General features: G+C 33.3%; 52 protein-coding genes (2 of these 52 running past the window's edge). 39 read left to right on the top strand and 13 right to left on the bottom strand.

Going from position 1 to position 57,671, the window contains the following annotated elements; genetic code table 11:
• The 7 genes from menA to HB672_RS09845 all read left to right on the top strand — a co-directional run.
• Nucleotides 1-392: the end of a 1,4-dihydroxy-2-naphthoate octaprenyltransferase gene (menA, locus tag HB672_RS09815; RefSeq protein ID WP_167611691.1), read on the top strand. It extends 520 nt beyond the left edge of the window; 392 of the gene's 912 nt are visible here — the last part of the coding sequence; its start codon lies beyond the left edge, outside the window; the stop codon is at nt 390-392.
• Between the two features lie 48 nt (nt 393-440).
• Nucleotides 441-1,118: a metal-dependent hydrolase gene (locus HB672_RS09820; protein ID WP_167611694.1), complete on the top strand. Its 678-nt coding sequence runs from the start codon at nt 441-443 to the stop codon at nt 1,116-1,118.
• A complete protein-coding gene (locus tag HB672_RS09825) occupies nt 1,119-2,153 on the top strand; it encodes an o-succinylbenzoate synthase (RefSeq protein ID WP_167611697.1) in 1,035 nt (344 codons plus the stop codon).
• Between the two features lie 3 nt (nt 2,154-2,156).
• On the top strand, nt 2,157-3,125 hold the full coding sequence (locus tag HB672_RS09830) for a CPBP family intramembrane glutamic endopeptidase (RefSeq protein WP_167611700.1): 969 nt from the start codon (nt 2,157-2,159) through the stop codon (nt 3,123-3,125).
• A gap of 63 nt (nt 3,126-3,188) precedes the next feature.
• Nucleotides 3,189-4,289: an AMP-binding protein gene (locus tag HB672_RS09835; RefSeq protein WP_167611703.1), complete on the top strand. Its 1,101-nt coding sequence runs from the start codon at nt 3,189-3,191 to the stop codon at nt 4,287-4,289.
• Nucleotides 4,290-4,384: 95 nt separating this feature from the next.
• Nucleotides 4,385-6,451, top strand: coding sequence for a VWA domain-containing protein (locus HB672_RS09840; protein ID WP_167611705.1), 2,067 nt, complete (start codon nt 4,385-4,387; stop codon nt 6,449-6,451).
• Between the two features lie 123 nt (nt 6,452-6,574).
• Nucleotides 6,575-7,912, top strand: coding sequence for a M24 family metallopeptidase (locus tag HB672_RS09845; RefSeq protein WP_167611708.1), 1,338 nt, complete (start codon nt 6,575-6,577; stop codon nt 7,910-7,912).
• On the opposite strand, the gene HB672_RS09850 is transcribed toward HB672_RS09845, so the two are convergent.
• On the bottom strand, nt 7,909-9,537 hold the full coding sequence (locus tag HB672_RS09850; protein WP_167611711.1) for a carboxyl transferase domain-containing protein: 1,629 nt from the start codon (nt 9,535-9,537) through the stop codon (nt 7,909-7,911). The genes HB672_RS09845 and HB672_RS09850 overlap by 4 nt on opposite strands.
• Nucleotides 9,538-9,680: 143 nt before the next feature.
• On the opposite strand from HB672_RS09850, the gene HB672_RS09855 reads away from it, so the two are divergent.
• The 7 genes from HB672_RS09855 to ettA all read left to right on the top strand — a co-directional run bounded on the left by HB672_RS09855 (nt 9,681) and on the right by ettA (nt 14,327).
• On the top strand, nt 9,681-10,037 hold the full coding sequence (locus tag HB672_RS09855) for a DoxX family protein (RefSeq protein WP_167611714.1): 357 nt from the start codon (nt 9,681-9,683) through the stop codon (nt 10,035-10,037).
• 1 nt (nt 10,038) lies between these two features.
• Nucleotides 10,039-10,569: an NAD(P)H-dependent oxidoreductase gene (locus HB672_RS09860; protein WP_167611719.1), complete on the top strand. Its 531-nt coding sequence runs from the start codon at nt 10,039-10,041 to the stop codon at nt 10,567-10,569.
• A 12-nt stretch (nt 10,570-10,581) separates the two neighbouring features.
• The gene (locus tag HB672_RS09865) at nt 10,582-11,010 is read left to right on the top strand and encodes a (4Fe-4S)-binding protein (protein WP_167611723.1); all 429 of its coding nucleotides are present in this window, start codon (nt 10,582-10,584) and stop codon (nt 11,008-11,010) included.
• Between the two features lies 1 nt (nt 11,011).
• The gene (locus HB672_RS09870) at nt 11,012-11,449 is read left to right on the top strand and encodes a MarR family transcriptional regulator (RefSeq protein WP_167769582.1); all 438 of its coding nucleotides are present in this window, start codon (nt 11,012-11,014) and stop codon (nt 11,447-11,449) included.
• 48 nt (nt 11,450-11,497) lie between these two features.
• Complete coding sequence (locus HB672_RS09875; RefSeq protein WP_167611728.1) at nt 11,498-12,364, top strand: pirin family protein; 867 nt, start codon at nt 11,498-11,500, stop codon at nt 12,362-12,364.
• Nucleotides 12,365-12,453: 89 nt separating this feature from the next.
• Nucleotides 12,454-12,636 (top strand): CAL67264 family membrane protein, encoded by a 183-nt coding sequence (locus HB672_RS09880; RefSeq protein ID WP_167611731.1) that lies wholly within the window; start codon nt 12,454-12,456, stop codon nt 12,634-12,636.
• Entirely contained in the window at nt 12,636-14,327 is a 1,692-nt protein-coding gene (gene ettA / locus HB672_RS09885; RefSeq protein ID WP_167611736.1) for an energy-dependent translational throttle protein EttA, read from the top strand. The genes HB672_RS09880 and ettA overlap by 1 nt, the downstream gene beginning before the upstream one ends.
• Before the next feature lie 232 nt (nt 14,328-14,559).
• On the opposite strand, the gene HB672_RS09890 is transcribed toward ettA, so the two are convergent.
• Complete coding sequence (locus HB672_RS09890) at nt 14,560-14,799, bottom strand: hypothetical protein (protein WP_167611739.1); 240 nt, start codon at nt 14,797-14,799, stop codon at nt 14,560-14,562.
• Nucleotides 14,800-15,109: 310 nt separating this feature from the next.
• On the opposite strand from HB672_RS09890, the gene HB672_RS09895 reads away from it, so the two are divergent.
• The 9 genes from HB672_RS09895 to HB672_RS09935 all read left to right on the top strand — a co-directional run bounded on the left by HB672_RS09895 (nt 15,110) and on the right by HB672_RS09935 (nt 26,048).
• Nucleotides 15,110-16,456 carry an outer membrane protein transport protein gene (locus HB672_RS09895; protein ID WP_167611742.1) on the top strand — a complete coding sequence of 449 codons (1,347 nt, stop codon included), beginning with the start codon at nt 15,110-15,112 and terminating at the stop codon, nt 16,454-16,456.
• Between the two features lie 190 nt (nt 16,457-16,646).
• The gene (locus HB672_RS09900) at nt 16,647-17,987 is read left to right on the top strand and encodes a microtubule-binding protein (protein WP_167611745.1); all 1,341 of its coding nucleotides are present in this window, start codon (nt 16,647-16,649) and stop codon (nt 17,985-17,987) included.
• Between the two features lie 68 nt (nt 17,988-18,055).
• Nucleotides 18,056-19,111 (top strand): hypothetical protein, encoded by a 1,056-nt coding sequence (locus HB672_RS09905; RefSeq protein ID WP_167611748.1) that lies wholly within the window; start codon nt 18,056-18,058, stop codon nt 19,109-19,111.
• Nucleotides 19,112-19,184: 73 nt separating this feature from the next.
• Nucleotides 19,185-21,149 carry an AAA family ATPase gene (locus HB672_RS09910; RefSeq protein WP_167611750.1) on the top strand — a complete coding sequence of 655 codons (1,965 nt, stop codon included), beginning with the start codon at nt 19,185-19,187 and terminating at the stop codon, nt 21,147-21,149.
• 9 nt (nt 21,150-21,158) lie between these two features.
• Nucleotides 21,159-21,794, top strand: coding sequence for a hypothetical protein (locus HB672_RS09915; RefSeq protein ID WP_167611752.1), 636 nt, complete (start codon nt 21,159-21,161; stop codon nt 21,792-21,794).
• The gene (locus HB672_RS09920) at nt 21,794-23,029 is read left to right on the top strand and encodes a DUF6638 family protein (RefSeq protein ID WP_167611754.1); all 1,236 of its coding nucleotides are present in this window, start codon (nt 21,794-21,796) and stop codon (nt 23,027-23,029) included. Before HB672_RS09915 ends, HB672_RS09920 begins: the two co-directional genes overlap by 1 nt.
• A gap of 46 nt (nt 23,030-23,075) precedes the next feature.
• Nucleotides 23,076-23,615, top strand: a complete 540-nt coding sequence (locus HB672_RS09925; protein ID WP_167611757.1) for a hypothetical protein — start codon at nt 23,076-23,078, stop codon at nt 23,613-23,615.
• 200 nt (nt 23,616-23,815) lie between these two features.
• Nucleotides 23,816-25,510 (top strand): hypothetical protein, encoded by a 1,695-nt coding sequence (locus tag HB672_RS09930; RefSeq protein ID WP_167611759.1) that lies wholly within the window; start codon nt 23,816-23,818, stop codon nt 25,508-25,510.
• Nucleotides 25,511-25,562: 52 nt separating this feature from the next.
• Nucleotides 25,563-26,048: a hypothetical protein gene (locus HB672_RS09935; protein WP_167611761.1), complete on the top strand. Its 486-nt coding sequence runs from the start codon at nt 25,563-25,565 to the stop codon at nt 26,046-26,048.
• 7 nt (nt 26,049-26,055) lie between these two features.
• Here HB672_RS09935 and HB672_RS09940 read toward each other — a convergent pair whose 3' ends face one another.
• Nucleotides 26,056-26,616: a VTT domain-containing protein gene (locus HB672_RS09940; protein WP_167611764.1), complete on the bottom strand. Its 561-nt coding sequence runs from the start codon at nt 26,614-26,616 to the stop codon at nt 26,056-26,058.
• A 322-nt stretch (nt 26,617-26,938) separates the two neighbouring features.
• Between HB672_RS09940 and HB672_RS09945 the strand changes: the two genes are divergently transcribed.
• On the top strand, nt 26,939-27,829 hold the full coding sequence (locus tag HB672_RS09945) for a chromosome partitioning protein ParA (RefSeq protein ID WP_167611767.1): 891 nt from the start codon (nt 26,939-26,941) through the stop codon (nt 27,827-27,829).
• A gap of 55 nt (nt 27,830-27,884) precedes the next feature.
• On the opposite strand, the gene hutI is transcribed toward HB672_RS09945, so the two are convergent.
• On the bottom strand, nt 27,885-29,123 hold the full coding sequence (gene hutI, locus HB672_RS09950; RefSeq protein WP_167611771.1) for an imidazolonepropionase: 1,239 nt from the start codon (nt 29,121-29,123) through the stop codon (nt 27,885-27,887).
• Between the two features lie 117 nt (nt 29,124-29,240).
• Here hutI and HB672_RS09955 point away from each other — a divergent pair, with 117 nt between their 5' ends.
• Nucleotides 29,241-29,930: an aspartate/glutamate racemase family protein gene (locus tag HB672_RS09955; protein WP_167611774.1), complete on the top strand. Its 690-nt coding sequence runs from the start codon at nt 29,241-29,243 to the stop codon at nt 29,928-29,930.
• Between the two features lie 8 nt (nt 29,931-29,938).
• Nucleotides 29,939-30,535, top strand: coding sequence for a Crp/Fnr family transcriptional regulator (locus HB672_RS09960; RefSeq protein WP_167611779.1), 597 nt, complete (start codon nt 29,939-29,941; stop codon nt 30,533-30,535).
• A gap of 134 nt (nt 30,536-30,669) precedes the next feature.
• Here HB672_RS09960 and HB672_RS09965 read toward each other — a convergent pair whose 3' ends face one another.
• Nucleotides 30,670-32,064, bottom strand: coding sequence for a T9SS type A sorting domain-containing protein (locus HB672_RS09965; protein ID WP_167611782.1), 1,395 nt, complete (start codon nt 32,062-32,064; stop codon nt 30,670-30,672).
• Nucleotides 32,065-32,113: 49 nt separating this feature from the next.
• The gene (gene fumC, locus HB672_RS09970) at nt 32,114-33,511 is read right to left on the bottom strand and encodes a class II fumarate hydratase (protein ID WP_167611787.1); all 1,398 of its coding nucleotides are present in this window, start codon (nt 33,509-33,511) and stop codon (nt 32,114-32,116) included.
• Between the two features lie 183 nt (nt 33,512-33,694).
• On the opposite strand from fumC, the gene HB672_RS09975 reads away from it, so the two are divergent.
• A complete protein-coding gene (locus tag HB672_RS09975; protein ID WP_167611791.1) occupies nt 33,695-35,230 on the top strand; it encodes a M28 family peptidase in 1,536 nt (511 codons plus the stop codon).
• A 242-nt stretch (nt 35,231-35,472) separates the two neighbouring features.
• Nucleotides 35,473-35,655, top strand: coding sequence for a hypothetical protein (locus HB672_RS09980; protein WP_167611794.1), 183 nt, complete (start codon nt 35,473-35,475; stop codon nt 35,653-35,655).
• Nucleotides 35,656-35,727: 72 nt separating this feature from the next.
• Here HB672_RS09980 and HB672_RS09985 read toward each other — a convergent pair whose 3' ends face one another.
• The 3 genes from HB672_RS09985 to prfB form a co-directional block, all read right to left on the bottom strand.
• Complete coding sequence (locus HB672_RS09985) at nt 35,728-38,163, bottom strand: TonB-dependent receptor (RefSeq protein WP_167611797.1); 2,436 nt, start codon at nt 38,161-38,163, stop codon at nt 35,728-35,730.
• 127 nt (nt 38,164-38,290) lie between these two features.
• Nucleotides 38,291-38,632, bottom strand: a complete 342-nt coding sequence (gene arsC / locus HB672_RS09990) for an arsenate reductase (glutaredoxin) (protein ID WP_167611803.1) — start codon at nt 38,630-38,632, stop codon at nt 38,291-38,293.
• A 1-nt stretch (nt 38,633) separates the two neighbouring features.
• Nucleotides 38,634-39,741, bottom strand: a protein-coding gene (gene prfB, locus HB672_RS09995; protein ID WP_167611806.1) for a peptide chain release factor 2 whose coding sequence is annotated in 2 segments (ribosomal slippage) — nt 38,634-39,677 and nt 39,679-39,741 — 1,107 coding nt in all. Because the reading frame shifts where the segments join, the coding sequence is not laid out codon by codon here.
• A 175-nt stretch (nt 39,742-39,916) separates the two neighbouring features.
• Between prfB and HB672_RS10000 the strand changes: the two genes are divergently transcribed.
• The 4 genes from HB672_RS10000 to HB672_RS10015 all read left to right on the top strand — a co-directional run bounded on the left by HB672_RS10000 (nt 39,917) and on the right by HB672_RS10015 (nt 44,184).
• Nucleotides 39,917-42,322 carry a zinc-dependent metalloprotease gene (locus HB672_RS10000; protein WP_167611809.1) on the top strand — a complete coding sequence of 802 codons (2,406 nt, stop codon included), beginning with the start codon at nt 39,917-39,919 and terminating at the stop codon, nt 42,320-42,322.
• Between the two features lie 84 nt (nt 42,323-42,406).
• A complete protein-coding gene (locus tag HB672_RS10005) occupies nt 42,407-43,426 on the top strand; it encodes a GntG family PLP-dependent aldolase (RefSeq protein WP_167769583.1) in 1,020 nt (339 codons plus the stop codon).
• 13 nt (nt 43,427-43,439) lie between these two features.
• A complete protein-coding gene (locus HB672_RS10010) occupies nt 43,440-43,721 on the top strand; it encodes a hypothetical protein (RefSeq protein ID WP_167611812.1) in 282 nt (93 codons plus the stop codon).
• 55 nt (nt 43,722-43,776) lie between these two features.
• Complete coding sequence (locus HB672_RS10015) at nt 43,777-44,184, top strand: 3D domain-containing protein (protein ID WP_208864204.1); 408 nt, start codon at nt 43,777-43,779, stop codon at nt 44,182-44,184.
• On the opposite strand, the gene HB672_RS10020 is transcribed toward HB672_RS10015, so the two are convergent.
• Nucleotides 44,177-44,503 carry a YbaB/EbfC family nucleoid-associated protein gene (locus tag HB672_RS10020; RefSeq protein ID WP_167611815.1) on the bottom strand — a complete coding sequence of 109 codons (327 nt, stop codon included), beginning with the start codon at nt 44,501-44,503 and terminating at the stop codon, nt 44,177-44,179. The genes HB672_RS10015 and HB672_RS10020 overlap by 8 nt on opposite strands.
• Nucleotides 44,504-44,579: 76 nt before the next feature.
• Between HB672_RS10020 and HB672_RS10025 the strand changes: the two genes are divergently transcribed.
• From HB672_RS10025 to HB672_RS10035, 3 genes are all read left to right on the top strand, one after another.
• Nucleotides 44,580-46,646 carry a S9 family peptidase gene (locus HB672_RS10025; RefSeq protein WP_348272556.1) on the top strand — a complete coding sequence of 689 codons (2,067 nt, stop codon included), beginning with the start codon at nt 44,580-44,582 and terminating at the stop codon, nt 46,644-46,646.
• Between the two features lie 62 nt (nt 46,647-46,708).
• Nucleotides 46,709-47,749 carry a pyridoxal-phosphate dependent enzyme gene (locus HB672_RS10030; RefSeq protein ID WP_167611818.1) on the top strand — a complete coding sequence of 347 codons (1,041 nt, stop codon included), beginning with the start codon at nt 46,709-46,711 and terminating at the stop codon, nt 47,747-47,749.
• Nucleotides 47,750-47,906: 157 nt separating this feature from the next.
• On the top strand, nt 47,907-49,166 hold the full coding sequence (locus tag HB672_RS10035; protein WP_167611821.1) for an aminotransferase class I/II-fold pyridoxal phosphate-dependent enzyme: 1,260 nt from the start codon (nt 47,907-47,909) through the stop codon (nt 49,164-49,166).
• Nucleotides 49,167-49,214: 48 nt separating this feature from the next.
• On the opposite strand, the gene HB672_RS10040 is transcribed toward HB672_RS10035, so the two are convergent.
• Complete coding sequence (locus tag HB672_RS10040) at nt 49,215-50,336, bottom strand: GTP cyclohydrolase (protein ID WP_167611824.1); 1,122 nt, start codon at nt 50,334-50,336, stop codon at nt 49,215-49,217.
• Between the two features lie 10 nt (nt 50,337-50,346).
• Entirely contained in the window at nt 50,347-51,231 is an 885-nt protein-coding gene (locus tag HB672_RS10045; RefSeq protein ID WP_167611827.1) for a transporter, read from the bottom strand.
• A gap of 103 nt (nt 51,232-51,334) precedes the next feature.
• On the opposite strand from HB672_RS10045, the gene HB672_RS10050 reads away from it, so the two are divergent.
• Genes HB672_RS10050 through HB672_RS10065 form a run of 4 tightly spaced genes read left to right on the top strand, consistent with a single transcriptional unit; the run spans nt 51,335 to nt 56,845 of the window.
• The gene (locus tag HB672_RS10050; protein ID WP_167611830.1) at nt 51,335-51,616 is read left to right on the top strand and encodes a DUF4834 family protein; all 282 of its coding nucleotides are present in this window, start codon (nt 51,335-51,337) and stop codon (nt 51,614-51,616) included.
• A 31-nt stretch (nt 51,617-51,647) separates the two neighbouring features.
• Nucleotides 51,648-54,107 (top strand): YfhO family protein, encoded by a 2,460-nt coding sequence (locus HB672_RS10055; RefSeq protein ID WP_167611833.1) that lies wholly within the window; start codon nt 51,648-51,650, stop codon nt 54,105-54,107.
• On the top strand, nt 54,100-55,380 hold the full coding sequence (locus tag HB672_RS10060) for a glycosyltransferase family 4 protein (RefSeq protein WP_167611836.1): 1,281 nt from the start codon (nt 54,100-54,102) through the stop codon (nt 55,378-55,380). Before HB672_RS10055 ends, HB672_RS10060 begins: the two co-directional genes overlap by 8 nt.
• 10 nt (nt 55,381-55,390) lie before the next feature.
• A complete protein-coding gene (locus HB672_RS10065; RefSeq protein ID WP_167611839.1) occupies nt 55,391-56,845 on the top strand; it encodes a polysaccharide biosynthesis C-terminal domain-containing protein in 1,455 nt (484 codons plus the stop codon).
• A gap of 84 nt (nt 56,846-56,929) precedes the next feature.
• Here HB672_RS10065 and HB672_RS10070 read toward each other — a convergent pair whose 3' ends face one another.
• Nucleotides 56,930-57,671, bottom strand: partial view of a hypothetical protein gene (locus HB672_RS10070; protein ID WP_167611842.1) — the 3' portion only. It continues 527 nt past the right edge of the window; only the last 742 of its 1,269 coding nucleotides appear in the window; its start codon lies off the right edge, out of view — the gene reads right to left on this strand; its stop codon occupies nt 56,930-56,932.

The following is a 57,671-nucleotide window of genomic DNA, read 5'->3' on the forward strand; positions in this document are numbered from 1 at the left end:
AATTAGATCATGTACTATTTCTGCCTGCTTGTGCCATTGGCTTGTTAAGTACAGGTGTTTTAAACCTAAATAATATGCGTGATATTGAGTCTGATACATCTGCAAATAAAATTACCGTGGCCGTTAAATTGGGGCTTAAAAAAGCAAAGACATATCATGCAATTCTAGTTGTTGGAGCTATTGTTTTAAGTTTGCTATTTGGTGTTTTGTATTATAGGTCTGTTGTTAATTTTATTTTTGTAATTGCATTTATTCCATTAATAATACACCTTAAAGCAGTATTAAAAGTTAAGAATCCTAAAGATTTAGACCCACAGTTAAAAGTATTGGTATTGTCTGCATTTTTGTTAGCAATCTTGTTAGGAATTGGTCAAATAATTAATATTCTTTAAGTAGATTTTTTGTATTTTCATTTTTAGTATAATAGAAAAAAATCCTTTATGAAAATCACATTTCTAGGTCACGCAAGTCTTCAAATTAGTATTGGAGATATCACCATTTTAGTAGATCCATTTATTTCTGGAAACCCTAAAGCGTCACATATTAATGTAGATACTTTAGAAGCCGATTATATTTTGCTAACTCATGCACATCAAGATCATATTCTAGATGTTGAGGCTATTGCAAAGCGTACTGAAGCGGTTATTGTTTCTAACTACGAAATAGTAACACATTATCAAAATAAAGGGTTGGAAGGTCACCCAATGAATCATGGTGGTAATTGGGATTTTGAATTCGGTAAACTTAAATACGTAAATGCTATTCACACATCATCGTTTCCAGATGGCAGTTATGGAGGACAACCAGGAGGCTTTGTTATTGAAGGCGAGCACAAAAACATATACATTGCTGGCGATACAGCCTTGACTTACGATATGAAGCTAATTCCACTGCAAACAAAATTAGACCTTGCTATTTTGCCTATAGGAGATAATTTTACCATGGGAATAGATGATGCGCTTATGGCTGCAGATTTTGTAGAATGTGATAAAATTTTAGGTTATCATTTTGATACGTTTGGGTATATAGAAATTGACCATGAAAACGCTAAGCGTAAATTTTTTGAAAATGACAAGGACTTAATGCTTCTTGAAATAGGTGAGTCTTTAGAGCTATAAATGAAAGCATCCTACAAAAAGTATATATTAGATTTCAAACGACCTAGTGGTACCTCTCGCGGTGTATTAACTCAAAAAGAAACTTGGTTTATTATTTTAGAAAATGATGGTAAAACTGGAATAGGCGAATGTGGTATTTTAAGAGGCTTGAGTGTTGACGATACTCCTAATTATGAAGAGATACTAAAATGGACCTGTCTAAACATTCATCTAGGATTAAATGTTTTATTGAATGAACTAGTCGAATTCCCTTCCATTCAATTTGGATTGGAAGTAGCTTTTCGTTCCTTAGAAAAGGATGATAAATTCACCTTATTTCCATCAGCTTTTACTAGAGGAGAAGATGCTATACCTATTAATGGTTTAGTTTGGATGGGAGACAAGGCTTTTATGAGTCAACAAATTAAAGACAAGATTCAACAAGGCTTTAAATGCATCAAGTTAAAAATTGGAGCTATAGATTTTAAAACAGAACTTGAATTATTAAAATCTATTAGAAAAGAATTTAGCGTTAACGATATTGAACTTCGTGTTGATGCTAATGGTGCTTTTTTACCAGAAACAGCTTTAGACAAGCTAAAACAATTATCAGAATTGGAATTACACTCCATCGAACAGCCAATTAAACAAGGGCAATTTGAAGAAATGGCTAGACTCTGTGAAAGTACACCTTTGCCAATAGCTTTAGACGAAGAATTAATTGGTGTGCTTTCTTTAACAAAGAAGCAGAAATTATTGCAAACTATAAATCCGCAATGCATTATTTTAAAACCAAGTTTAGTTGGAGGTTATAAAGGCAGTGAAGAATGGATAACACTTGCAAAAGAGCAACATATTGATTGGTGGATTACAAGCGCTTTAGAAAGCAATATTGGCTTAAACGCCATTGCGCAATGGACTTATAGTTTAAACACTAAGATGTACCAAGGCTTAGGTACAGGAGGTTTGTTTACTAATAATTTTGATTCGCCATTAATAGTAAAAAATGGTACATTGCAACACGAACAAAATAGACATTGGAACGTAAACCTATAGAGTATGTATATATCACAAGTTTTTAAAGTTGAACACGATTGGTGGCGTTATATTATTGGTGTAATGGGAGCTATTGTTGGTGTTGGTGTTTTTTCGATGCCACATTTAATAGCGTTAATGATGAAGGTTTTTGATGGTACCGCTGATCAAGCAAAGTTTGAAGATATGAATTATCTTTTAAGTTTGTTTGAGCCTAATCTAAACTTGGTATTTATATTATTACCTTTTGTTGGCGGACTTATTTGTTTGCTATTAGTTGTTAAATTTTTGCATAAGCAGTCTTTTAAAATGCTTACCACATCTAGAGAAAAAATAGATTGGAAACGTTTTTGGTTTGCTTTTTTGTTTTGGGGAATTATATCTTCAGGAATGATACTTATGGATTATTTTGTAAGTCCAGAAGGCTACGAACTTAACTTTAATCTAGGCAAATTTTTAGTGTTGTGCATCATTGCTATTTTATTGGTGCCTTTACAAACAAGCTTTGAAGAATATCTGTTTAGAGGTTATTTGATGCAAGGTATTGGTGCTTTAGTAAAAAATAAATGGGTTCCATTGTTATTTACTTCTGTGGTATTTGGTTTACTTCATATTGCTAACCCAGAAATTGAAAAACTGGGATATATCTTGTTAGTATATTACATAGGTACAGGTCTGTTTTTAGGGATTATGACACTTATGGATGATGGACTAGAGTTAGCTCTTGGTTTTCATGCAGCCAATAATTTATTTACGGCTTTATTGGTCACGGCAGACTGGACAGCGTTTCAAACAAACTCTGTTTTTAAGGATATCTCCGACCCAACTGAAGCTGGGTTTATTGATGTATTTGCGCCTGTATTTATTTTGTTTCCAATACTGCTTTTAATTTTTGCAAGGGTGTATAAGTGGAACAATTGGAAAGAAAAATTATTTGGACCAGTAGTTGAACCTCCAGAAGAGGATTATAAGGTTTTAGGGGAAGATATTTAAAAATTAGTAACTTATTTTAATAGAGAGGGTGATATAATTTTTCTGATTGAAATTGCTTTTAGAATGATTCCAAGTTTCGATAAAATCCATAACAAATTCAAATTAAATGGTGAGCATTACTACCAAAGCACCTTAAAGGAAGTTGCTTGTGACTTTATTAAAGAAGGTCTGCCATATCAAAAAGTGATTGGCGATTTTTTATTGGATTGGTTAAATGATAAGGATGCCATCTCTGTAACAACTTCTGGCTCTACTGGAAGCCCTAAATTATTGGCTTTAAAAAAACAGTCTATGGTGCATTCGGCTCTAGCGACTGGCGATTATTTTGGTCTAGCACCAGGAAATACAGCATTACATTGTTTGCCTACAGGATTTATTGCAGGAAAAATGATGTTGGTAAGAGCTTTAATTTTAGGGTTAGAACTGGACATTGTAGAGCCAAATTCACAACCACTTTTATTTGTTGATATGCCTTATGATTTCTGTGCAATGGTGCCTTTGCAATTACAGAATTCGATTAATCAATTACGTGATATAAAAACCCTTATTGTTGGAGGCGTAGCTGTATCAAACAAGCTCCAAAATAAAATTCAAGAAACCAACTGCAATATATATGCAACTTACGGTATGACCGAAACCATTACGCATATTGCTGTTAAGAAATTAAACAATTTTTCGTCATTGCGAGGAAGCAAAGCAAAACAACCTGATGATGAAACGTTTGAGATACTCCCAAATATTAGCATATCAAAAGATGATAGGGAATGTCTTGTAATAAATGCACCTCAATTAACAGATGTTCCAGTAGTGACTAACGATATTATTGAACTGTGTTCTAAGAACAGTTTTAAACTGCTTGGTCGTATTGATAACGTCATTAATTCTGGTGGTATAAAATTATTTCCTGAACAAATAGAAGAGAAATTAGCTCAAGTTATTGAAGCGTCCTTTTTTATTGCCTCTAAAAAAGATGATTCACTAGGTGAGTGTTTAATTTTAGTTGTTGAAGGCTCTTGTTATGTTGAACACATTGCCGAAATCATAAAAAAACTCCCAAATCTTGATGTCTACGAAATTCCAAAACAGATATTTTGCATCCCTCAATTTGCTAGGACAAATTCAGGAAAACTACAACGTAAGCAAACGCTAGAATTATTACAATAAGGAGTTCACTCACTCAAAGTACCACTTCACTCATTCTTGGTTTTAAATATTACTAATTGACTATAGTTTTATATAAACTTTAAAACCGAGACAAGATGAAAACACTTACTACATTAATACTAACGGCATTTATAACAATGTCTAGTATTGCGCAACAAAGAATGATTAAAGGAAATGTATCTGACCAATCTGGAATACCACTTCCAGGAGTTAATATTATGATTAAAGGAGCAACTACAGGAACACAATCTGACTTTGATGGTAACTATGAAATACTAACTAATGTTGGAGATGTTTTGGTGTTTACTTATGTAGGCTTAAAAACCTCAGAACAAACGGTAGGGACTTCAAATACTATTAATGTAACTATGGAAGAAGATGCTGCTCTTTTAGAAGAAGTTGTTGTTATGGGTTATGGATATTCAAGAGTTAGTTATAAACCAACCAAAGCACAGCTTAAACGTCAAAAACAAAAAGCATATCATAATAGTATAACTCAGGCGCTTCAAGGGAAAGTAGCTGGTGTACAAATAAGGGGGACAGTAGCAAATACTTCAAAAGATCAACCATTATATATTGTTGATGGTGTGCCAATTCAAGCACATTATAATTCAATTATCAAGAATATTGACTCTCAAGACATAGACCACATAAATGTTTATAAAGACGCTAAGGCAAAGGCAGTTTTTGGACAGTCTGCAAAAAATGGGTGTATTGTTATTACAACCAAACAGGGTAATTATAGAATTGAAAACCAAGAGACGTATGCTCAAATTGACGAAAACAGTTTTAAAAGAACCACTTTAACGCCATTGTCAACCTTTTCGATAGATGTGGATAAAGCATCTTATAGCAATATTAGAAGGATGATTAATAATGGTCAAAGAATACCTTTCGACGCTGTAAAGATTGAAGAAATGGTTAATTATTTCGATTATAATTATCCACAACCTACAGGTAATCATCCATTTTCAATTAACACTGAAGCAGCAGTTACACCATGGAATAGCAATACTAAAATCGTAAAAATTGGTTTACAAGGAAAAACTTATTTGAATGAAGAATTACCACCGTCTAATCTTACATTTTTAATAGATGTTTCTGGTTCAATGAGTTCAGATAACAAGTTGCCATTACTAAAATCGGCATTTAAACTATTGGTGAACCAATTGAGAGAGCAGGACAGAGTATCTATTGTGGTGTATGCTGGAGCAGCAGGAGTAGTTTTAAAACCAACCTCTGGAGCGCATAAAGAAAAAATATTAAGTGCACTAGAACATTTAGAAGCTGGAGGCTCTACCGCTGGTGGTGCAGGAATTGAATTAGCTTATAAATTAGCTCAGCAAAATTATAAGCGAAAGGGAAATAATAGAGTGATATTAGCTACAGATGGCGATTTTAATGTTGGAAAATCAAGCAACAAAGCTATGGAGAAGCTTATAGAAGAAAAAAGAAAATCTGGAGTATACCTGTCAGTTTTAGGATTTGGTTATGGTAATTACAAAGACTCAAAATTAGAAACATTAGCAGATAAAGGCAACGGAAACCATGCTTTTATTGATACTATGCAAGAAGCTCAAAAAGTATTTGGTAAAGAATTTGGAGGCACTTTATATACCATTGCTAAGGATGTGAAAATTCAAGTAGAATTTAATCCTACTAAAGTAAAAGCATACAGATTAATTGGTTATGAAAACCGCCTTTTAAATGACGAAGATTTTATTGATGACACTAAAGATGCTGGTGAATTAGGTAGTGGACACACTGTAACTGCACTTTATGAAATAATTCCAGTTGGTGTTGAAAGTGAGTATCTAAAAGATGTAGATGATTTAAAATACACAAAATCAGTTAATACCAATAGTTTTTCGGATGAGTTTTTAACTGTAAAATTCAGATATAAAAAGCCTAGTGAAGATAAGAGTATAGAAATGATTCACACATTAAAAGATGAGGTTACTGAATCTTCTGAAGATTTAAAATTTGCATCTTCAGTGGCTTTGTTTGGTATGCATTTAAGAAAATCTCAATACTTAAATGATTCTAGTATTGATGACGTACTTACTCTTGCTAAAAAATCTAAAGGAGATGATAAAGATGGCTATAGAGCTGAGTTTGTAAGACTCGTTAAGACTATGAATTACAAAACATCAAGTCAATGATTGGTTGGTTCATAAGTAGTTTAGTTTGGACTTGATAATTGAGGAGCATTTAAAAGGTGCTCCTCTTTTTTGATGTCAATTAATTTCTATATTTTTATATCCTAACCAACCAAGATTACCAATATGAGAAAAGTATGCTTCATTGTTTTTTTAATTACTCTTCAAATTAATGCACAACGTATTCTGCCAGAACGTGAAAGAGCTAGGGTAGTCGATGAAATATTAGCTGATAGATTCAATAATCTGTTGCCTCAATTAATGGATAGAACAGGAATAGATATGTGGATTCTAATATCAAGAGAATATAATGAAGATCCTGTGTTGAGAACGATGCTTCCTGCTACTTGGTTAAATGCACGCAGACGAACAATTATTCTATTTTATAGAGATAAAGCAAGAAATACCATTGAAAAACTCGCAGTTGCTAGATATAATTTTGGCGAAAATATCATTTCGGCATGGAATAAAGAAAAAGAACCAAACCAATGGAAACGTCTCATGCAGCTCATTGAAGAACGTAATCCTAATAAAATAGGACTCAACTATTCTAAGCATTTTAATATAGCTGATGGTTTAGATAAAACTGATTATGATGAGTTCATGTCCTACTTACCAAAAAAGTTTGAAAAAAGAGTGACTTCGGCACAACCATTAGCCACAGGTTGGATAGAAACCAGAACAGAACGTGAAATGGTTATTTTTAATCAGTTGGTAGATATTACACATGATATTATTGCAGAAGCATTTTCGGAAAAAGTGATTACTCCAGGGATTACAACCACGACAGACGTAGAGTGGTGGATGCGTGACAAAGTAACGCAATTAGGTCTAGAAACATGGTTTCACCCAAGTGTTGATGTGCAACGAACCAGTGAGGAATTAGAAGGCCATTTATATTCCTTTTCCGATAGACCAGGAAAAATGGTGATTTTACCAGGAGATTTATTGCATTGTGATTTCGGAATCACTTATCTGCGTTTAAATACTGACTGTCAAGAATTGGCGTATGTATTAAAACCAGAAGAAAAAGCACCACCAAAGTTTTTATCGGATGCTTTTGCTGAAGGGAATAGAGTTCAAGATATATTCACAAATAATTTTGTAGAAGGTGCTACAGGAAATCAAATTCTGTTAAAGTCACTTGAAGAGGCTAAAGCAGAAGGGTTGCGACCATCTATTTATACACACCCATTAGGAAGTTATGGGCACTCATCTGGAACCACATTAGGTATGTGGGATGCTCAAGGAGGGGTTCCTGTAAATGGTGATTATCCTTTGCATATAAATACCGTTTACGCTATTGAACTAAACACCACAGTGAATATTCCAGAATGGAAACGTGATATTCGTATCATGTTCGAGGAAGCTGGTTTTTTTGGTAAAGATGGTTTTAGGTACGTAAACGGACGACAAACTAAGTTATTGACTATTCCGAGAGTTAAAGATCATCAAGGGAATTAAACTTGTATAACTCCCAAATTAAACTTTTTCTCAATAGGAGCGTGGTTCGCAGCCTCAATTCCCATACTAATCCAAGTTCTAGTATCTAATGGGTTAATTACTGCGTCTGTCCAAAGTCGTGCAGCTGCATAATAAGGTGATACTTGGTTGTCGTATCTATCTTTTATTTTATTAAAGAGTTCTTCTTCTTTTTCTGGGGTGATTTTTTCTCCCTTTTTCTTTAATGAAGCAGTTTCAATTTGCAACAGTACTTTAGCTGCTGAGTTTCCACTCATTACAGCTAATTCGGCACTTGGCCAAGCAATAATCAATCTTGGGTCGTAGGCCTTTCCACACATGGCATAATTTCCAGCACCATAACTGTTTCCAATAATAATTGTGAATTTTGGAACGACACTATTACTTACCGCATTTACCATTTTAGCACCATCTTTTATAATACCTCCATGTTCACTTTTACTACCAACCATAAAACCTGTAACATCTTGTAAAAACACCAACGGAATTTTCTTCTGATTGCAATTGGCAATAAAGCGCGTTGCCTTATCGGCACTATCATTATAAATTACGCCACCAAATTGCATTTCACCTTGTTTGGTTTTTACTAATTTTCGTTGATTAGCAACAATACCAACTGCCCAACCATCAATTCTTGCATAAGCTGTGATAATGGTTTTTCCATAGCCAGCTTTATATTCATCGTATTCTGAATTATCAACCAAACGCTTTATGATGTCGTACATGTCATATTGGTCTGCACGACTTTTAGGCAGTAAACCATAGATGTCTTCTTGTGTTTCTTTTGGTAACTCAGCTTTAGTTCTATTAAACCCAGCTTTATCGTAATCACCAATTTTGTCAATAATGTTCTTAATGGTATCTAAAGCATCTTTATCATCTTTAGCTTTATAATCGGTTACACCACTAATCTCACAGTGTGTCGTAGCACCACCAAGTGTTTCGTTATCGATGGTTTCACCTATGGCTGCTTTTACTAAATAACTTCCAGCCAAGAAAATACTACCAGTTTTATCAACTATCAAAGCTTCATCACTCATAATAGGCAAGTAAGCGCCTCCAGCAACACAATTTCCCATAACTGCAGCGATTTGGGTTATTCCCATACTGCTCATCACAGCATTATTCCTGAAAATGCGTCCAAAATGTTCTTTATCAGGAAAAATCTCGTCTTGCATTGGTAAATACACACCAGCCGAATCAACTAAATAAATAATTGGCAATTTGTTTTCTATAGCAATTTCCTGAGCACGTAAGTTCTTTTTTCCAGTAATTGGAAACCAAGCACCAGCTTTAACTGTTGCATCGTTGGCTACTACAATACATTGTTTGCCTTTTACATAACCAATTTTAATTACAACACCTCCAGAAGGACAGCCACCATGTTCTTCATACATATTATCCCCTGCAAATGCTCCAATCTCAATACTTTTTGATTTAGTATCTAAAAGGTAATCAATACGTTCGCGTGCTGTCATTTTACCTTTAGCATGATGTTTTTCTATACGATTTTTACCACCTCCAAGCTTCACTTGAGCAAATCGCTTCGTTAAATCTGATACTAAAAGTTTATTATGATCTTCATTTTTATTGAAGTTGATGTCCATTAATTCTTTTGTTTGATGCTAAAGTACAAAAGAACGAGTTGCTATAAAAGATTGAATTTGTATTTATATATTACATGGAAATATATTCCATGGTATATATTTAAATATTTTTTGTATATTTGCTTAAAATTAAAAACAATATTATGAAAAGAGATAAGATTATTTATTACATAGCAACAGGATTATTGACACTTTTAATGCTATTTTCAGTTGGCATGTACTTTTTTAACCATGATGAAGTAGCAACTATGTTTAATGATTTTGGATATCCAACGTATATTATTTATCCATATGCTGTTGCAAAGCTATTAGGACTGTTTGTGCTTTGGAATCCAAACTACAACACACTTAAAGAATGGGCATACGCTGGTTTCTTTTTTGCATTTATTTTGGCATTTTTTGCTCATTTTATGATTGGAGATGGTGAACAAGGAGGAGCTTTAGTAGCTTTAATTTTACTTATAGTGTCCTATATTTTTAATAAAAGAATCAAACAATAATATGAAAAAAATTATAGCCTTTGCAGGTAGTAATAGTAAAGAATCTATAAATAAACAATTGGCAGCATATGCTGCTAGTCAAATAAGCGATGTTGAAGTTGAAGTATTAGATTTAAACGAATTTGAGCTGCCACTTTATGGCATAGATTTAGAAAATGAACACGGAATACCTGATAATGCTCATGCATTTTTGGATAAAATCAAATCATCAGATGGTCTTGTATTATCCTTAGCTGAGCATAATGGAGCGTATTCAACAGCATTTAAAAACATTTTTGATTGGATGTCTAGAATCGATGGTAAACTTTGGAGCGATAAGCCAATGCTATTAATGGCGACTTCACCAGGTGGAAGAGGAGGAGCAACTGTTTTGGAGATTGCTAAAGGTCGTTTTCCATATATGGGAGGAAATATTGTTGCAGATTTTTCATTACCTTCATTTGGTCAGAATTTTTCCGAACAAGGAATAACAGATTCTGAATTGGCAGAGCAACTTGAAAAGGCTTTAAATACATTTGAAGCATCAATATAAATATTATTCATTATGGGTACAGATAAAGAAATTATTAAGGAATATACCAGAGGAGATTTAACAGTAGTTTGGAAGCCTAAAAAGTGCATACATGCTGCTGAATGTGTAAAACGATTGCCAGAAGTTTATAATCCAAAAGACAAGCCTTGGATAAAAGCTGAAAATGCTACCATTGAAGAATTAATGAATCAGATAGATGCATGTCCTTCCGGAGCATTAACGTATAACATTCAAGGACAAGATGAGAAAATCGTACAGAATGAAACGGAAATTAAAGTTATGAAAAATGGACCATTATTGGTTTCAGGTAGCTTGAATGTAAAGAATGCTGATGGTAGTATAGAGGTTAAGGGTGAATCAACTGCCTTTTGCAGATGTGGTGCATCAAGTAATAAACCTTATTGTGATGGAGCGCATAGAAAAATCAATTTTGTGGGTTAATATGGGAGATATATCAAAGGATATTAATTCAAGTTTTCCTAATAACAAGGTAAAGGCATTACTAAATATTATTTACACGAGTAATTGGATTAATAGTCACCAGAATACATTTTTTAAGCCATTTGGTATCTCACCACAGCAATTCAATATTCTTAGAATTTTAAGAGGTGCTGTAGAACCATTAAAAGTACAAACCATTAAAGAACGCATGATAGAACGAGCTCCAAATGCCACTCGATTAATGGATAAACTATGTGCCAAAAGGCTAATAGAACGCATACCATGTCCTGAGGATAGAAGAGTTGTGCATATAGCTATTACTAATGAAGGTTTAAAATTACTGGAAGATATTTCAAAAAAAATGAATTTTGATTTATTAAAAAATCTAAATGAAAAAGAAGCAGGGCAATTAAGCGACTTGCTAGATAAAATTCGCTAAAAAAAATTTAATTAAATAGTTTCCATGGAAACTAAAAAATAGAGAATTATGAAACTAAACACAATAAAGAGAGTAGGACGAAGTGATTTTGTAAATATGGGACCAATTGAGTTAAGACAACCCATTCCGACTCAGGACATAGAAATGGTGGATCCATTTATATTATTGCACCATTATGGACCGTATCAAATAGATGAAGATAATAATCCGTTTGATTTAGGGCCACATCCTCATCGAGGATTTGAGCCAATAACATTTCTCATTCAAGGAGAGCAATTACATCGGGATTCATTAGGTAATGAAAGTGTTGTTAAAACTGGAGATGTACAATGGACAACTGCTGGAAGAGGTATTATTCATGCTGAAGGACCAACAAAGGACTTTGTTCAAAAAGGAGGCACATTAGAAGGAATTCAATTATGGCTTAATTTGCCAGCTGATAAAAAAATGATTCAACCGAATTATCAACATGTAAAAAATGAAGACTTTAATGTAATTGTTTCTAAAGACAAAAAAGTAAGTATTCAAGTAATTGCTGGTAGCTTGGAAGGAAAATCCGGAAAGATAGCAACACAAACTTCAGTTAATGCTTATATGATTGATGTGGAAGAAGGAGGTGAGCATCAAATTAATCTTCAGAATAACCATCAATCTTTGATTTATTTGTTAAATGGATATGTAACTATAAATGATGAAATCTTGAAAAAAGATGAAAATCAATTAATTGAATTTAATCAAGATGGAGACGGATTTAGCGTTAAAGGAAAAACAAAAAGTAAATTACTCTTTTTATCGGGTATGCCTTTTAATGAGAAAGTTGCAAGTTGGGGACCATATGTAATGAATAATCAAACTGAAATTATGGAAGCCCTTCGTGATTACCAAATGGGAAAAATGGGATTTCTTCCTAGATAAATTAAAGCATCCAGAAAAGGATGCTTTTTTTATATAAAAATGCGATATTTGTGTTTCGACTAACTATCAAAACAAACTAAGAATAGATTATGGCAATGAATAAGAATACAGTATTAGCATGGGCAACTGTGCTAATGGTAATTATGGGAATAGTTTTAATATTAATGGGAGCTTATAGGTATGATGATGTTGCAGGCTGGGGATTTGCAACTGTAGGTATAGGTTTTTTTGCAATAGCTTGGGTGTTTAACGCTTTAAAAGGTAGAGTATAATGAGTGATGATAAAAAGATAATTTTCTCAATGTCTGGTGTAACAAAGACATATCAAAGTGCGAATACACCAGTTTTAAAAAATATTTACTTAAGCTTCTTCTATGGAGCTAAAATAGGAATCTTAGGACTTAATGGTTCAGGTAAGTCTACACTTCTTAAAATTATAGCAGGAGTTGATAAAAACTATCAAGGAGATGTGGTGTTTTCACAAGATTACTCTGTTGGGTATTTGGAGCAAGAACCTCAATTAGATGATAATAAAACGGTTATGGAGGTTGTTAGAGAAGGAGCTGCTGAAACTGTTGCTATACTTGATGAGTACAATAAAATAAATGATCAATTTGGTTTAGAAGAAGTTTATAGCGACCCAGATAAAATGGAAAAGCTCATGAACCGTCAAGCTGAATTACAAGATCAAATAGACGCAGCCAATGCTTGGGAATTAGATACCAAATTAGAAATTGCCATGGATGCACTTAGGACTCCAGAAGGTGACAAGAAAATAGGTGTATTGTCAGGTGGAGAAAGACGCCGCGTGGCTTTATGTCGTTTATTATTGCAGGAACCAGATGTATTATTATTAGATGAGCCAACAAACCATTTGGATGCTGAATCTGTACATTGGTTAGAACATCACTTAGCACAATACAAAGGAACAGTAATTGCTGTAACTCACGATAGATATTTTTTAGATAATGTAGCTGGCTGGATTTTAGAACTTGATAGAGGTGAAGGAATCCCATGGAAAGGGAATTACTCATCATGGTTAGATCAAAAATCTAAGCGTATGGCTCAAGAAAGTAAAACAGCCTCAAAACGTCAAAAAACGTTAGAGCGTGAGCTTGAATGGGTTCGACAAGGAGCTAAAGGTCGTCAAACAAAACAAAAAGCACGTTTGAAAAACTATGACAAGTTAATGAGTCAAGACCAAAAACAGTTAGATGAAAAACTTGAAATCTATATTCCAAATGGGCCTCGTTTAGGTACAAATGTTATCGAAGCAGTAGGAGTGAGTAAAGGTTATGACGATAAACTTTTATATGAAGATTTAAATTTCAAACTACCTCAAGCAGGAATCGTTGGTGTTATTGGTCCTAATGGAGCTGGTAAAACAACTATTTTCAGAATGATAATGGGAGAAGAAACTCCAGATAAAGGAGAATTTATAGTAGGGAAAACAGCTAAAATTGCTTATGTAGACCAAAAACATTCAAATATAGATCCAAATAAAACAATTTGGCAGAATTTCAGTGACGAGCAAGAGCTAGTTATGATGGGAGGAAAGCAAGTCAATTCTAGAGCTTATTTAAGTCGATTTAATTTTTCTGGAAGTGAGCAAAACAAAAAAGTAAATCTGCTTTCTGGTGGTGAACGTAACCGTTTGCATTTAGCAATGACATTGAAAGAGGAAGGTAATGTGTTGCTTTTAGATGAGCCCACTAATGATCTTGATGTCAATACATTAAGAGCGTTAGAAGAAGGTTTAGAAAATTTTGCTGGTTGTGCAGTGGTTATTTCCCATGATAGATGGTTTTTAGATAGAATTTGCACACATATTTTGGCTTTTGAAGGAGATAGCCAAGTCTATTTCTTCGAAGGAAGTTTCAGTGATTATGAAGAGAATAAGAAAAAACGTTTAGGAGGCGATTTAATGCCAAAACGAATAAAATATAAAAAACTAGTGAGATAGTTTATACATAAATAAAAAGCCAGCAAATTGCTGGCTTTTTTTATAATTTCTTTTGAGATTTCAAGCGTGAAATTTCTTTTTCTAGTTTATGAGTTTTAAATAAACTCAAGCAGAGTAGTCCAAAAATTGTAATTAAACCAATTGATAAAACAGAAATGAGTTGGCTTAAGTCCTCAGTATTGCCTTGTATAAGACTAATAAAGTTTAGCATAATTTAATTTTTAAAATAATATTAGTCATACAAATGGCCCTCAGTAAAATCTTTATAAGTTTCATTATCTTTAGTTGAAGATGAATTAGACTTTCTACTTAACTTTTCGTTTTCAGCTTTTAGCTTGTATGACTTTCTCACACCCAATATCAAAAGGATTAAGAAGAATACTACAGTAATTATTAATACAGTGACAATGCTAGATTGCTCTATTAATAAAATTGAATTAAAATGGGTTATTAGTAGGTTGATTAGTAGCATTTTATAAAGCGATTTGGGTTAATCATTTTCAAATATAGCACAAAATTTTTACTAATTTACTTGAAATGAATATTTTATCGATAAAATACCTAATCAAAGTTTACTAAATAATCTTACTACAAAAACTTAAATAACCTGACTCAGGTTTAAAAATATTCTCACAAAATGTGATGCTATATGTAACTTAAGTTACATAAGAAGGTTTAGTGATTTTTGTCATGATTTAGATAGATGTTTAGTATTAATTTCACCAAAGTAATTTGTTAGTACAGGTTACTATTAAATGATATTAACTAAAAACACTCATATTATGAAATCCAATTTATTAAAACTATTTGCATTATTGTTTTCAACATTATTATATGCTCAATCTGGGCATATTATGCAAGGCGTGGGATCCGTTAATATGTCAATGGGTGGGGCTTCAACCGCTCAACCACTAGATATTTCGGGTGCTATGCAATGGAACCCTGCAGCCATTAGCACTTTTGATTCAAAAATTTTAAAATTTGATTTAGGTTTGTTTTTCTCATCACCAGAGCTGCGTTCAAGTTTGCCACCAGACATGTTAGGACCTGGAGCACCTGGAGTAAGTGGTGTTACAAAAGATGATAGAGGTGTATCACCAATGCCAGCTTTAGCAATGCTTTGGGGAAAGCCTGAGAGCAAACACACTTTTGGTGTTTCTGCTTTTGGTATTAGTGGCTTTGGAGTTACTTTTCCAGAGGAAGCAAATAACCCTTTGAGCCCTGATTTTAATCCAATGAATGACTCAAATCCAATTAATTACCCTCAACAAGCGATGGGGTTTGGACATATTGAATCAGATTATATGTTATTACAAGTAGGCTTTTCTTATGCTTATGAATTGTCTGATAAGTTCTCAATTGGTGTACAACCAAATATTGATTATGCAGCTTTAGAGCTTATGCCTAATCCAACAGCTAATCCAACTGGAGCAGGTTATCCTTCAACGGATAAGGCTACTGCCATAGGTTTTGGTGCTCAATTTGGTGTGTTCTTTGATTCAGGTTCAGGGTTTAAGCTAGGTGCTTCTTATAAAACAACACAAAGTTTTAACGACTTTGAGTTTGAAAACACTTATTTAGATAATAGTACTTCAACTAGTAAGTTTAATATGGATTATCCTTCAATATTATCATTTGGTTTAGGGTATTCAACTGGAGATATTGATTTTGCATTGGATTATAGAAGTGTTAACTATGAGAATACCGATGGTTTTTCAAAAACTGGTTGGACATCAACAGCATCAGTAGCTGGATTTGGTTGGGATAATATCTCAATAATTTCTGCGGGTCTTCAGTATAAAGGCATTGATAAAATACCATTAAGATTTGGTTATACGTATAGTTCTAATCCAATTAGCAAAAAAGTAGCCTTTTTTAATGTTCCAGCAACGGCGATTATTAAAAATGCATTTCAATTTGGTTTAAGCTATCAGGTAAATGACAATTTAAACTTTGATGGAGTGTATCATTACGGAACTAGTGGAGGCTCCACTAAAGGGCAAATGTTATCTCCAATGATGGTTGGACCTGGCAATCCTTATGGAGCAATACCAGGTTCTTCAGTATCATACGATATGACAACTTCCATGATTATGGTAGGTTTTAGTTATAACTTTAGTAATAACTAATACTTGCATATTATTAGAATGAGCGGTTTCCATGAATATTGGGAACCGCTTTTTTTATTAAATGCTAAGCGTTGTAACATTTTTTAAAAAAAATATACTAATATTTTAAGCGGTTTATATTTTTAAAATCCTAATTTTTACCGAAATTGCTTATCTAAAAAAATGTTCAACCTTAACTACACGAAACAATATGTCTGATGATTTTGATTTATTAGAAACCAATTCTAACGAGAAACAAGAAAAAGTAGATGTAAATTGGGGAAAAGCTATCGATACAATGAAATCGAAATTAGCTCAGGAAGACGACCCTGAAATGCGTCAAAAAATATTAAATGCTACATTGGATGATGTTGTTCATATGGCTGAAAAAGACCGTACGTCTTTATTAGATGCTATTAAGGATCTTACAGATTACCAAGATGAAGTTGGAATTATTTTTGAAAACTTTTCCTCGTTAAATGGCGATGAACAGAAAATTATTGATAGTGCTATTAAGCGTTTAGAGCGTGCCAGAGTAGAACTTGAAGATGCTGAAAATAAACCAGATACTTGGTGGAATAACCTTTGGGGAAGAAAAAGCAAGATTAAAAAAGCACAAGACGAACTAAAAGCAGCTCAAAAATCTCGTGATGAAGCAGATAATAAAGCAAAAGCTTTATTTCAGCAGCGTATAGAAAATGCTGATGTACAAACATTATTAAACGAATTATCTTTTAAAAGTCAAGCAGCTGTTAAACGTTTAAAAGATCGTGAAGTAGAGATCAAAGAGGTTGAAGATAAACTTCAAGATGCCATTGTCGAAGCAACAAAAAACCATACTAAAGCTCTAGAGAAGAAGAAAGAAGTAGAAGGACTTTTAGAAGAAAAATATGCGCTTTTAAAACAAGCACGTCAAGAACTGGAAGAAATTGTAGATAAACAATCTGCAGATTATGCTCAAGCCATAGGAAAAGTGACGCAGTTAGAACAAAAAGTAGAAGAACTTGAAGGTTTGAAAAATGCATATACCACTTTAGCTGCCTCTAAAGACAGTTTTGTGCACAAGCACAACTTAACTATAAAAGTATTAACGTCATTAAGAAGCAATTTACAAACACATAGAGCCAAATTAAAATCTGACACCGAAGAGCGTTTAAAATATTACGATGGTTACGTGGTTGCATTAAAAGCACGTACAGATCAAGAGTTTGCTGCCATTTTAGAACATTTAGGTGTTAAAACAGATGAGCATATTGGTGAAACTTTAGCAGCAATGCATTCGGCTTCTGCTAAGGCTAGACAAGAAATGATGGATAATATTCCAGTGCATGAAAAAGTAATGCAAGGTGTATATGGTAGTTATGCTGAGGCGTTACAAGAAATTCGTGTGAAGGATGCAGAAATTCAGAAGAACTTTGCTGACCGTTATGGCATCGATATGAAAGAGATTTTCGAAGAGTATTATAAAGCAGAAAACAATCCTCCTGCTGGAGATGATGGAGGTGAAGGAGCAAGCCCTAAGCCAGAAGGAGACGACGATTTATTATCATAATAATTTGTGCTTCTTTCGAGAGGCACAATTTTTCTTATTCAATTTTTTAACCATTTTCTTAATAAGTAATGTCTATTAACCACATTGTAACACCATTAGATTCTGCAGAACTCGATTCTAAAGAGCAATATGTGTTTTACCATAAAATGGTAGATTTTACTTTAAAAGAACTCATAGTTAATGTTCAGCGTCAGCAAATATGTAATGAGAAAGAACTAATCTTTTTTAAACAATACTCTGATTTGTTGCTGTATTCTATTGAAGCCATGCGAATTAAGTATATGTATGATGAAGAGGATAACATGAAAATTGATTTAACCGATTCTGGTTTTCCAAATTACTTAGAGTTTCGCTATTTGTTCAATGATTTATCATTAAGAGCTGAGTATTTGAATAAGCTAATTCCAGAAGAAGTATTAAAAAAAGAGTTTTTAGATACCTTAATGCGTAAAAAAGTACCAGTTAAGAAAAGCAAACTCTTTCAGGCTGCATCAATAGTGTATTATAAATCTGTTCAGCAGAAATTTATTTTTAATCGATTTGTCCAAGGCAAAATTATTTCGGCACCAAAGCATAGTCAAGGAGAGTTATTAACTAGCTGGAGTTTCTACGATGTATCACTTAACAGACCATTTATCTGCTTTATGTATTTCGATTATGATGGTCAAAAATTTCTTGATTATAAAGATAAAGTATATGAGGTTTTAAAAAACGTAGCAGATAGAAATATGTCTTTGGACACGATGGCGTATGCGATAGATAGAAAGCTGCCAAATATTTTTCCAAAACATATCAAACGAATAGACTTAGGGCCTTTGCACAATGTATTTGCAAAGGATGAAAATGAGATTACACACGCAATTCTTGATAGCATTGGTAAAAAAGAAATCCCTTTAGAATCGTATGCTATATCCTTAAAAATTGACGAAGTCTTTTCTGGCAGTGAATTTAAGGAAGGCAGTTTTTTTAATAAACAAACCCTACAAAACTGGAGTGATGTTGTAAAGCAAGAATATGTATTTGCACCACATCGCATTATACAAATGCTCTATAATAAAACACCAGATATTATGAATATGTTGGCAAAACCACCAATTCAAATGGCTGATTTAAAAACAATATAAAAGTAGTTCTCAGTCTCTCCAGTCCAACGTATTTAGAACTGTTGACTGCGACTGTAGCTGAACACTAAAACATATGGAACACAACTCAACATTCCCAATAAAACAAAATGAGCTCGATGCACTTCGTGACGAAGCGACGTCGTATATAAAAAGTGTACAATGGGAACAAGGTCAACGTGCAAAAAACAAAGAAAATAATGGTAAGGATGAATCCATTTTATTGTATTTATCAAGAGCTCAAGGAGGTAATGGAGGTGTTGAAGTCACCTCTGTATCTAAAACTATATTAGCATTAAAAAAGCGCTTGTTACCAGATTCTGTAGCAATTCCCATTCATTTAAATGAAACTTTATTTGCTGTTCAAGAGGGATTAACATTAGGAATTTGGATAAAAGACAGCTATTACGATGCTTCTGGATTGTCTAGTTTGAGTGAACGTAAATCTGTTCTAGATAATGCTGGGAAGCGTGAGTACGAAAGTAAAATGCATACAGCAACTGCTTTTATGTTATTTGCAACAGCATATAATATCCTTCATAATTTGCAACCACATGCTTCAGATGATTTAAGTGTGATGAAAAACAAGTTTGCGGGCATTCCCGAAGTGTCTTTTATGTCACCTCTTAAAGGAACTGCTTGTGCTTTATATTATTACGATAAATATTTAAGCCATCCAGATATTGTAAAAACGGATAAAGATGTAATCGATTTTACAGTAGTATATTTTGAAGCACTAATTGATGAAATTCAATTACGCAAGAGTTCTTTGGAATACACTGAAACCATTCTCGACAGAACATATAAACTTGAAAATTCAGATTTTGCCGTATCTGGTTGGGAGAATGTATTTGCAGGAGCAGCTAAAAGTGTAGAGTTTAATAAAATACAATTTGAACAAATAGTTGGTAACAGAGATGCCAAACATTTTGCTCGTCGTTTAACCGAACGCATGTTGAGCTACGATTTTGCAGCTCAAAAAAATCCATTTCAAGAATTAGGAGGTTTTATGCCTGTGTTTATGGGGTACGGAATCCCAGGAACTGGGAAGAGTATGTTGATTGCCGCTATTGCTACACGACTAAAAGAACATTGTGATAATCTAGATATTCCATTTTTATTTCATCCAATGCCTGATACGTTAATTAGTACATTCCAAGGTGGTTCTGCTGAGAAAATGGTCGAGTGGATGAAACCCTTACAAGACCCAACACGTTTAATATTTGCTCCAATTGATGATGCCGAAAACAACTTGCAAGAGCGTACTGCTCAAGGGGTTTCTGCGGGTGTCAAGGAAGTAATAGGAGTGTTTTTAAGATATACCGAAGGTGCTTATGCTGTAAACTATGGAAATAGCTCTATTGGGTTGTTTACTAACCTTCCTGAAATGCTAGATAAAGCAGTGATTTCTCGTGTTCAAGGACGATTTTTAATTGATGGAGCACGAACGGAACATGACTTTTTAGACCAAGATCATTTATGGTGGCGAAAATTGGATGATACCATGCCAGACTTTGTAAATATGCAAGGTCCTGAAAATTATAGTTATTTGCAAGACCAAGGGTTGGCTAAAAATATGGGAGAAATCTTAAATGTTACAGATAAACCAACTGAAGAGCGAGTTTTTGAAGCCTATGATAAGGTAGAGAAGAACTTTAAAACAAATCAACATTTGTTTTATGCGAATTTATATAAGGAGATTCAAAAGATATTCCCGTTTTTCTCATCGCGTGATGTGAGAAATATTCAAAGTGCTGTATCACTGCGTTTAACTGATTTTGACTTGGAAGAAGATTGGTTTGAAAATCCAGAAATCTATTTCAAAAAGGATTACGATACCAAGTTTAATATGCTACAAGAATTGATGAGAGCGAATATGAAAGGCTTGGATTTCTCTGAAATTAGACGACAAGAAGTGGTGCGTTACTTAGACAATGTGGCAACCATTGCTGATACCGATTTTAAGCGTAAAGTAGATGCTAGAGTGAATCAATTAAATATTGATTTAGAAGCGAGAAGGAAGTTTGATAACTCTAAATAATAGCTAGTTATGGAAGAAGAAGTAATTAACCCAATCGAAAAAAAAGAATCACAATTAGGTATACAAGATTATTTATCTATTGGCTATGTTTTTCTATTGATTTTAGGTGTATTGCATCAAACCATTTATTATAATTTTCTAGGGGTTAATATTTTTGAGTATTCTTCGATTTTAGATGTTTTAATAAGCCCAGTTTCTGTAATTGCTGGGGATTTAAAGTTATTAATTGGTATAATTATATGTGTTGTGTTGGCTATTGGTTATGCTAAAGTATTACCTAAATACTATACTTGGTTAAGTAAGAAAAAGAAATACCAATCTGGAAAGAAAAAGGCTAGGTTAGATAAAGCATTGAATACATTTAAAACAGGCTCTAAACAGTTGGTATTTGTAATGATATCATTATACATTATTGGTGCGTTTATTGGGTTTGGTGTTGGTCGAGGTGGAAAAATAAAACAGAAAATAGAAAACGGTGATATTAAAATAACCCATCAAATAACTTTTAGCGATGGAGAAAGTCAAAAAATTACAATGTTAGGAAAAAACAGTTTAAATGTTATTTACGTAAAAGAAGGACAAAAAGAAGTACTTGTTTCTCCAATTGAAGGAAATATTAAAACAATAAAAAAGATTGCTGATTAATGCAAAAACTAAAAACAGCAAATTTATATAGAAGCGAGCTCATTCCTGTAAGCGGGAAATTGGTTGAGAGTTATAATCTGTGTTTAGAAAAATTGGGCTTTAAAGCGACCAAGCTCAAAACCTTTTCTATTGATGGTTTGGGTTGGAGCCCAGAAATAGCCGAAGAGAAGAAAGACTTACAGTATCTTAATCATGGTGAGGCTAACCCTCATGGTATCATTATATCGCCTTTGCAAAAAGGAAAACCTGTATATGTGCCAACTCATACGTTTGATAGGGACATGATGCAATTTATCTTTAAGGAGCATGGAGATGCTATTAACGATATTACCAGAGATTGTGCTATTTGTATAGATTTCGACCAACACATAGATACGTTTTTTGGGCCATTAGATGTATTGAAATATGATACTGTTTCTATTAATTTTCATTTAATAAATAACTTATTTCATATTCAAGAGGAGCAATTAGAACTAGTCGAAAAGTTTAATCAAGGCAATAATTTTGTTAATGAAACAATTCACCAAGAATTGCTTGATTCGGCAAAAAAACATGGCGATTTACGTCATCGAAAATTATACTTAAAGCCTATTGAATTTAAGACTAATTCTTTTTTTACCAAGGCTTTTGGCGGTATTTATGTGTTGCGTGATTTTATTTCGCCAATTGTAGTCTTTCAAGATGAAGAAGCACATAAAGAAGCTATTAAAGATACAGTTCACGATGTGTTAATTTACCATATTTCACAACCAGAATTGATAGATAAATTAAGAGACCACCTAATTATTGAATGTAACTTAGATGAGGTTGTAAAAGACAAGCGTTACGACCGTATTAAAAAAGTGATGCTGTTTAATGAACTGAAGAAAACTGAGCATTCGTATAAAGATATTTTAAATGATAAAGTATTATTCCGTAGGTATTTAAACACCATAGATGCAAACGCTTTAAAGCGTGTTACAGGAGTAGAAATATACTTAGAACGGTTAGAGCGAAGCAATGCTTTTAAAATTGCCGATTTAGTTGACCAGGGCTTTTATTTTGCTTTGCATCAACCTCATTCATCGTTAGATGTAAAACAATACGATTTAATTTGGAGGCTTTTAGTAAATGTATCTCCAAAAGATGTGTTATTTCTGTATTGGTACGATAAAGAACAGTTTTATAAGAGTTACGAAGCTTGGAATGAGTCCTTCCAAGATTGGGTAATTGAGACCATTAGTAACAATATTTAAAAATTATAGACTAATTTTATAAAGAGTATTCACTAAAACATAAATTATGACCATAGAACTCATAGTATTTATCTCAGCCATTTTATTTGGAGTATTACTTTATTGGAGAGAATCTAATGGTAATGGATTATATCGCTTCGTAAATAAGATTGTAAATTCTAAAGAATTGCAAATGAAAAAGGGTGACAGAACTGGATTTGTCTTTCAGCAAAAATTCTTGTTACGCTTGGTATATGTTGCGTTCCTATTTTTAATTGTGTCCTTAGTGCTACAATTTTTTACGCCGTTTAAGCCGTTTGGAAGCTACAATGGCGTTTCTACCTTTGCTTCTAGTGTTGTTGGAACTGTTATAGGTACTTATTTAGCCAATTTTGTACTAAAATCTGGAAAAATTGTGGATGAAAAGAGCAATACTTTAACTGATATGGTTAGTGAAACTATTGAAAAAAGTAAAGAATTTCTAGATGATATCACTACTAAAGATGAGATAGATGATGCTATTGAAGAAACACCTAAAGTAGAGGATACACCAAAAGAAGAAAAGAAAAGTGCTAGAGAACGCTTAAAAGATAAAGGGCTGATGTAGTATGAAAGGATTTACTAAGTTTATGTTACTAGTAGTGATAATGTGTATATACTTGCTTATCATCAGAATTGTAGATACTAATTATGGAGATTTTTGGAATTTGGAGAGTATTTTAAGGTTAGCAATGCCACTATTAATAATACTCCTTTTTGGTTTCTCCATTAAATTTGATTTAAGAAAACTTAAGGAAGATAAAAGCAATGATTAAAAAATACTGGAATAAAGGAAAGAAGCAAAAAGTAATTACCATAATTGGTAGTATTGTGCTGCTATTACTATTATTCATTCTTCGTGATGAATACCAACCGTTTTTATTATTTATTAGAAAATTCACTTTTGTCATCTTATTAAGCGGAATAATTCTGTTCTTTTTATTAAAAAAATTCAGACGAACACCCAGTTCTGGTAAACGCCTTGGTATTTTAGGTTTGTTAGTGGTAATCTTCGGAATAATTTACGTCGTTGGTTGGCATTATAAAATGTACGACTACATGAAAACCTATAATGTGTTTAATGATTTAAATAAAGTTGAAATTCATGAGTTACCACTTACTCAAAACGAACGCATACAACCATTGCGCAATATTTTTTCCATGGCAAACGAATCTGTTGGTGAAACTAAAGATGTATCGTTGCCACATTTAGTAAGAGTCGATGGAGAAAACCAATGGACCATGGCTATTCAACCAACAGTAAAATATATTTGGCAACGAATAAGCGATAATACCGAAGAAGTGTTTTCGGTGTCCAGTACAACCCCATTTCCGAGGTTTTCTAGTGAAAACAGAATACCTGTAACATTCTCCATTGGTGAATCATTAAAATTTAGCAGAAACACCTATAATGCCGTGGTACAACGCTTCGGAATTGCTAAGCTGTTCTCAACAGAGCCTGGAGATGTGTTTTATATGAAAAATGATGAAGGTGAATGGGTTCAAGTCGTGAGCTTAATTAATTGGAAAGGTTTTTTCTTTCCATACCCAACGTTTGGTGGCGTGGTAATTATTGAAAATGGCGCACATGATTTTGGCGATTACGTAGAGCGTGTATTAATTGGTAAAGGAACTTTTGTTAGTCCAGAGGATATGAAAAATTATCCGTTTTTAACCAAACAAAATACCTTATCTGAAAAGGTATCACGCTTGCAAGCAGAATCTTTAAAATTTTTGGGAGGTTTTAGTGATCCGTTGCCTTGGAATATGGAAACTGCAGTTAAAATTCCAGATTTACCAGACGATCAAAATCAACAACCATTTGTTACCGATTTTAATTTTGAAGGTTCACCAACTGATGCTTATAGTGGTTTATACCATTGGTTTGGCTTAGAACCAGTAGGAGTAGAGCGCACAAGTTTAACTTTTAGTGTCTTTATTCCTGCAGATGGAACTGACAAATTGTATTATTTTGACCATGCAGCCAAAAAACAAGGATATGCAGGTGTGTCTGCAATGCCTTTAAAGATAATTGAATCCCGAAAAGAATTTGATTGGTCTGTAAATAAGCCTGTAGAGTTTAGACCATATATTAAAGATATCGCTGGTAGAAAACGAATGTTTTTCTTAGGGACAGTGTCTGCAGTAAAAGAAGATTCTGGAAATTTTGATGGATCTGCAACACCTGATTTAGCATTGGTTGATAGTGAATATCGTGATGTGGTTTGGATAGATGTAAAACGTCCAAGCACTTGGGATAAGACTGTGTATGATCAATTATCAGAGGCGTGGCGATCTAGTGAAGGTATTGGGTATTATTATGAAGAGAAACCAACCGTAGATATTGACTTAATTAGAGCAGTAACCGATACTATTAAAAACATTCCAAATACTAGCAAAAACCAAGAACAAATAGACGCTTTGCAGCGCAAGATAGATTCTTTAAAAAACAGTAGTAACTAACTTAGAACTGTAACAAAAGCCCTCTAATTCAGACTTATAAGTAAAGTTCATTATGGGTTATATGGGATTTGGTATGCAGAAATGGATTTACTCAAGAAATCCTAGAAAACCTTTTGCTAAAGGTAGAATACCTTCGTTTACCTCTATAAATACTTATGAAAGAACATTTAAGGCTCAACCCTCTAAATCATTGGGTAAGTTCTATATATACATTAGCATTCTCCTTTTGGGTTTATTTTTTAGTATAATTTATTTGAAGAAAGATGAGTTTTTGATTCACTCAGCAAAAATTAATAATCAAATAAATGAGCAAGCTATTCAAATTGATAAAGACGCTTTTAGATTTTTAATGAGTTCTGGAATGCATCGTCTAGAATCTAGTAATATAAAAGGGGCGTATTCTGAATTTAAACTAGCATACAACATATATCCAACAAACATTGAGCTTCAGGAAATTATGTTTCATACCTTAAGTATTTTATGCTATAATGATGTAAAGTTTTGTCAAGAGCTAGATGATTTTACTCAAAAAGAATGAAAATTGTTTAACTCATAAAATAGGACGCCCCAAAAATGTAAATAGAGCACAATACCAACTCTCCCAACAATAAAGCGCTAACAAACACAGGTAGTTTTATACGTAATGCTCCTGAAACATAGCAAATAATATCAGTAGGCACTATTGGAAAAAACGACCAAAACAGGATATAATAAAAGCCATATTTACTAGCAAGTTTCTCTTTAATTAGCTTTATGTTTTTGCTTTCACTTTCAAAAAAACTTGAAAACCCAAGCTTATCTGAAAAGTAATAGATTAACACCGAAGAGCCTAAAATTCCAATTAGGGATACTATTAACACCCAAATTAATTGATTAGGAAACAAAATAACGCCTGCAAAAATTAAAGGAGTACTAGGTAATAATACAAAACCTCTTAGTAGATGTATTAATAAATAAGCAGCCCAGGCATAACCACTAAACTTGAGTATAAAAGCAGCAATAGTTTCATTAGCAAAAACAGAAGGGTCAGCAATATATACAACCACACAAATAGTTATAATGCTAATCCACAGCCATTTCAATACATTTTGAGTTTTCTTGGTCATTGTTTAGTTTCAAATACGACGAAGATATTTGAAAAAAGTTACACGAAATCATGTTTAGTTTAAAATTTTAACAAAACTTTTACTACAAACTAAAAATGGTACTATCGCTTTATTTATCGGTGTTTTGTAATGTCTATGTTCGTTTGTAAAAGATATTTAATAGCGTTCGACATCTAAATTTTTTAGTTTGTCGTATATAATGCTGAATGAGGTTTTAATTAGTAATTGTTAATTACATGGTTATAATTATTTGCTCATTACAAAAACAAACATTAAAGTTTTAATTAGATTTATAAAACAATTAACAAAACAATTATCAATTATGGAAAACAAAGCTGCAGACAACAATAGAAGCTTAAAAGTAATTTTAAGCATCGCAGTATTATTACTAGTAGGTACAGCATTTTATTCGTACTCATTATACAACGATAGTGTAGATACAAAAAAGCAATTAACAGAAGAAAAAGAATTAGTATTAAAAGACCTTAACAATATGGCTGCTCAATTTGATGTAGCAATTGGCGAAAACGAGGTAGCAAACCAAAAATTAGTAGAAGCTAGAGAGCGTATTAAAGGATTAATGGATTCGCTTAAAGTTTCTGAGAACTCTGTAAGAAGTTTATGGAGATACAAAAAGAAATTCTTAGACCTTCAATCTGAAATGGATGTGATTCTAGCTGAAAATGATTCTTTAAAAATAGAGAACGTATTATTGGCATCATCTTTAGATAGCACAAAAATTGAATTAGAATCTACAACGATGTTCAATGATTCTTTATTGGTTCAAAACTCTGAATTAGCTGATATCGTTGAAAACGCAGCAGTATTAACTGCAGCTAAACTGGAAGGTTATGGTGTATTAGTACGTACATCAGGTAAATTAGTTCCAATGGAAAGAGCTAGAAGAGTAGACAAAATTAGAGTGTGCTACACTGTTGCCAAAAACAACTTAGTTGAAAAGGGTGATAAAGAGTTCTTTGTACAGGTATTGGATCCACAAAGCAATGTTTTGGGATTAAATGAGCAAATTAAATTTGAAGAGACAACATTAAACTACAGCTTAATAAGCAAGTTTAATTATGAATCAAGAAATTTAGATGTATGCGAGTTTGTTGATGCAAGAGGAGCAGATAAGTTTAGTGCAGGGCGTTATGTTGTTAACGTATTTGACCAAAAGAATTTAGTGTCTTCTACAGAATTTATACTAAAGTAATCCTTTAATTAGGTTTAGATAGAAAATAAGCCTTGGCATTATTGCTAAGGCTTTTTTATGTTAATACTTTTCCAGAAAGAATAATAGAATCAATATGGTTGTTTCCAAAGGCATAAGGCAAAAAACCATAACTTGTAATCTCTTTCGTGATTATAAGGTTTGCTTTTTTACCTTTAGTAATACTACCACATTCGTTAGATAATCCCATAGCATAAGCACCATTTATGGTTGCAGCATTAATGGCTTCTTCAGGAGTCATTTTCATTTTTATACAAGCTGTACTCACTACAAAATTCATGTTGCCGCTTGGTGTAGAACCTGGATTATAATCGGTTGCTAAAGCCAATGGCAAACCTGCATCAATAAGTTGTCTTGCTGGTGTATATGGAATACTCAAAAAATAGGAGCAAGAAGGTAAAGCCACAGGAATGGTATTGCTGTCTTGTAAGGCTGTAATGTCTTCTTGATTCAATTCCTCCAAATGGTCTACAGATAGAGCTTTATGTTTTACACCAAGTGCAACGCCTCCAAATGCATTGAATTGGTTTACATGAATTTTAGGAATTAGATTATATGTTTTTCCAGCTTTTAAAATATGTTCGGTATCTTCAAGCGAGAAATAGCCCTTTTCACAAAAAACATCAATGTAGTCTGCCAATTGTTCTTGGGCAACTTTTGGTAACATATCGTTAATCACCAAATCCAGATAGTCATCTTTTCTATTTTTATAGGCTAAAGGAAGTGCGTGAGCGCCTAAAAAAGTGGTTTTAACTAATATAGGAAACTCCTTTTCAATTCTTTTGGCAACACGCAACATTTTAAGTTCAGCTTCGGTTGTTAAGCCATAACCAGATTTGATTTCAATTGCGCCTGTACCAAGTTTCATAACCTCTTTAACACGAGGGATAGATTGGTTATATAAATCGTTTTCAGAGGTTTCTTGAAGTGTTTTTGCAGAATTTAAGATGCCTCCACCACGATTAGCGATTTCTTCGTAACTCAAACCATTAATTCTATCAACAAACTCTTGCTCTCTATTTCCAGCATAGACAATGTGTGTGTGCGAATCGCACCAACTTGGTAATACCATTTTACCTGTAGCATCAATTTGCTTATCTGTTTGTGTTTTTGGCAAATCTTGCATTTCTCCAAAATCTATAATAACATCATCTTCAATTAAAACAAATGCATTTTTAATGGTTGGTAAAAGCTTCATATCATTTCCAGAAACTTTATCGATACTTATATCACGTATTTGAAGTAATTCTTTAATATTAATTATGAGTGTGGTCATTTAAATTTTGAATAATTCTGTTTCGAGCTATAAATTTAGAATAAATATGATGCTTAATAAATAATAGCTTAAATTAATTTTGTTATTTGCAATGATTCTACTAACAAATATGATTTTATGAAAACTATTGGACTTATTGGAGGCATTACACCACAATCTACCATTTTGTATTATCAAATCTTAAACGACTTAGCCAATAAGGAGTTTGGAGGAAATCATTCTTGTAAAACAATAATTCATAGTTTAGATTTTGGAGAAATTTCTAGTCTTCAATCACAAGATGATTGGGATGCATTGGATGAAATAATGAAGGGCGCTGGAAAAAGTCTGGAAAAAGCAGGAGCTGACCTTATCATTATTTGTGCAAACACTATGCATTTGTCCATTGATGCTGTAAGGGGAGTGGTTTCAATACCAATAATACATATAGCTGAAGCAACAGCATATAAAATAAAAGAACAGCAAATTAATGAAGTAGCTCTATTAGGGACAAAGTATACTATGGAGAAGGATTTTTTTAAAGATATTTTACTTTCTAATGGGATTAAAGTGATTATTCCAGATTTTAAACAGAGAGAAAAAATACATGATGTTATTTACTCAGAATTATCAAAAGGCATCATGAATAGTGCATCTAAACAAATTTATTCGCAAATAATAGATAAATTAATTGGCAATGGCGCAAAAGGTGTAATTTTAGGTTGTACTGAAATTCCTTTGCTAATTCAACAAGGAGATGTTTCTGTTCCTGTGTTTGATACTACAACAATTCATGCAAATGCAGCATTTAATAGCACTTTAAAATAAGTAATACTATGAATGCTAATTTTGTTTTTTTAAATTCTTTTACTCAAATAGATGAAGCGGCTTTTAAAAGGCTTCAAGAAATTACTTCATATAGAATTCTCAGGAAAAACGAAATAGTAGCTAGAGAAGGTGAAATTCCCTCACTAAGTGTCTATATGCTTATTTCTGGTGTTATGAGAGCCTATATAAGTACAGAATCTGGTAAGCAGTATAACAAAAAGTTGTTTGTTCCAAAATCTTTTGTAGGACCACTAACGGCTATTATTACCAAAAGGCCATCAAAATTAACTTATGAAACGCTTACCGAGTGTAAAGTAATTGAAACTAATTTTGAAACTTTTTTGGGTATGTGTAAAACAGATATCCAACTTTCTAACCTATATAATAAAGTGCTAGAAAATATATTTATGGAGTATGAACGCAGGAGTCTAGAACTAATGTCTCTAAATGCAACAGAGCGATATCTTAATTTGAGAAAACGTATTCCAAATATAGATGAACTTATTCCACAATTTCAAATAGCTTCTTTTTTAAACATCACTCCTGTGCAATTGAGTAGAGTTAGAAAAAAACTAAACTATAAACATATGTTAATGAAGAATTAGTTTAAGAATGATATTTTTATCACTTCATATTACATAATTATCCTAGGAAAAGATTAATAGCTAACTAACCAATTGAAAAAAGCAGGAAACTTAATGTTTACCTGCTTTTTGCATTATTAATTATGTGTTTTTTTCTATTGTTTTATAAACTTATATGCTTTACTAAAATCGTCAAGTTTTAATATATAGATTCCAGATTCTAAAGTAGAAACATCTAAAGGTGAATTAACATTTTTAGTGGCTCCCAAGACTTTTTTGCCTAACAAATCATAAACGGAGATATTAAAATCCTCAGAATTAGTACTCCTAAAATTCAATCTATCTAATGTAGGATTTGGGTAAATCCCAAACGAATCTTTGTCGTTATCATCCAATCCTAAAATGTAATATTGATTTTCAAACCAATTGAGATGGTCATCATTATAAGCAGAACTTGCAATATCGGGATAGGTATCATTATCAAAATCTGCTAATTCAAACACATATGCTTGATTTTGTGTATTGTCTATTACCTGTTCAGGTCCAAAACTTCCAGAACCATTATTTTTTAACCAAATTAGATCATTAACATCAGCTAAAGCACCACTGCTTACTATAAGGTCATTCATACCATCATTGTCTAAATCTTTCATTCGAGCCATAGAGGGATTACCAAAACTTGTAGTGATAGTAGTAGATGAAAATCCTGCGCCTGTATCTTCATACCAAATAAGAGAGCCAGCTCCAGCTGTTTCACCAAGTTCAGTTACTAAAATATCTAAATTTGCATCGCCATCATAATCAACCGAAATAGCTTCAGAAAGATAATTTAATCCACTACCAACAGATGATGCATCTTTAGTAAAAGCTCCTGCGCCATTATTTCTAAAGATTTCGACAACATTAGTAGACGAACTTTGACTTGTCACTACTATGGCGTCCAAATCTGTGTCTCCATCTAAATCTTCTAAAGTAATTGTGTCTGGACTTGTAAGGGTATTGTCTAGAGTGGTTGGTCCTGTAAACGATCCTGAGCCATTATTACTAAACCAAACAATGGTGTTATCATCAATTGCAGAAACAGCAATATCCACAGAAGTTCCAGCATCAATAGTTCCAACTGCTAAGCCAGAGGCTCCATTAACTGAGCTTGATATTGTTTGTTCTGTTCCATAATTTCCACCACCTCCACCGTCGTTGGCAAACCAGACAACTTTATCATTACTGTATGAACAAGCAACAATGTCTTCAAAAGTATCACCATTAAGATCAACAAATTTTATTCCTGTAATTCCATCTAATGTGTTTATTAATGACGAGTGCAATGAAAAAGAGCCAGTACCGTCATTACTATATAACTCAATGGTGTTATCTCCAAAAGTTGCAACAATTAAATCTATATTACCGTCATTATTAAAGTCTCCAGAAACCATCCTATACGGTTGATCTCCAGTAAGAGCAATAATATTCTTAGTACTAAAAGTTGTTTGTGCATTTACAACAATTGATATACAGAAAAGAATAATAAACCAATGTAATTTGTTTTTCATAGTGATGCTATTAAGGTTAATATTTTTTATTTCAATTAAATAATAGATGTTATTTTAAATTTCCAACCATATCTTCAGGTTTTACCCATTCGTCATAATCATCTGCTGATACATAGCCTAAATTTATAGCTTCTTCTTTTAAAGTTGTTCCATTTTTATGAGCGGTGTTTGCTATTTCGGCTGCTTTATAATACCCTATTTTTGTATTTAAAGCTGTTACCAACATTAACGAATTGTTTAACAACTCCTTAATTACAGCATGATTAGGCTCTATACCTATTGCACAGTTCACATCAAAACTTACACAAGCATCACCTAATAATTGAGCTGATTGTAATAAGTTTGCTGCCATCATTGGCTTAAAGACATTCAATTCGTAATGCCCTTGAGTGCCTCCAACAGTTATAGCTACGTCGTTCCCCATAACTTGAGCACACACCATTGTTAAAGCTTCACATTGAGTAGGATTTACTTTTCCAGGCATAATAGAACTTCCTGGTTCGTTGGCTGGAATAATAATTTCTCCAATCCCTGAGCGTGGCCCAGAAGCCATCATACGAATGTCGTTGGCTATTTTATTAAGTGATACAGCTAGTTGTTTTAAAGCACCATGCGACTCTACAATGGCATCATGAGCTGCCAAGGCTTCAAATTTATTTTTGGCAGTTATAAAAGGTAATCCAGTGAATTCAGTAATATATTTGGCGACTAAGACATCATAGCCTTTTGGCGTATTTAAACCAGTTCCAACGGCTGTTCCACCTAAAGCTAATTCAGCTAAATGTGGTAAGGTGTTTTCAAGTGCTTTTAAGCCGTGATCTAATTGAGACACATAACCAGAAAATTCTTGACCAAGTGTTAAAGGTGTCGCATCCATTAAATGGGTTCTACCAATTTTAACAACGTCCTTAAAATCATTAGCTTTTTTATGGAGTGTGTCTCGTAATTGCTTTACTCCAGGAATAGTGTTTTCTACAATCTTTTTATAAGTTGCAATATGCATTCCTGTAGGGAAGGTATCGTTTGACGATTGCGATTTATTGACATCATCATTAGGTTGAATGGTTTTATCACCCTCTCCAATTACTTTTCCAGCAATTTGATGTGCTCTATTAGCAACAACCTCATTCACATTCATATTACTTTGTGTTCCTGAGCCTGTTTGCCAAATTACTAATGGAAATTGTTCATCATGCTTTCCGCTTAATATTTCATCACAAACTTGAGCAATTAAATCACGTTTTTCATTAGGTAATACACCAAGTTCACAGTTTGCATAAGCTGCTGCTTTTTTTAAATATGCAAACCCATAAACTATTTCTAAAGGCATTGATGCTGGCGCTCCAATTTTAAAGTTGTTTCTAGAGCGTTCAGTTTGCGCTCCCCAAAGTTTATCAGATGGGACTTTTACGTCTCCCATAGTATCTTTTTCTATTCGGTAACTCATTGTTTTTAATGATTTTATTTACGTAACAAATTTACGTCATTTCACTTACTTTTTTTATCTCTAAGTTCAATGATTTATATACAAAATGGTAAAGTTTTAAACACTTTAGTTATAAAACTAAATTATAGATTAAATAAATGTTATATTCGATTTCAAAATTTAAAATTGATAACCAGATTCATTATGAAATTTAAAAACATTTTCTTCATTCTAGCATTTATTTTAATAATGCCAAATAGCTTTTCGCAAATCAGTAAAGATCAAAAGGTTTTAGCTCAAATAAGAACAGAAGGTTTTTTAAACACGCAAGCCATGTCTATGTTAGAAGAACTTACTGAAGTTTATGGTCACCGCCTAACAGGTTCTAGAGAATATTTAGCAGCTGCAAATTTTATTTCTAATAAAATGAAAAGTTTGGGTTTGGATAATGTACATTTTGAGAATTACTGCGATAATTGTCGCGGATGGAGTATGAAAAGTTTTAATGTAGAAATGACATCGCCAAATTTTATGCATATTAATGCTTATCCACTAGCAATGGCCAAAAGCAGTAATGGCATAGTTGAAGGAGAAGTAGTTCATATTGAGAGTTTTAGAAGTATGGACGCCATAAGGAAGCAATATGCAGGGAAGTTAAAAGGTAAAGTTGTGTTGTTAGGTACAGAACCTAGACAAATGCCTCTTAATGAAAAAGTGTCTAAGCGCTATAGTGAAGATGAGCTAGACAAAATGGAAGATAAATTGGTACCAAAAACAAAGCAAACACCCTTGCCAGATTTGTTTAAAGGTTGGGAAACAAGTGATGTATATGATAAAGAGTTTTTAGAATTTATAGAAGCCGAAGGTGCTTTAGCTGTCTTAAAATCGCGTTCTATTTTGTTAGGAATATTGCATCCAGATGGCACGTATTATTATCAAACAGGAGCTTTAAAACCATTACCATATTTTACCATAATGCCTGAGCATTTTGGACGATTAGCTAGAATGATAAAGCTAGGAGCGACTCCAAAAATACGATTGAATCTTGAAACTGAATTTTATAACGAACCAGGTAATAATGTCAATATTATTGGTGAAATAACTGGTGCTGATCCAAAATTAAAATCTGAAACGATATTAATTGGTGCACATTTCGATTCATGGCATTCTGGAACAGGAGCTACAGACAATGGCGCAAACAGTGTTGTACTAGTTGAAGCTTTACGTATTTTAAAAGCCATTGGTTACAAACCAAAACGTACCCTTAGAATGGGACTTTGGGGAGGCGAGGAGCAAGCCTTTTTGGGTTCTGCGGCTTATGCAAGACAACATTTTGGAGGCTTGCTAGAAAAACCTAATAATGCGTCAAAGAAAATCTCAGCGTATTTGAATTTAGACAATGGTGCAGGAGCTATTAGAGGTTTATACTTGCAAAAAAATGAAATGGCTCGTCCTGTGTTTGAAGACGTGTTTGCACCAATAGATAATTTAAGTGAAGGTGCTTTAACAATTGAGAACACCTTGTCCACAGACCATGAAACGTTTGACCATTACAATATTCCAGCGTTTCAATTTATACAAGATGAACTAGCTTATGGTAATGTGACACATCATACACAATTAGATGTGTTGGAGTATGTACCAGAAGAAGATATTATGAAAAATGCAGTTATTTTAGCTTGGACTATTTATAAGTTATCTGAAAATGAAGCCATGGTGCCTAGGAAGGTGAGGGATTAAGTTATATATGTTAATAAAATAATTAAGTACAAACATATAAGGTATTGACTTTATATAATTAAAAATATAACTTCGTTTAACGTAGTGTATAAGTTATTAAAACGAACTCATACACATTAATAGTTAAACGAAACTCCAAAATCCAACCGTTCATATCCTGTTAATAAATTTGAAATTTCCTATTGTATAACAATATTTCTTAACTTATCTTTGTACACAGTTTAAAACAATAGACCACAATTATGTTTGAATTTGACCAATATTTAGGATTTTTAGCTTTTTTAACCATTTTAACCATAGGTTTCTGGTTAATGATTTTTTTAATAACCTTTGTAGTGCCTTACTGGATTGGAGGTTCGTTAATAGAGCGACTTAGAGAAATTAAAGCTGAAAAGAAAGCAAAACGCGACGCATTAACACAATAAATTTGTGTTTTATCATATAAAAAAAGGAAGCCAATTGGCTTCCTTTTTTAGTTTATATATTATTCTATCATATTAGAACATCATTTCCTCGTCACCACCCATATCTTCTCGACTTTGTCGTTGACGCTGCTTTTTCTGGTTGAATCTATAAGTGAATGATAGGTTAAAACTACGTTGTCTCCATCTAAATTCTCCATAGCTCTCATAAGTATCAGTAAACGTTTCTGATTGACGCATACTTGTGTTAAACAAATCACTTACTCTTGCAGAAATAGACCCATTACCTTTAAATACATCTTTGCTAAAGGCCATATTGGTTGAAATGACTCCTTTGCTTTTAGACTGTGCTCCTTCACTTGGGCCTCTATACGATACTGTAGTTTGCCAATCAATCTTGGCTGGTAATGTATATTTATTACTTAAACGTGCTCTATAACTAACGTTTTCATTATCAAAGTTTATCCCATTAAATTCACCTCTGTCAATAGATTTAAAGAAGTTAAAATCACCATTAATACGCCATGCTCTACTTGGACTATAGGTTAAGTTAAATTCATAACCATAACGATCATTAGTCGACAAGTTTATAGGTGATCGTTGTATTACTGGAACTTCTTGTCCATTTACTGTGGCAGTTTCTCCACTATCAAAGCTAATAAAGTTCCAAGAATTTGTTGAATGCGTATGATAAATAGATGTACTTAACACAAATTTGCCAAAGCGGTTTAAATATCCTAAGTCATAAGTTCCAGAGTAAGTTGGGTCTAAATCTGGGTTACCAGAAAAAATACTTGTAACACTAGATCTAGAAGGGAAAGGGTTAATCATTCGTGAGCGTGGACGACGTAAACGTCTGCTATATCCTAGAGTGATATTTTCGGTTTCGCTTATTTCATAATTTAAATTAACTGTAGGAAATAAACCTGTATAATTCTTCTTAATATAATCACCACTTGTTGGTTGATCTATGGTAATTCTTGTGTTTTCCATACGCAAACCTAATAAGAAAGAGAACTTATTAAATTTTGTACCATACTGAGTATAAAGTGCATTAATATCTTCTTTAAAATTTAAAACATTTGAAAGGTTTGTGTCGATTTCAAAATTGTTGGTCATGTCATTTAATATCTCAACGGTGTAGTCTGTAATATTGTCTTTAAAACTACCACGATATCCTAACTCAAATTGTGTGTTTTCTCCAATAGGAAGCACATAGTCAGATTGTAATAGTATGCGTTCTTCTTCTTGAAGTGTAGTTACAATTTCAGAGTTAAGGTTATCTACAATAACATTTGATTCTTGGTCTTCATTGGTGTCTTCAAATTGAAATTCTAAAGTGAATTTAGCATCATTTTCAAAGTCTTTAGTGAAGTTTGAGCTAAATTGAACAGTTTTGTTATCCTGAAACTGTGGATCTAGACGTGAACTTTCACCAGTTAAATTGCGATTACTGTCGTATTGAAAAATCTCATTAAGTGTTGTACTCTCATTATTACTATCTCTATATACAATTGAATTAGTTAATGAAGCTGAGTCATTTATATACCATTCTACTCCAAAATTAGTATTAATACCTTTTCTAATACGCTCAGTGTCTCTAAACTCATCTACAAAGCTATTTGTACTATAATATTCCGTTAAAGACAAAGAGTTTCCAGGAGAATTACTATATCTATATCCAGACGTATTAAAAATATTAATATTTCCAGTTCGGTAATTTATATTTCCGTTGATTCCATAAGAATCAGGATGGCCACCATTTAGTGTTATTGCTCCATTTAATCCTTGTAATTTACTACGACGTAAGATGATATTTAGAATCCCTGCAGTTCCTTCAGATTCGTATCGAGCAGAAGGTGATGTAATAACCTCCACTTTTTCAATAGATTCAGCTGGCAATTGACGTAAAGCATCAGTTGAGTTTAATCCTACAAGACCTGATGGTTTTCCGTTGATTAAAATTTGAACATTATCGTTACCTCTTAGAGCCACATTTCCTTCAACATCTACCGAAACCGATGGAACGTTATCTAATACATCACTAACAGTTCCTCCGCTTACTGTGAGGTCTTTACCAACATTGTAGATTTTTTTATCTAATCTAATTTCTACGGTTGTTTTTTCGGCAATAACTTCTACTTCGCCTAGTGACTGTGCATCGATTTCCATTTCGAAAGTCCCTAGATTAGTATCATCTAATAAACGACGATCGCCTAAGGTTATCTTTTTAAATGAAATGTATTCTATAGATACATCATATATTCCGGCTGGGACAGGAATATTAAAGTTTCCTTTAACATCTGTAATGCCGCCTGTAACAATTTTATTTTGTTGCTTGCTAAAAAATGCAACTGTGGCATATTCCAAAGGCTCTTTTGTTTCTTTGTCGATAATTTTACCAGTTATTTTTACATCTTTTAACACATTTGAAGGACTTGGTCCTTGCTGTGCAACTAAATTATTTACGAATAGTCCTATAAAAAGGATGGTTAGGGTTAGTTTGTTCATGTTGTTCTTGTGTGATTTTTGCAATTTAGACCGCAAAAATAGAAGAGGGTTTAACCTAGTTTGGTTAAACTTATGTTAAAAGAAATCAACACTTTGTTAATTAATCACAAACAAAAATTAAACAAAATTAAAGAATATCTAGAATACTTTCTGGAGGACGACCAATAACGGCCTTGTTGCCATTAATAACAATAGGCCTTTCAATGAGTTTTGGGTTACTAGCCATTGCATCAATAATTTCATTATCAGTTAGGTTTTTACCTTTGTAGTGTTTTTTCCAAATGGCTTCGTTTTTTCTAACCAAATCTATTGGCGAAATGCCTAAAAGCTTGATAATGCTTTTTAATTCTTCGCTTGTTGGGATGTCTTCCAAGTATTTAACCACTTGAAATTCTTTCCCTGAATCTTCTAAAATTTGTAGTCCGCAACGAGATTTACTGCATCTGTTGTTATGGTATATTTGTATCATATTATAGGTTTTTGTCTTCGGTTTTTTGCCCCATCATCATTAAATACGATTCTAAGAACGGTTCAATGTCTCCATCCATTACAGCATCTACGTTTCCAGTTTCATGATTAGAACGTACGTCTTTTACCAATTTATAAGGATGCATCACATAATTGCGTATTTGGCTTCCCCATTCAATTTTCATTTTTCCAGCCTCTATGTCGTCACGTTGAGCCATTTGCTTTTGTAGTTCAATTTCATACAATTGTGACTTTAGCATTTGAAGGGCTCTTGCACGATTATCATGCTGTGATCTTGTTTCGGAACATTGTATTTGTATTCCTGAAGGCTTGTGCAGTAGTTGAACTTTAGTTTCAACTTTATTAACGTTTTGTCCTCCAGCACCACTAGAACGAGCAGTAGTAATCTCTATATCTGCTGGATTGATATCAATTTCTATGGTATCATCTACTAAAGGATATACATACACCGAAGCAAAACTGGTATGGCGTTTTGCGTTGCTATCAAACGGAGAAATTCGTACCAGTCGATGGACGCCATTTTCGCCTTTTAGCCAACCAAAAGCATAATCGCCTTCAATTTCTAGAGTGACTGTTTTTATTCCAGCAACATCACCTTCTTGAAAGTTTAGTTCTTTAACTTTAAAACCGCTCTTTTCAGCATACATCAAATACATACGCATAAGCATACTCGCCCAATCACAAGATTCAGTACCACCAGCACCAGCGGTTATTTGTAAAACAGCACTAAGTGAGTCGCCTGGTTCTGACAGCATGTTTTTAAACTCTAATTTTTCAATAAGGTTTAGTGCTTTGTCATATCTGTTTTGGACATCTTCAGCTGAAGCTTCCTCTTCTTTAAAAAATTCGTAAATCACTTCGAGGTCTTCAATTAATGTCTTAGAAGTTTTATAATCTTCAACCCAACTTTTTTTCTCACGAATCGATTTCATAACGATTTCGGCATGCTTTGAGTCGTTCCAGAAATTAGGATCAAACGTTTGTTCTTCTTCGTTTTGAATTTCTATAAGTTTGGCATCAATGTCAAAGATAGTGCCTTAGTTTGTCAAGGCGTGTATTAAGATTTTTTATTTGATCGGATGTAATCATGATTCAATTTTCAACAAAAATAGGATTATTAAATCGTGTTAAAAATTAATATTGAAAAATTTATTTGCAGCATAGAAATTCATTTTTTGATGCTTTTTTCTCATAATTAATTTATGTAGATTTATAATCTATTTTTTAAAACATACTTTTTTACGCAACCAACAACTTCAAAATAATGAAAAAACTCATTTTATTCACAGTAATTGCCTTAACTACGACATTTACTTATGCTCAAGAAAAATCCGATAAAGCATTAAAAAATTATAAAGGATATTTTAATTTCTCTTATGACGAATCTCAAGACAAAATTTTATTGGACGTTAAAGATTTAGATAAAGAGTTTTTGTATGTAAGTTCGTTATCTAGTGGTATTGGATCTAACGATATAGGTTTAGATAGAGGTCAATTAGGAGGTGAGCGTGTTGTGAAATTTATTAAAACAGGTAATAAATTATTGCTTGTACAACCAAATCAAGATTATAGAGCTCTTACCGATAACGCACTAGAACGTGCAAGTATTGAACAAGCTTTTGCAAAATCAGTACTTTTTGGGTTTCCAATTAAAGAAGAAAACAAAGGCGTATATACTATCGATTTGACACCTTTTTTAATGCAAGATACCCATGGGGTTTCTAATAGATTAAGAGGTTCTCGTGAAGGCTCTTATAGCCTTGATAAAAGTAAAAGTGCTATGTGGTTGCCGCGAACAAAGGCATTTCCAAAAAACATAGAATTTGATGTATTACTGACTTTTAAAGGACAGCCAACAGGGCGTAACTTAAGAAGTGTGACACCTACAGCCTCGTTAGTAACTGTTAATCAGCATCACTCATTTGTAGAATTGCCAGATAATAATTACCAACCGCGAGAGTTTGACCCAAGAAGTGGAGCTATTTCAATGTCTTATATGGATTATTCAACTCCAGTCCAAGAACAAATTAGAAAGCGTTTTGTTGTTCGCCATCGATTACAAAAAAAGAATCCTGGAGCTGCAAAAAGTGAAGTTGTTGAACCAATTATTTATTATTTAGACAATGGAACACCTGAGCCTATTCGCTCAGCTTTATTGGATGGTGCTAAATGGTGGAATCAAGCCTATGAAGCAGCAGGTTTTATTAATGCATTTCAAGTAAAAATGTTACCAGATGATGCAGATCCTATGGATTGTAGATATAACGTGATTCAATGGGTACACCGTTCAACTAGAGGTTGGAGTTATGGAGGTAGCGTAACAGATCCAAGAACGGGTGAAATTATTAAAGGACACGTTAGTTTAGGCAGCTTAAGAGTACGTCAGGATTTCTTGATTGCACAAGCTTTAATGAATAAGCCTTTTGCAGAACGTGATGACAACTACAAACCAATGTTGGATATGGCTTTGGCAAGAATTAGACAATTAAGCGCTCATGAAGTTGGACATACTATTGGATTTGCACATAACTTTGCAGCAAGTACTAACGGTAGAGCATCAGTAATGGATTACCCTCATCCAACAATCACTTTAAAAAATGGTGAAGTAGATCTAAGCAATGCGTATGCCGTTGGTATTGGAGATTGGGATAAAGTCACAGTTGCATACAGTTATGCTGAATTCGACAAAGGAGTAAACGAGAGAGAAGAGCTTAATAAAATTTTAGACAAAGCAAAAAACGATGGACTTCGTTTTATAACTGATAGTGATGCAAGAGCACAAGGTGGCGCACATGCCTTAGCACATCTTTGGGACAATGGAAAAACTGCAACAGAAGAATTAATAAATGTGTTAATGGTAAGAGAAAAAGCAATTACTAATTTTTCAGTAGATAATATTCGTACTAACGAACCATATTCTATGTTAGAAGATGTATTTGTGCCTTTGTATTTCTTTCATCGATACCAAACTGAAGCAGCATCAAAAGTGATTGGAGGCTTAGATTATAACTATGCTATAAAAGGAGATGGGCAGTTTACATCGAAGACAATTGATCCAATAACTCAAAAACAGGCTTTAAATGCAATTTTAACAACAATTAATGCTTCAACCTTAGCTATTCCGAAGAACAAATTAGAATTGTTTCCACCAAGAGCCATGGGCTATGGAAGAAGTAGAGAGTCTTTTAAAGGAAAAACAGGTGTAGCCTTTGATCCTTTAAGTGCTGCATCTACGGCTAGTGATATGACACTTCGTTTTTTATTGCATCCGCAACGTGCTAATAGAATGATTCAACAGAAAAGTTTAGATAGTAAACAATTAGGTCTTGAGGAAATGTTAAATACGCTTATTAAAAACACGTTTGATAAAACACATAAAGATGCTTATTTAGCTGAAGTTCAGCAGATGATTAATTTAAACGTATTAAAGTATTTAATGAATCTTGCTGCAAGTGACCAATCATTTTTTCAAGTAAAAGCCATAGCAAATAAAGCGATTAGAGATATAGCGATGAAATCTATAAGTTTTAACGATGCTTATAAAATGCAATATACCATGATTATGACACAGTTTACTGAAAATCCAAAAGAATTTAAATTACCTCCAGCTCCAGGAATTCCTGATGGTTCTCCAATAGGTAGTGATATGTGTAATTACAACCCAAATTAAGATATGTGTCAGGTTGAGCGCAGTCGAAACCTTTTCAAAATAAGTTTTTAACTAAAAAGATTTCCACTTTCGTGGGAAATGAATATGATTATAGATTTAAGAAGCGATACTGTCACCAAACCAACTAAAGGCATGTTAGATGCTATGTTATCGGCGCAAGTTGGTGACGATGTCTATAAAGAAGACCCAACTGTTAATGCATTAGAAGAACGTATTGCAAAAATGTTTGGGAAGAAAACCGCATTATTTTTTCCAACCGGAAGTATGGCTAACCAAGCGGCGATTAAGTTGCATACCAATCCTGGGGAACAAGTAATATGCGATAAGTATGCGCATGTATATAATTACGAAGGTGGAGGTGCATCTTTTAATAGTGGTGTGTCTTGTAAACTTATTGATGGACACAGAGGTATGTTTACTGCGAGTCAAGTTGTAGAATCTATCAATCCACCAGATTTTTACCATAGCCCTTTAACAAGTTTAGTGGCTGTTGAAAATACAACTAACAAAGGTGGTGGAGCCTGTTGGGATTTTGATGAAATCAAAAACATAAGAACGGTTTGTGATAACCATAACTTAGGATACCATCTAGATGGCGCTCGATTATGGAATGCTTTAGTCACCAAAAAAGAAACTGCAAAGCAATACGGAGAAGTGTTCGATACTATTTCGGTGTGTTTAAGCAAAGGTTTGGGTTGTCCAATTGGCTCAGTATTAGTTGGTGATGATGACCTCATGAAAGGCGCTATTAGAATTAGAAAGATATTTGGTGGAGGTATGCGTCAAGTAGGATATTTAGCAGCAGCTGGATTATATGCTTTGGATAATAATATTGAAAGATTAGCTGAAGACCATAAAAAAGCTAAAGAGATAGGTGAGGTATTAAGTACTCTTTCTGCTGTAAAGATTGTTGAACCTATTGAAACTAATATTATCATTTTTGAATTGCATCCTAGTATTAGCGAAACTGACTTTGTTCAAAAATTAACTGATAATAATATTCATATTATAGGAATGGGAGGCGGAAAGCTACGAATGGTAACCCATTTAGATTATACTGATGCGATGCATGAGAAGTTGTTAAAGACTCTCAAAGATTTATAAAACAACCCTTCTAATGAAACTTTCAACAAAATATCCCGGAGAATATTTTAATCATTGGATTGCTATGTTTGCAACGAATAATTCAGAATTAAACGAGGCTATTATTAAAGATCATATTGAAATGTATAAAAGCTTCGAAGGAGAAGAAGAGTTTACTGAACTAAAACTAGAGATTAAAGATATTATTGATAATGGTGATTTACACAAATTTGTTAAAGTTGCCAAAAACTATGGGTTAAAAAAAGTTAGGAACAAAGATTTAATGGTTATGGTAGAGTTAATAACTTCCCAATGAGAATATTTAGCATCTTTTAAATTTCGTATCTTCAAATAAACTGTAACACTAGTTTATGCGAAATATCTTCTATCTATTTTGTGTCATTGGCTTACTTGTGAGTTGTAACTATAGAGACTCAAAAAAATACGTTTGGCACTCTCGTGAAGTGACAGCAACTGCCTATAACTCCTTAGCATATCAAACAAGCGAGCAACCAAATATTACTGCTTTTGGAGATTCTTTAAAACCAGGAATGAAATGTATAGCTGTGTCTAGAGATTTATTGGCTTTAGGCTTAAAGCACAATACGCTAATTACTATTGAGGGATTAGAAGGTATTTACCTCGTTAAAGACAAAATGAATAGACGTTGGCAAAACCGTATTGATATTTATATGGGAAATGATGTAAAAGCTGCTAGAGAATGGGGACGTAAAAAACTAACAATAAAGTATCGCCTAGAAGTAAAAGATTCTATTTAAACATATTATCCATTCCAGGAATATTTGGCATACCTTCTTTGGCAACTGCAGCTACTTCTGCTTCATGTACATTACCAGCTTTTTCAATCGCTTTGTTTATCGTTAAAATCAAGTAATCTTCCAATTGTTCCTTATCTTCAAGAAGTTGTTCGTCAATTTCAATAGATTTAATGACTCTATTTCCAGTAAGGGTTACTTTTAATAAACCATCAGAACTAGACTCGTCTATATAAACCGTTTTTAATCGTTCTTTAGTAGCTTCAACTTTAGCTTGGGTTTCTTTAAGTTTTCCCATCATTCCCATTAAATCTCCAAACATAATTTTTAGTTTTTGGTTTCTAGTACAAAACTATTTAATTTTTCTATTTTTGAACGCTAAAGAATGCTTAAAATTCATCTTCTTGAAAAAAAATAATGTTCCTCCAATCGCTAAACAAATCCCTAAGGAATTGGTAGCCCATAATGATGTTAGAATCGATAATTACTTTTGGTTAAACGATAGAGATAACCCAGATGTTATTGATTATTTAGAGCAAGAGAATGCGTATTGTGATAGTATGATGAAACATACTGAACAATTTCAGAAGAACTTGTTTGAAGAAATGAAATCACGCATTAAGGAAGATGACGAATCTGTACCATACAAATACAATGGCTATTGGTATATCGTGAAATTTGAAACTGGTAAAAATTATCCTATTTACATCAGGCGAAAAGACACACTAGATTCTCAAGACGAATTGTTGTTTAATTGTAACGAAATGGCTGAAGGTCATTCGTATTTTAAGCTCACGGGGATTAGTATTAGTCCAGATAATTCAAAAGTCTCATTTGGTTTAGATACTGTTGGAAGACGTCAATACACAATTCATATAAAGGATTTAGAAACTAACGAGCTTTTTTCTGACAAAATAACCAATGCAACAGGTTCGTCAACTTGGGCAAATGATTGTAAAACCTTGTTTTATACCTCTAAAAATGAGCAAACTCTTCGTTCAGAAAAAGTGTTTAAGCATCATTTAGGGACAGATTCTAAAAACGACAAGCTCGTATATCATGAAAAAGATGATACTTTTAACGTGTCTGTGTATAAGTCAAAATCACGACAATACCTCATTATTGGAAGTCATAGTACACTAACCAATGAATATCAAGTGTTAAATGCTGACACACCTAATGCAAATTTTAAACTATTTCAGGAACGTATAAGAGGGTTAGAGTATAGTATTTCACATTTCGAAGAGCATTTCTACATACTAACTAATTTGGATAATGCGACTAATTTCAAACTAATGAAAACTAATGTCGTCAATACTGCCATTAAAAATTGGAAAGAAGTCATTCCACATCGAAAAGAGGTGATGCTTGAAGGAATCGACATTTTTAAGGAATTTTTAGTGATGAGCGAGCGTGAAAATGGCTTAAATAATATTAGAATTAAACGTTGGGACAATACAGATGATTATTATTTGCCTTTTGATAACGAAACTTATACTGCTTACACAAGTACTAATGTAGATTTCGATACAAGCATTTTGCGTTATGGCTATAATGCACTTACAACACCAGTTTCTATCATAGATTTTGATATGGTTAACAAAACCAAAAACATTAAAAAAGAACAAGAAGTTTTAGGTGGAAAGTTTAAAAAAGAAAACTATGTATCTGAGCGTATTTGGGCAACAGCAGGCGATGGTACAAAAATTCCAATGTCTCTAGTGCATCATAAGAGCACAACAAAGAGCAAAGCCACACCATTGTTAATGTACGCTTATGGATCCTATGGACACACAATAGACCCATACTTTTCAACGATAAGATTATCGCTCTTAGATAGAGGTTTTATATACGTGATTGCGCATATTAGAGGAAGTGAATATTTAGGAAGGCCTTGGTATGAAAACGGAAAACTGCTGTTGAAGAAAAATACTTTTACCGATTTTATTGATTGCACAAAGCATTTAATTGCAAAAAATTATTCATCACCTAGCCATTTATATGCTATGGGAGGAAGCGCAGGAGGATTGCTTATGGGAAGTATCATGAATATGGCACCAAACCTTTATAATGGTATTGTAGCACAAGTACCTTTTGTAGATGTTATAACAACAATGTTAGATGATTCCATTCCATTAACTACTGGAGAGTATGACGAATGGGGAAATCCAAATGACTTAGCATATTACAGCTATATGAAATCATATTCGCCTTATGATAATGTAAGTAAACAAAACTATCCTAATACATTGATAACAACAGGTTTGCACGACAGTCAAGTACAATATTGGGAACCAGCAAAATGGGCGGCCAAATTACGAACTCATAAAACAAATGATGCACTTTTATTGCTAAAAACGAATATGGATGCAGGGCATGGTGGCGCATCTGGACGTTTTGAATCTTTAAAAGAAGATGCGCTAGAGTTTGCATTTTTATTAGACTTAGAAGGGATTTCTGCCTAATTAAAAAAAAATTGTACTTTTGCCAAGTTGAAGAGTTGTTATTGCAACTTTAAATTACATTTATGAAACAAAGCAAAAATGTATTTGATAACGTGTTAGACCTCATTGGAAAAACACCTCTAATCAAACTTAATAAAATGACCTCAGATTTTAAAGGTGAATACTTGGCAAAAGTAGAAGCTTTTAATCCTGGTCATTCTTCCAAAGATAGAATAGCACTCTACATAATTGAAGAAGCCGAAAAAAAAGGTATTCTAAAACCAGGTGATACTATTATAGAAACTACCTCTGGAAATACTGGTTTCAGTATTGCCATGGTAAGTATCATTAAGGGGTATGATTGCATTTTAGCAGTAAGTTCTAAGTCATCTGCAGACAAAATAGATATGCTTCGCACCATGGGAGCGAAAGTGTATGTGTGTCCTGCGCACGTGAGTGCAGACGATCCACGTTCATATTATCAAGTAGCAAAACGTTTACACGAAGAAACAAAAGGATCGGTGTATATCAATCAGTATTTCAATGAACTTAATTTGCAAGCGCATTACGAGACGACTGGACCTGAAATTTGGGAGCAAACAGAAGGTAAAATAACACACTTGATTGCTTGTAGTGGAACTGGAGGTACAATTTCAGGAACGGCTAAGTATTTAAAAGAGCAAAATTCAAGTATTAAAATAATAGGTGTTGATGCTTATGGATCGGTGCTTAAAAAATACCATGAAACCCGTGAGTTAGATACAGATGAAATTTATCCATATAGAATTGAAGGCTTAGGAAAAAATTTAATTCCTACTGCTACAGATTTTGATATGATTGATAAATTTGTAAAAGTAACTGACGAAGAAAGCGCACACACAGCTCGTGAGATTGCAAGAACTGAAGGCTTATTTGTTGGCTATACAAGTGGCGCAGCAATGCAAGCGATAAAGCAGCTTAGCGAAGAAGGTGAATTCAAGAAAAATGATAAAATCGTTGTTATTTTCCCTGACCATGGATCACGATATATGAGCAAAATATACAGTGATAAATGGATGGAAGACCAAGGCTTTTTTGATAGTGAAAATGAAGCGTCAATTAAAAAGACACAATATATTAATTAACCAAAATAACTAACCATACCCACCTGTAATGCTTTTCATACAAGTATTACAGGTTTTTTTGTGGACTAAGTATTATAAACATATAGTGTATAAATTAATTATGTAGTAAAGATTAATTTGCATAATTTTGCTGCATCTAACTAAGACTAATAGCTGAATGAAGGATTTATTTGAAAAAATATATAAAGACAAGGGACCATTAGGAAAATGGGCTTCACAAGCAGAAGGTTATTTTGTATTTCCTAAGCTTGAGGGTGAGATTAGTAACAGAATGAAATTTCAAGGTAAAGAAGTTATCACTTGGAGTATCAATGACTATCTAGGATTAGCAAATCACCCTGAAGTGCGTAAAGTTGATGCCGAAGCTGGAGCTGCTTACGGTTCTGCGTATCCAATGGGAGCTAGAATGATGTCTGGTCATACCTCACTTCACGAACAATTACAAAATGAATTGGCTGCTTTTGTCAATAAAGAAGCTGCGTATTTGCTCAACTTTGGTTATCAAGGAATGGTGTCGACTATTGATGCACTTGTATCCAAAGATGATATTATTGTTTATGATGTTGATGCACATGCTTGTATTATTGATGGTGTACGTCTTCATATGGGAAAACGCTTTACTTATAAGCACAATGATGTAGAAAGTCTAGAGAAAAACCTAGAACGTGCAACTAAAATGGCAGAACAAACTGGAGGAGGAATTTTAGTAATTTCTGAAGGTGTGTTTGGAATGCGTGGAGAACAAGGGCGTTTAAAAGAAATTGCTGCGCTTAAAAAGAAATTTAATTTCAGATTATTTGTTGATGATGCACATGGTTTTGGAACTCTAGGAAAAACTGGTGCTGGAGCAGGAGAAGAGCAAGGTGTACAAGACGATATAGATGTTTATTTTGCAACTTTTGCTAAATCAATGGCAAGTACAGGAGCATTTATTGCTGCAGATAAAGAAATAATCGATTATTTAAAATATAACTTGCGTTCGCAAATGTTTGCAAAATCATTGCAAATGCAGTTGGTTGTTGGAGCATTGAAGCGTTTGGATATGCTTAGAACAATGCCAGAGCTTAAAAACAATCTTTGGACAATTGTAAATGCATTACAATCTGGACTTACAGAGCGTGGTTTTGACATTGGTACAACTCAAAGTTGTGTGACACCTGTATATTTAAAAGGTAGTATTCCAGAAGCGATGGCGTTAGTTAGGGATTTAAGAGAAAATTATGGAATCTTCTGTTCTATAGTGGTTTATCCTGTAGTACCTAAAGGAATTATTTTACTAAGAATGATACCTACAGCAACACATACTTTAGAAGATGTTGAGATAACTTTAAATGCTTTTTCAGCAATTAGAGAGCGTTTAGAAAACGGAACATATAAGCGTCTATCAGCTGCAGTTAGTGCTGCTATGGGTGAATAAAATTTTAAGAATTAATAATAAAAAGAGCCACTCATTGAGTGGCTCTTTTTATTTTATGTCTTTTACGTATGTGCATCGTTTTTTAAATACCTGCGGATTAAAATTCTTCCAAAGTTTTTGAATAGCAGTATTGTCATCAAGTTCAGGGCCTCTTATACACATTGTAATTCCCTTCTCGCTAAAAGTTTTATGAAACTCCTCAAAAATAACAGCAGTCACCCCTTTGTTTTGGTATTCCGGTAGTACACCAATAAGATAAAACGTAACAGTTTTACTATGCTTTTTTGCACGTAATAAATGTTTAAAACCAAAAGGCCATAGCTTTCCATTCATTTTTTGCAAAGCTTCAGCGTAAGATGGAGTCACTATTCCAAAACCAATAAGGTTGTCGTCTTTGTCTAAAACAAATTTTACATATTCAGGATTTAAGAAACCAATAAATTTCTTTTTAAAGTATTCTCGTTGGGCATCATTAATGTCAACAAAAGAGGATAATACCGAGTGCGACTTGGTAAACACCTCAAACATCTGATTTGTGTAAGGTAATATGTCCTTATTGCTAGTAAAATTTAAGGCTTTTAATTGATAGCGTTTTTTTACAAGCTCCTGAATTCTAGAAAAATATTCTGGTTTAATATCACTAAAAGCCATTTTATTTTCAGAATATCCTTTTCCAAAAGTCATCCCGTATGCTTCTAGGTGCTTAACATAATATGGGTGGTTCTCCCAAGTAATCATGCTGCCTATATGGTCAAAACCTTCATATACTACACCAACTTTGTCTAGGTTAGAAAATCCAATTGGACCTTCCACAAACTCTAATTTGTTAGTTTTACCAATCTCTGCTACTTTATCAAGTAGTGCGTTAGTAACATCTTGATCGTCAATGACATCAAACCAACCAAAGCGCATTTTTTTTATCTCTTGCTCTTTTACTTCAATCCAATTAATTAAAGCAGCAACACGGCCAACAATTTTTCCATCTTTGTACGCTAGAAAAAAGCGTCCGTCAGCATCTTGAAAAACTGGATTAATATTTTTATCGAATGTTCTTAGTTCTTCACTAATAATAGGAGGTACCCAAGATTTTGAGTTTTTGTAGAGCGAAAATGGAAATTTTATAAATTTCTTTAAATCCTTTTTCGAAAGTGCTTCTTTAATTTCAATCATATATCAATTTCTATTGCTCCTTATCGCTATGAAAATCTAAGCGATATGAGGCTCCAAAATTTACACTAAACACCGAAGGTGTGTCTTTGGTATTAAATGTTACTGCAGTATCTAACTGAAAATCTTTCCCAAATAAATATGCGCCTCCAAATCTAAACAAATTATCGGCATAAAAATCACTTTGAATACCCTGAGTCTCCGCAAATATCACCCATTTTGGACTAAATGAATGTGTTAAAGTTAAAATGTATTGAAAATCAGACTGTTCTGTACCAATACGCTCTTTAATAAAATTCATTACAAATACCCAACCACCAGCAAAATTGTTTTGCGTAGCAACCATCACTCTAGGACTAATACCTTCAATTCCTGGGGCAGTATAAGGATTGTCTTTTGTATCATAATGCATTCCTGCTCCAACAGCAATTGCTGGAATCAACGATTTCCACTTAAATCCTCTATTTGCATGGTAGCTATAAAGGTTTGGTTTATCTTCTCCAGCATTTCTGTTTGGGTCAAAAAACATGTATTTAGCTCCAACAACTAAGCTTTTAAAATTAGCTCTATCTTGCTCAGAGCTTAGAGATGTAAAATATGTTTGAGTATCGTTTTGGTATGTTCCTTCAATGTTCAATTCGAGCTCTTCAAAAAGTAAGCCATAGCGTACTTCGAAATCTGCTCCAAAGCCTGAGATTTCATAACGAGTAGCAGGAGTTCGTTCTTCTTTTATTAAATATGGTCCAATTTCAAATTGTGCTACATTTGTTCCAACTGAGAAAGCACTCCGTGAGACTCCAGGACGATTGGAGTTAATTACTTCGGTGTATTGTCCAAAAGAATTTATAGAAAAACTAAAGCAAACTAGTAAGAATAAATAGGTTTTTGTAGATGTCATAATCGATTTGTTATTTACCAAATATATAGATTTTATTATTTTTTTATGAACTTAAAACGGAATTTAAATTAGAAGAATTGTATTTTTGAATAAAATTTGATTCATGTTGCAGTACGCTTCACTTACTGGGTTTTTAAGAACCATTTTAATAATTCTGCTGGTTTGGTACGGAATAAAAATATTATCTAGAATATTTGCTCCTGTATTAATGCGCTATGTTGCTAAAAAAGCTGAACAGAAATTTGGAGGACAATTCAATCAATATCAACAACCTGAGCCTAAAAAAAAGAAAGAGGGCGAAATATCTATAGATAAAATGCCAAATGAGAAAACATCTTCAAATAAAAAGGTTGGCGAATACGTAGATTACGAAGAAATTGATTAATTTTCTACAAATATTTTTACTGAATTAATCCATGAATTTTTCTTTTAAAAAAATCATACCGCATTTACTAGTTCTTTTAGCGTTTGTGGTAGCTTCCTTAATATATTTTAGCCCCGTTTTACAAGGTAAACAGATATTCCAAAGTGATATCATGCTGTATAACGGAATGGCTAAACAGCAAAACGATTTTCGTACAAGCACAGGAGAAGAAACCTATTGGACCAATAGTGCCTTTGGAGGAATGCCTACGTATTTGCTAGGAGCAAAATATCCTCATAACTATATTAAAAAACTGGATTTAACTTTACGGTTTTTACCAAGACCTGCAGATTATTTATTTCTATATTTCTTAGGATTCTATATTCTTCTTTTGGTATTGAAAGTCGATTTTAAACTCGCCGCTCTGGGTGCCCTGGCCTTTGGGTTTTCAACGTATTTAATCATTTTGTTGGGTGTTGGTCATAACAGTAAAGCACATGCTATTGCTTATATGCCTTTAGTGTTATCAGGAATATTGCTCACATTTCAGCGAAAATATATCCTCGGATTTTTGTTAACTGTTATTGCCATGGCATTGGAGATTGTGGCAAATCACTTTCAAATGACGTATTACCTTCTGCTATTGGTGATAGTGCTTGGTATAGTGTATTTAATAGATGCTTATAAAAAGCAAGAATTGCCACATTTTTTTAAATCTGTCGGTATTTTAGTTGTTGCTGTAATTTTATCTATTGGACTAAATGCGACTAGTATTTTGGCAACTCAAGAATATGTTGGTGAAAGTTATCGTGGAAAAAGCGAGCTGACTATTAATCCAGATGGTTCTCCAAAAGAAGTCACCAATGGTTTGGATAAGGAATATATTACTGAGTATAGTTATGGCATATTAGAAACTTTTAACTTATATATTCCTCGATTTATGGGAGGAGGAACTTATGAGGACGTCGGTAGGGACTCTAATGTTTATGATGCTTTCATTAGTTTGGGAGCAACACCTGTACAGGCTTTAAATGAAGTTAAGCAAGCTCCAACCTATTGGGGGGACCAACCTATTGTTGAGGCACCTGCGTATGTTGGAGCAGTGATTGTCTTCTTATTTGTTCTTGGTCTCTTTCTTGTAAAAGGACGCTTAAAATGGTGGCTTGTTGGTGGTGTTATTTTGTCTTGGCTATTATCATTAGGAAAGAATTTTGGCATACTAACAGATTTGTTTATTGATTATGTGCCATTATATAATAAGTTTAGAGCCGTAAGTTCTATTCAAGTTATTTTGGAATTGTGTATTCCAGTATTTGGGGTTTTTGCACTCGTGAGATTATTTAATGACTTTGGAAAAAAAGAAGTAAAGCTAAAAGCATTAAAATACACTACGGCAATTACAGCAGGCATCGCGCTTATATTCTTGTTATTTAAAGGAAGTTTATTTGATTTCGTAGGAATGCGAGATGGGCAATTTCTTCAAGCTTATGGACAAACATTCATTGACGCATTAAAGGAAGATAGAAAAGCTATTTTTAATGCTGACACTATTAGGTCATTAATCTTAGTATTACTTTCTGCTGGAATCATTTGGCTATTTTTAAAAGAAAAGCTATCTGAAAAATTAGTGGTTATTGCTTTTGCTGTTTTAATTGTATTCGATTTGGTAGGTGTTGACAGACGTTACGTAAACAATGATGATTTTGTTTCAGCGATTCAAATACAAAAACCGTATCAAGCGAATGCTGCTGACCAAGAAATTTTAAAAGATAACTCGCATTATAGAGTATATGATTTAACCACCGGAAACACGAAGCCATCCTATTTTCATAACTCGCTAAATGGCTATACAGCAGCGCGTATGAAGCGATTTAATGAGCTTTTCGATTTCTATATAAGAAGAAATCATTTAGAAGTGCTTAATATGCTGAATGCTAAATACATTATCGCACCAGCTGAAGATGGTCAGCCACAGGTATTTACAAACACTGATGCAAATGGGAATGCGTGGTTTGTTTCAGAGCTTGAACAATTCTCTGATGCGAATGCAGAAATTTTGGCTTTAGACAGTTTAGACACTAAAACCAAAGCAATTTATTCCTTAAGCAAACCAAATGGTTTTTTTAAGAACATGCCCCAAAAGCCTTTAGTGGAATTTCAATTGGATACTCTAGCAGGTATTAATTTAATCGATTACAAACCCAACTATTTAAAATACGAATCCAACAATACAAATGATGGATTTGCTGTGTTTTCTGAGAACTATTACCAACAAGGTTGGCAAGCCTACATTGATGGGGAAGAAGCATCACATATTCGTGTAAATTATGTGTTGAGAGGCATGGAGATTCCTTCTGGTAACCACACTATTGAATTTAAATTCGAACCACAAGTAGTAAAAACAGGAAGCTCTATTGCTTTAGGGACTAGCATAATAGTCGTGCTATTATTGCTAGGAGGATTATTTTATCAGTTTAAAAAGGAAAATGTAAACTCTACCACAAGTGCGTAAAAAAGTACTTATTATAACCTATTATTGGCCACCAGCTGGAGGTCCAGGTGTGCAACGTTGGTTGAAGTTTATTAAGTACTTACCTGAATTCGATATTGAACCAATCGTTTATATTCCCAAAAACCCAAATTACCCTATTATTGATGAAAGTTTGGTAGATGAGATTCCTAATGACTTAACAATTATTAGGCAACCAATAGTTGAACCTTATAAGTTGGCAAGTAAAATTTCAAAGGGGCAATCAGACACCATTAGCAAAGGGATTATTCCAGATACAAAAAAGCAAAGTGTAGTGGAAAGGCTTATGTTATTTGTAAGAGGTAACTTTTTTATTCCAGATGCTCGTAAAAAATGGGTAAAGCCTTCAGTTAACTATTTGTCAACATATATCAGGGATTATAATATTGACACCATAATTACCACTGGACCTCCACATAGTTTGCACCTAATAGGTGAACAACTTAAAAGCAGATTGGATATAAAATGGATTGCAGATTTTAGAGACCCGTGGACAACTATTGGTTATCATAAAAAATTAAAACTTTTGCCAATGGCAAAAAAAAAGCATAAGTTTTTAGAGTCAAAAGTGTTAAACGCTGCAGATACCATTGTAGTGACGAGTAATAACACGAAGCAGAACTTCTTATCATTAACCGAAAAACCTATTGAGGTCATTACAAACGGTTATGATTATGAATCTGTTGGTAATGTTGAATTAGATGTTAAGTTTTCGTTAGCACATATCGGTTCTTTATTATCCGATAGAAACCCTGAAGTGCTTTGGAAGGTTTTGGAAGAACTTATGACTAATAATAAAATATTTGCATCCATGTTGCAGCTTAATTTTGTGGGTGCTGTAAGTAAGGATGTATTAAGAAGTTTAGAAGAGCATAAACTTTCGCAGTATGTAAATTTAATTGGCTACGTTCCACATGCAGAAGCGGTAAAACATCAAAGAAAATCACAAATTTTGCTGCTTATAGAAATTGATTCAGAAGAAACCAAATGCATCATTCCTGGGAAATTATTTGAATACATGGTATCTAATAGACCTATATTGGCTATTGGACCAGAAGGGTCTGATGTTCATGATATATTAAGAACGACTAATACAGGGAACTACTTCTTATATAGCGACCATGATGCGATAAAAGAAGCCATATTAGACATGTTTCAAGCGTTTAGTTCTAGTGAGTTGAAAAGTAATGGTATTGGTCTTCAACAATACAGTAGAAAGTCCTTGACTAAAAAATTAGCTGAACTCATAAATTAAATCTTGGTTAATGGGAATAGTTCAAAATCAATCGTTTAAAAACACTATCACTACCTATATTGGCTTTGGTATTGGAGCGATTAATACGTTATTCCTTTATACTGAGTTCATGTCTGAACAATATTACGGACTCATCACCTACATATTATCAACAGCTTATGTAATGATGCCTTTGTTAGCATTTGGCACACATAATACATTGGTTAAATTCTATTCAGCTTATAAATCTAGGAATAATGTCAATAGTTTTTTGACCTGGATGTTATTCTTGCCTTTATTAATGATAGTTCCTTTAGGATTAGTGGGTTATATATCATTTGAAATAATTGGCAATTTTCTATCAGAAACCAATCCTATTATTAAAGATTATGTGTGGCTTATTTATGTTGCAGCAATAGCGTTTTCATACTTTGAAGTTTTCTATTCTTGGACTAAAGTACACATGAACAGTGTGTTTGGAAACTTTATGAAAGAAGTTTTTCATAGAGCAGGAGTGATGATACTATTGTTCTGCTTATATTTTCAGGTTATTGCTATTGAAACCTTTGTGTATGCTGTGGTTGGTGTGTACATCTTGCGAATGCTAATAATGAAATTATATGCTTTTTATGTAAGGAGACCAATTTTTAGATTTGGAAAACTACCTAACCTAAAAGCGGTTTTAAAGTATTCAGCTCTAATTATTATTGCAGGTTCGGTGGCTAATATCATATTGGAAATTGATAAATTTATGATTGGTCAGTATATCGAGATTGAAAAAGTAGCCTATTATGGCGTCGCTATTTATATTGCGACTGTTATTGGTGTTCCAGCACGTTCGATGCACCAAATCACCAATCCGTTGACTGCTAAATTGCTTAACGAAGGAGAGAAAGATAAACTTAAAGTGCTGTATAAGAAAAGTTCACTTAATTTGTTTATAATCAGCGGACTTATATTTTTGCTTATTATTTTAAATATTAACCAACTCTACTTGCTTATTGATGATAAATATACGGGAGGGTTGATAGTTGTACTTTTAATAAGTGTTGCAAAATTATCCGACAATATTATTGGTAATAACAATGCTATTTTATTTAATAGCGATTATTACAGAGTTGTTTTAGCATTAGGAGTTTTACTAGCTATTATGACTGTGGTTTTTAATGCGATCTTAATTCCAGAATACGGTATTAATGGTGCAGCATTTGCCACATTTATGTCCGTTATAATCTATAATTTTGCAAAAGTAGCTTTTGTCTATTATAAATTTAAAATATCTCCTTTTTGTGTAAACACGTTTAAAACGTTGGTACTAATTGTAATATTAGCTGTAGTCTTTTATTTTTGGGAATTTCCATTTCATCCAATTATTAATATTGGACTAAAATCTATACTCATTGGATTGTGTTATGGATTGATAGTTTACAGAATGAATTTTTCTGATGATATTTATATAATTCTTAACAAGTTTCTTAAGAAGTAACCACCAATAAAAAGAAAATCCCGCAAGGTGCTTTGAAGCATTCATCTTGCAGGACTATCCAACTAACTAACCAAAATTATAATATTATTGACGTCTTTTATTACTTCTAGAGCTTGAACTTCTGCTAGAACTAGATTTAGACTTTTGCCTTGCTTGTGGTGTTCTCTTTTTACTAGCTTGAGAACTCTTGCTGCGTGAAGCACGTTGCTTAACACTTTGCGTTTTACGTTGTGTACTCGCTCTTTGAGTGGTTCTTGGCTTCGATGTGTTTTTAGACGTTGAACGTACTCTAGGTTTTGTACTTGTATTTCTTTTCGCTTGTTGAGATCGTGACTGAGTTGTTGCTCTTTTTTGAGACCTACTAGCGTTATCATTTCTGTTTACTGTTCTGTTAGAACGTGTTGCTTTTGCATCATTTGATGTTCTAGACCTAGTAGTTCTAGTGTCACTAGAAGTTCTAGCTCTATTTGTTGTAGCATCATTACTTCTTCTAGTAGAAGACCTTGTAGCATCATTACTTCTTCTAGTAGAAGACCTTGTAGCACTGTTATTTCTAGTAGTTCTTACTTTTTGATCTACACTTGCTAAACGTCTGCTACTTCTTGTAGTAGTAGCATCACCACGTCTTGACGATCGCGTTTGCGCATATCTATCACTTTGTCTTGAAGAAGAACGTTGAGCTACAGAGCTTGTGCGTCTGCTTGAGCTATATGACACTCTTGGTCTATAATTATCTCTATAAGGTCTGTAATAAGTATGTCTTATAGGTTCGTAATATCTTCTATAAGGTCTATTAAATACAATTCTAAAGTCAATTAAAGGTCTG

Source organism: Gaetbulibacter sp. S0825, assembly GCF_011777505.1.
GTDB lineage: Bacteria > Bacteroidota > Bacteroidia > Flavobacteriales > Flavobacteriaceae > Pontimicrobium.

Excerpts from the sequence above, each read along its gene's own strand:
- HB672_RS09840 (WP_167611705.1), top strand. The coding sequence starts at position 4,385 with ATGAAAACACTTACTACATTAATACTAACGGCATTTATAACAATGTCT.
- HB672_RS10020 (WP_167611815.1), bottom strand. The coding sequence starts at position 44,503 with ATGTTTGGAGATTTAATGGGAATGATGGGAAAACTTAAAGAAACCCAA.
- HB672_RS09935 (WP_167611761.1), top strand. The coding sequence starts at position 25,563 with ATGGGTTATATGGGATTTGGTATGCAGAAATGGATTTACTCAAGAAAT.
- HB672_RS09910 (WP_167611750.1), top strand. The coding sequence starts at position 19,185 with ATGGAACACAACTCAACATTCCCAATAAAACAAAATGAGCTCGATGCA.
- arsC (WP_167611803.1), bottom strand. The coding sequence starts at position 38,632 with ATGATACAAATATACCATAACAACAGATGCAGTAAATCTCGTTGCGGA.
- HB672_RS10015 (WP_208864204.1), top strand. The coding sequence starts at position 43,777 with ATGCGAAATATCTTCTATCTATTTTGTGTCATTGGCTTACTTGTGAGT.
- HB672_RS09945 (WP_167611767.1), top strand. The coding sequence starts at position 26,939 with ATGGAAAACAAAGCTGCAGACAACAATAGAAGCTTAAAAGTAATTTTA.
- HB672_RS09830 (WP_167611700.1), top strand. The coding sequence starts at position 2,157 with ATGTATATATCACAAGTTTTTAAAGTTGAACACGATTGGTGGCGTTAT.
- fumC (WP_167611787.1), bottom strand. The coding sequence starts at position 33,511 with ATGAGTTACCGAATAGAAAAAGATACTATGGGAGACGTAAAAGTCCCA.
- HB672_RS10040 (WP_167611824.1), bottom strand. The coding sequence starts at position 50,336 with ATGATTGAAATTAAAGAAGCACTTTCGAAAAAGGATTTAAAGAAATTT.
- HB672_RS09875 (WP_167611728.1), top strand. The coding sequence starts at position 11,498 with ATGAAACTAAACACAATAAAGAGAGTAGGACGAAGTGATTTTGTAAAT.
- HB672_RS09870 (WP_167769582.1), top strand. The coding sequence starts at position 11,012 with ATGGGAGATATATCAAAGGATATTAATTCAAGTTTTCCTAATAACAAG.
- HB672_RS09850 (WP_167611711.1), bottom strand. The coding sequence starts at position 9,537 with ATGGACATCAACTTCAATAAAAATGAAGATCATAATAAACTTTTAGTA.
- HB672_RS10065 (WP_167611839.1), top strand. The coding sequence starts at position 55,391 with ATGGGAATAGTTCAAAATCAATCGTTTAAAAACACTATCACTACCTAT.
- HB672_RS09845 (WP_167611708.1), top strand. The coding sequence starts at position 6,575 with ATGAGAAAAGTATGCTTCATTGTTTTTTTAATTACTCTTCAAATTAAT.
- HB672_RS09835 (WP_167611703.1), top strand. The coding sequence starts at position 3,189 with ATGATTCCAAGTTTCGATAAAATCCATAACAAATTCAAATTAAATGGT.
- HB672_RS10045 (WP_167611827.1), bottom strand. The coding sequence starts at position 51,231 with ATGACATCTACAAAAACCTATTTATTCTTACTAGTTTGCTTTAGTTTT.
- HB672_RS09895 (WP_167611742.1), top strand. The coding sequence starts at position 15,110 with ATGAAATCCAATTTATTAAAACTATTTGCATTATTGTTTTCAACATTA.
- HB672_RS09975 (WP_167611791.1), top strand. The coding sequence starts at position 33,695 with ATGAAATTTAAAAACATTTTCTTCATTCTAGCATTTATTTTAATAATG.
- HB672_RS10030 (WP_167611818.1), top strand. The coding sequence starts at position 46,709 with ATGAAACAAAGCAAAAATGTATTTGATAACGTGTTAGACCTCATTGGA.
- HB672_RS09865 (WP_167611723.1), top strand. The coding sequence starts at position 10,582 with ATGGGTACAGATAAAGAAATTATTAAGGAATATACCAGAGGAGATTTA.
- HB672_RS09880 (WP_167611731.1), top strand. The coding sequence starts at position 12,454 with ATGGCAATGAATAAGAATACAGTATTAGCATGGGCAACTGTGCTAATG.
- HB672_RS09955 (WP_167611774.1), top strand. The coding sequence starts at position 29,241 with ATGAAAACTATTGGACTTATTGGAGGCATTACACCACAATCTACCATT.
- HB672_RS09965 (WP_167611782.1), bottom strand. The coding sequence starts at position 32,064 with ATGAAAAACAAATTACATTGGTTTATTATTCTTTTCTGTATATCAATT.
- HB672_RS10035 (WP_167611821.1), top strand. The coding sequence starts at position 47,907 with ATGAAGGATTTATTTGAAAAAATATATAAAGACAAGGGACCATTAGGA.
- HB672_RS09980 (WP_167611794.1), top strand. The coding sequence starts at position 35,473 with ATGTTTGAATTTGACCAATATTTAGGATTTTTAGCTTTTTTAACCATT.
- HB672_RS09925 (WP_167611757.1), top strand. The coding sequence starts at position 23,076 with ATGACCATAGAACTCATAGTATTTATCTCAGCCATTTTATTTGGAGTA.
- HB672_RS09855 (WP_167611714.1), top strand. The coding sequence starts at position 9,681 with ATGAAAAGAGATAAGATTATTTATTACATAGCAACAGGATTATTGACA.
- HB672_RS09900 (WP_167611745.1), top strand. The coding sequence starts at position 16,647 with ATGTCTGATGATTTTGATTTATTAGAAACCAATTCTAACGAGAAACAA.
- HB672_RS10010 (WP_167611812.1), top strand. The coding sequence starts at position 43,440 with ATGAAACTTTCAACAAAATATCCCGGAGAATATTTTAATCATTGGATT.
- HB672_RS09905 (WP_167611748.1), top strand. The coding sequence starts at position 18,056 with ATGTCTATTAACCACATTGTAACACCATTAGATTCTGCAGAACTCGAT.
- HB672_RS09820 (WP_167611694.1), top strand. The coding sequence starts at position 441 with ATGAAAATCACATTTCTAGGTCACGCAAGTCTTCAAATTAGTATTGGA.
- HB672_RS10050 (WP_167611830.1), top strand. The coding sequence starts at position 51,335 with ATGTTGCAGTACGCTTCACTTACTGGGTTTTTAAGAACCATTTTAATA.
- HB672_RS09960 (WP_167611779.1), top strand. The coding sequence starts at position 29,939 with ATGAATGCTAATTTTGTTTTTTTAAATTCTTTTACTCAAATAGATGAA.
- HB672_RS09860 (WP_167611719.1), top strand. The coding sequence starts at position 10,039 with ATGAAAAAAATTATAGCCTTTGCAGGTAGTAATAGTAAAGAATCTATA.
- HB672_RS09825 (WP_167611697.1), top strand. The coding sequence starts at position 1,119 with ATGAAAGCATCCTACAAAAAGTATATATTAGATTTCAAACGACCTAGT.
- HB672_RS10005 (WP_167769583.1), top strand. The coding sequence starts at position 42,407 with ATGATTATAGATTTAAGAAGCGATACTGTCACCAAACCAACTAAAGGC.
- HB672_RS09920 (WP_167611754.1), top strand. The coding sequence starts at position 21,794 with ATGCAAAAACTAAAAACAGCAAATTTATATAGAAGCGAGCTCATTCCT.
- HB672_RS10055 (WP_167611833.1), top strand. The coding sequence starts at position 51,648 with ATGAATTTTTCTTTTAAAAAAATCATACCGCATTTACTAGTTCTTTTA.
- HB672_RS09985 (WP_167611797.1), bottom strand. The coding sequence starts at position 38,163 with ATGAACAAACTAACCCTAACCATCCTTTTTATAGGACTATTCGTAAAT.
- HB672_RS10000 (WP_167611809.1), top strand. The coding sequence starts at position 39,917 with ATGAAAAAACTCATTTTATTCACAGTAATTGCCTTAACTACGACATTT.
- HB672_RS09930 (WP_167611759.1), top strand. The coding sequence starts at position 23,816 with ATGATTAAAAAATACTGGAATAAAGGAAAGAAGCAAAAAGTAATTACC.
- ettA (WP_167611736.1), top strand. The coding sequence starts at position 12,636 with ATGAGTGATGATAAAAAGATAATTTTCTCAATGTCTGGTGTAACAAAG.
- HB672_RS09890 (WP_167611739.1), bottom strand. The coding sequence starts at position 14,799 with ATGCTACTAATCAACCTACTAATAACCCATTTTAATTCAATTTTATTA.
- hutI (WP_167611771.1), bottom strand. The coding sequence starts at position 29,123 with ATGACCACACTCATAATTAATATTAAAGAATTACTTCAAATACGTGAT.
- HB672_RS09915 (WP_167611752.1), top strand. The coding sequence starts at position 21,159 with ATGGAAGAAGAAGTAATTAACCCAATCGAAAAAAAAGAATCACAATTA.
- HB672_RS09940 (WP_167611764.1), bottom strand. The coding sequence starts at position 26,616 with ATGACCAAGAAAACTCAAAATGTATTGAAATGGCTGTGGATTAGCATT.